The organism is Anaerobiospirillum sp. NML120449 (assembly GCF_023051105.1).
Classification (GTDB): Bacteria; Pseudomonadota; Gammaproteobacteria; order Enterobacterales; family Succinivibrionaceae; genus Anaerobiospirillum.
In genome coordinates this window covers 1-57,671 of the sequence record NZ_JALKIL010000025.1, presented here as the reverse complement: position 1 = coordinate 57,671, position 57,671 = coordinate 1, and the positions used below count along the sequence as shown (strand labels likewise).

25 protein-coding genes, 3 tRNA genes and 1 pseudogene are annotated in these 57,671 nt (G+C 53.8%); 11 read left to right on the top strand and 18 right to left on the bottom strand.

Features of this window, described 5'->3' with window-relative positions:
- Positions 1 to 141: 141 nt before the first annotated feature.
- A complete protein-coding gene (locus MXE41_RS08265) occupies positions 142 to 1,401 on the top strand; it encodes a glycosyltransferase (RefSeq protein WP_247100156.1) in 1,260 nt (419 codons plus the stop codon).
- Between the two features lie 15 nt (positions 1,402 to 1,416).
- Positions 1,417 to 3,363 carry a hypothetical protein gene (locus tag MXE41_RS08260; protein ID WP_247100155.1) on the top strand — a complete coding sequence of 649 codons (1,947 nt, stop codon included), beginning with the start codon at positions 1,417 to 1,419 and terminating at the stop codon, positions 3,361 to 3,363.
- A 243-nt stretch (positions 3,364 to 3,606) separates the two neighbouring features.
- Here the strand turns inward: MXE41_RS08260 and MXE41_RS08255 are convergent, their stop codons facing one another.
- The 15 genes and pseudogenes from MXE41_RS08255 to coaE all read right to left on the bottom strand — a co-directional run bounded on the left by MXE41_RS08255 (position 3,607) and on the right by coaE (position 37,113).
- On the bottom strand, positions 3,607 to 10,902 hold the full coding sequence (locus MXE41_RS08255; RefSeq protein ID WP_247100154.1) for a hypothetical protein: 7,296 nt from the start codon (positions 10,900 to 10,902) through the stop codon (positions 3,607 to 3,609).
- A 433-nt stretch (positions 10,903 to 11,335) separates the two neighbouring features.
- A complete protein-coding gene (locus MXE41_RS08250) occupies positions 11,336 to 14,581 on the bottom strand; it encodes a hypothetical protein (protein WP_247100153.1) in 3,246 nt (1,081 codons plus the stop codon).
- Between the two features lie 1,905 nt (positions 14,582 to 16,486).
- The gene (locus tag MXE41_RS08245) at positions 16,487 to 17,422 is read right to left on the bottom strand and encodes a flagellin (RefSeq protein WP_247100152.1); all 936 of its coding nucleotides are present in this window, start codon (positions 17,420 to 17,422) and stop codon (positions 16,487 to 16,489) included.
- A 395-nt stretch (positions 17,423 to 17,817) separates the two neighbouring features.
- A complete protein-coding gene (locus tag MXE41_RS08240; RefSeq protein WP_247100151.1) occupies positions 17,818 to 18,753 on the bottom strand; it encodes a flagellin in 936 nt (311 codons plus the stop codon).
- A gap of 611 nt (positions 18,754 to 19,364) precedes the next feature.
- Positions 19,365 to 20,585, bottom strand: coding sequence for a glycosyltransferase (locus MXE41_RS08235; RefSeq protein ID WP_247100150.1), 1,221 nt, complete (start codon positions 20,583 to 20,585; stop codon positions 19,365 to 19,367).
- Positions 20,586 to 20,690: 105 nt separating this feature from the next.
- The gene (locus MXE41_RS08230) at positions 20,691 to 21,896 is read right to left on the bottom strand and encodes a hypothetical protein (protein ID WP_246977575.1); all 1,206 of its coding nucleotides are present in this window, start codon (positions 21,894 to 21,896) and stop codon (positions 20,691 to 20,693) included.
- A gap of 370 nt (positions 21,897 to 22,266) precedes the next feature.
- Positions 22,267 to 23,487: a glycosyltransferase gene (locus MXE41_RS08225; protein ID WP_247100149.1), complete on the bottom strand. Its 1,221-nt coding sequence runs from the start codon at positions 23,485 to 23,487 to the stop codon at positions 22,267 to 22,269.
- 234 nt (positions 23,488 to 23,721) lie between these two features.
- Positions 23,722 to 24,996, bottom strand: coding sequence for a methyltransferase (locus tag MXE41_RS13250; RefSeq protein WP_247100148.1), 1,275 nt, complete (start codon positions 24,994 to 24,996; stop codon positions 23,722 to 23,724).
- Between the two features lie 350 nt (positions 24,997 to 25,346).
- Positions 25,347 to 26,117 (bottom strand): annotated as a pseudogene (gene rsmA / locus MXE41_RS08215) (16S rRNA (adenine(1518)-N(6)/adenine(1519)-N(6))-dimethyltransferase RsmA); the annotation flags it as partial.
- Between the two features lie 242 nt (positions 26,118 to 26,359).
- On the bottom strand, positions 26,360 to 27,544 hold the full coding sequence (gene pdxA / locus MXE41_RS08210) for a 4-hydroxythreonine-4-phosphate dehydrogenase PdxA (protein ID WP_247100147.1): 1,185 nt from the start codon (positions 27,542 to 27,544) through the stop codon (positions 26,360 to 26,362).
- A 703-nt stretch (positions 27,545 to 28,247) separates the two neighbouring features.
- Positions 28,248 to 29,612, bottom strand: coding sequence for a peptidylprolyl isomerase (locus MXE41_RS08205; protein WP_246977571.1), 1,365 nt, complete (start codon positions 29,610 to 29,612; stop codon positions 28,248 to 28,250).
- Positions 29,613 to 30,324: 712 nt separating this feature from the next.
- The gene (gene lptD / locus MXE41_RS08200) at positions 30,325 to 33,012 is read right to left on the bottom strand and encodes an LPS assembly protein LptD (RefSeq protein ID WP_247100146.1); all 2,688 of its coding nucleotides are present in this window, start codon (positions 33,010 to 33,012) and stop codon (positions 30,325 to 30,327) included.
- Between the two features lie 1,664 nt (positions 33,013 to 34,676).
- The gene (gene yacG / locus MXE41_RS13245) at positions 34,677 to 35,039 is read right to left on the bottom strand and encodes a DNA gyrase inhibitor YacG (protein WP_348647425.1); all 363 of its coding nucleotides are present in this window, start codon (positions 35,037 to 35,039) and stop codon (positions 34,677 to 34,679) included.
- On the bottom strand, positions 35,036 to 35,782 hold the full coding sequence (gene zapD, locus MXE41_RS08190) for a cell division protein ZapD (protein WP_246977569.1): 747 nt from the start codon (positions 35,780 to 35,782) through the stop codon (positions 35,036 to 35,038). The genes yacG and zapD overlap by 4 nt, the downstream gene beginning before the upstream one ends.
- 458 nt (positions 35,783 to 36,240) lie before the next feature.
- Positions 36,241 to 37,113: a dephospho-CoA kinase gene (gene coaE, locus MXE41_RS08185; protein ID WP_247100145.1), complete on the bottom strand. Its 873-nt coding sequence runs from the start codon at positions 37,111 to 37,113 to the stop codon at positions 36,241 to 36,243.
- Positions 37,114 to 37,744: 631 nt separating this feature from the next.
- On the opposite strand from coaE, the gene MXE41_RS08180 reads away from it, so the two are divergent.
- The 3 genes from MXE41_RS08180 to MXE41_RS08170 all read left to right on the top strand — a co-directional run bounded on the left by MXE41_RS08180 (position 37,745) and on the right by MXE41_RS08170 (position 41,774).
- A complete protein-coding gene (locus MXE41_RS08180; protein WP_247100144.1) occupies positions 37,745 to 38,305 on the top strand; it encodes a pullulanase in 561 nt (186 codons plus the stop codon).
- Positions 38,306 to 39,293: 988 nt separating this feature from the next.
- Positions 39,294 to 40,208: a site-specific tyrosine recombinase gene (locus tag MXE41_RS08175; RefSeq protein WP_247100143.1), complete on the top strand. Its 915-nt coding sequence runs from the start codon at positions 39,294 to 39,296 to the stop codon at positions 40,206 to 40,208.
- A gap of 651 nt (positions 40,209 to 40,859) precedes the next feature.
- A complete protein-coding gene (locus MXE41_RS08170; protein ID WP_246977565.1) occupies positions 40,860 to 41,774 on the top strand; it encodes a hypothetical protein in 915 nt (304 codons plus the stop codon).
- Between the two features lie 311 nt (positions 41,775 to 42,085).
- On the opposite strand, the gene MXE41_RS08165 is transcribed toward MXE41_RS08170, so the two are convergent.
- The gene (locus MXE41_RS08165) at positions 42,086 to 42,916 is read right to left on the bottom strand and encodes a sulfite exporter TauE/SafE family protein (protein ID WP_247100142.1); all 831 of its coding nucleotides are present in this window, start codon (positions 42,914 to 42,916) and stop codon (positions 42,086 to 42,088) included.
- A 769-nt stretch (positions 42,917 to 43,685) separates the two neighbouring features.
- On the opposite strand from MXE41_RS08165, the gene MXE41_RS08160 reads away from it, so the two are divergent.
- The 6 genes from MXE41_RS08160 to MXE41_RS08135 all read left to right on the top strand — a co-directional run bounded on the left by MXE41_RS08160 (position 43,686) and on the right by MXE41_RS08135 (position 52,185).
- Positions 43,686 to 43,762: transfer RNA gene (locus MXE41_RS08160), tRNA-Arg, on the top strand.
- Positions 43,763 to 43,789: 27 nt separating this feature from the next.
- Positions 43,790 to 43,865, top strand: a tRNA-His gene (locus MXE41_RS08155).
- 22 nt (positions 43,866 to 43,887) lie between these two features.
- Positions 43,888 to 43,971: transfer RNA gene (locus tag MXE41_RS08150), tRNA-Leu, on the top strand.
- Between the two features lie 736 nt (positions 43,972 to 44,707).
- Entirely contained in the window at positions 44,708 to 45,700 is a 993-nt protein-coding gene (locus tag MXE41_RS08145; protein WP_247100141.1) for a flagellin, read from the top strand.
- 183 nt (positions 45,701 to 45,883) lie between these two features.
- Positions 45,884 to 46,810 carry a flagellin gene (locus MXE41_RS08140; RefSeq protein ID WP_247100140.1) on the top strand — a complete coding sequence of 309 codons (927 nt, stop codon included), beginning with the start codon at positions 45,884 to 45,886 and terminating at the stop codon, positions 46,808 to 46,810.
- A 581-nt stretch (positions 46,811 to 47,391) separates the two neighbouring features.
- Positions 47,392 to 52,185: a DEAD/DEAH box helicase gene (locus MXE41_RS08135; protein WP_247100139.1), complete on the top strand. Its 4,794-nt coding sequence runs from the start codon at positions 47,392 to 47,394 to the stop codon at positions 52,183 to 52,185.
- A 187-nt stretch (positions 52,186 to 52,372) separates the two neighbouring features.
- Here the strand turns inward: MXE41_RS08135 and MXE41_RS08130 are convergent, their stop codons facing one another.
- Positions 52,373 to 56,560: a S6 family peptidase gene (locus MXE41_RS08130; protein ID WP_247100138.1), complete on the bottom strand. Its 4,188-nt coding sequence runs from the start codon at positions 56,558 to 56,560 to the stop codon at positions 52,373 to 52,375.
- 559 nt (positions 56,561 to 57,119) lie between these two features.
- Complete coding sequence (locus tag MXE41_RS08125) at positions 57,120 to 57,398, bottom strand: hypothetical protein (RefSeq protein WP_247100137.1); 279 nt, start codon at positions 57,396 to 57,398, stop codon at positions 57,120 to 57,122.
- Between the last annotated feature and the right edge of the window lie 273 nt (positions 57,399 to 57,671).

The window sequence follows — 57,671 nt, the reverse complement described above, 5'->3', positions numbered from 1 at the left end:
CGGCGCAGCTGCGCCATGGCTGCGGGGCAGCCGGGGTGAGTTTGCCGGGGCTGGTGCCTGGTCTGTTGTGGAGCAGGGGCTTAGTGGGGAAAATTCGGGTAAAATGGGCATATTCTTAATCACTAACCGTAAGGACTGAACATGCCGCGTATACTCTGGATGTCTCCTTTCAGCCTGCATGACACTTCATCAGGTGCTGCAGTTAACTGCCGTCATATGCTCAAAAGTCTGTATGACAGGGGCTTTGAGGTATGGGCATGCTCTTCATTTATTTTTGATGCCAAAAATGGCGCTCAGGCCTTTGGCGATCTCAAAAAGCTCCTTGATGAGGATGACCATGACGTCTTTGCCTTTGACGAAGACGGCATTCACTATGTCTATACCCGTACCGAGGGTACAGATGAAGCCGACATGACCTTAATGGAATGTCAGCTCTTTTACCGTACCTTCTGCAGCTGTCTGTCTTCATTCAAGCCTGATGTGGTCATTGGTTTTGGTAACAGCCCTCTGGCCATGAACTGCTTTGCCGAAGCCCGTTCACGCTCCATCAGCACAGCTTACATGCTCTCCAACGGTACCTGGTCTACCTATCTCTTCCCTAATATCGATCTTATCCTCACTGATTCCTATGCCAATGCAAGGCTCTATGCTGAGCGCGATGAGATCAATACCGTGCCTGTAGGTGCTTTCTTTGATCTTGAGAGTATTGTCGCTGCCGAGCATCAGAGACGCTTTGTCACCATGGTCAATCCATCTGACTACAAGGGTGTTTCCATCTTTGCCCGTCTTGCCGAGATCTGCCACAAGCGCATGCCTGAGGTCCAGTTCCTTACCGTAAATACCCATGAGCGTTTTACTGAGGTGGTAACCCGCCTGCACACCAAGGGCAATCCTGCCGAGCATCCCTACCATCAGGATGACTTCCCTAATGTCTTCATGGTCGAGCAGCAGGTAGACATGCGCTCTATCTACGCCATCAGCTCAGTAATGCTGGTACCGTCACTGTGGTTTGAGGCCTGGGGACGTACTGCCAGTGAGGCCGTGTTCAACAATATCCCTGTGATTGCAGCCAATACCGGAGGCCTTGCTGAGGCCATTGCCGGAGGCGGTGTATTGCTTGAAACCCCTGAACACTGCCGTGAGGACTACATGAGCCTGCCTGATGATGAGGAAATGGAGCCATGGCTCAATGCCCTTGAGGTACTGCTCAGAGAAAACTTTGATGCCGAACTTGAGGCTGCTCGTGCCCGCCTGTCTCAGGAAAGTGCCGTCAACCGTCTGATTGAGGCTCTGCGGCCTCTGATTGAGCGCACCACCGCTGCCCGCAATCCTGGTAATTCCATGGTCAGCTCGCTCAATGCTCTGTCCAATGACGAGCTTACTGATATCAGCTTTGAGTGATTGCCGGGGGATTAAATGAACAAAATTCTGTGGATAAGCAGCTGCTGCGTACACGACCTTGCCAGTGAGTCCGCCCTGCAGGTGCGCAATATGATAAGTGAGCTTGCCGAGCGCAATGCCTCAGTAGTGTGCCTGAGCACTGATGTCAGAACCTCAGCTGACCTGCAGACAGTCCATCCGGCTGCCCGCAAGGAGCTGCAGTTTGCCCGCAACAAGGTCATGTTTGAAGAGGGCAAGGTCCAGTATGTCTATACCATGACAGCCCAGCACCGCCTTGCGCAGATGACCACCTATGAGCAAAGTCTTTTCTACAATGAAATGACTCCTGTTATCTGCGGCCTCAAGCCTGACGTAGTGGTAGTGTCCACCAGTGACATTCTCTCCATGGCCTGCCTCAACCTGGCCCGCAACAGCGGCATACCATGCGTCTTTGCTCTGCTTGAGCCTCCAGCTGAAGACTTTTCTTTACGCGATGTGGACCTTATTGTCTCCACCTCACGCAGCCTGATTGACGATTTTGTTACCCCGGCAGGCCGCGAGGCTGTCTATCTTGGTCCTTTTGTCAGCTCCAATGGTCCTTTAATGGACTCCTACTTAAAGGCCCGCATTGAGCATGACAAAACAGTAATGGAAGCCCGCGAGCGTGCCGCCGCCTCCATTGAGTCCGTATTCCTGACTCAGGATGCCGCCAGCCGTGTCCACGAGGCTGCCCGTCAGACCTCCTCATACTACAGCTCCATTCTCTCCTCCATACCGGAGCTCAAGGAGCTTAATGATTCCCTTGATAATCTGAGTGCCACAGTAAGCGCATCCCGCACCGCCTCAGCTGCAGGCGCAGCTGTGGCCGGTGCCGCCGGAGCCGCAGGCACGGCTGGCACCCAAGGTGCTGCCGCAGCAGGCATCCCTGAGGGCATGCCGGTGCGTGACCGCGATGCCATCTTACGAGAGCGTGCAGCTGCCATTGAGGCAGCTGCCGCTCAGGCTCAGAGCGAGGTGCCGCCAATTGACTGGAGCCGTGTGCCTTTCCCTGATGTCTCAGAACGCCGCTACATTGTCATGGTGTCTCCTAACCATGAGCATGGTCTGGGTATTTTCCTGGGCCTTGCCCGTGAGTGTCTTAAAGACAGCCGCTTTGAGGGTTACAAATTTGCTGTCTACGAGACTGAGGACAATCAGTTTGAGCTCTGTGCCCTTGATTACTACTTCAGGAACTCCTCAGGTCAGGCTTATGACAGAGAGCTAATTAACTCCATTGAAGTCATCACTGACAAAGACTTTAACGATCTCATGTCCATGACCCGTGTGCTGGTCATGCCTACCCTTTCCTATGTCTCTAACAGCTCAGTAGGCCTGCAGGCTCTGAGTCATGGTACAGCTGTGATTACCACAGGTCAGAATGTATTAAGAGAGCAGCTGCTGCAGGCAGGCCGCTATGTTGAAGTCGACCAGGAGCTTATCGACAATCTCAATCAGGCTCCTGATGAGTGTCAGATAAAGCCATGGGTAGAGGCCCTGTATGCCGAGCTTACCAGCCCGGTAGAGCCATGCCGCTACTGGGATGTCTTCAGCCAGACTGATTATTACTGCTGCGCCATGCGCCTTGCTCATGCCATGGCTCCGCTGCTGCGCCGCAGGGCCGGTAACAGCCCTCAGCTGATGCGCCGTGGCACCTTCTCCCTGCGTGCCATTATCCAGTCAGAAAACGAGGCCAAGAAGCGTGCCGCCCGTCTGGCAGCCCGCGTCTCTGCCAGCCTCTTAAGCCCTGCAGATGACGCCCCGGCCAACGACAGTGAAGACGCCATCATCCTGTCTCGTGAGCTCGATGCTGCCAGTGCTGCATCCTCCTACAGCTCACTGACTACCAGCCGCAGCATCAGCAGGTCCACGGCCGCCCAGCGCTCCATGACAGCCAGCGCCGCCGCCGTCGACGAGGACGATATCGTCCTCAGCGCTGACGACTGACCCCGGCACACGGCGCATAAGCGCCCTGTGCCGGCCCTCAGCCATGCGACGGCCCAGCCGTCGCAGGGCTGAGGCCACTGTCCATGCCTGGACAAACTAAAAAAGCCACTGGCTCACGCCCGTGGCTTTTTGACTTTTGGGGACCGACAAAAGCAGCCCCCGGTTTGACCGTACCACGGCCTGCCAGACCGCCCGGCTGGCCGCATAAGGCCAGTCATCCGGGCAGGGCCTTGCGGCGGGGCATCAGCTGGTGAAGCTGATGGCGCTGCCGCAGAAAGGGCAGACCTGCTCTGTGCCGGACAGACGGTTATAGGCGCCGTCACAGATAAAGGTCTCATGGCCGCAGCTGCAGCGGAACATGAAGGCATGTCCGTGGCGCAGCTGGTCAAGGCAGCGCAGCAGGACAGCTATCTGAGGCAGACGATAGCGTCTGAATATGCCCATTTTTTCGTTGTCATCAGCTCCCGGGATGAGGCTGCCCTTTGGGGCATTGCGCTCATCGCTGGCATCCCTGTCAGCAAGATGGCAGTACATGTCATGGACAGCAAGAGCCCATGGGATATTAATGGCTCCGCAGTGGCCGCGCTCTCTGTCCCTGGTCTGCTGGCTGCGCAGAGCATTTAGTCGTGACTGGGCACTGACTGCTGATCTTTTGAGCTTTTTGTGGCTCACCAGAGCATGGACACAAAGCGGCAGCCACTTAACAGCAGGAGTACGTCCTTTCGGGGCTATACCTGCAGCCAGGGCAGCAAGGCCACCGGCCGGGCCGCCTGAGCTGCCCTGACCGCCATCGCGGCTCAGTGCAGACTTTGCGCTGAGCATACTGAGCAGGTCCAGTCTGTTGAGGTCACGGTAGCGGTCGCAGCCGCCATAAGACTGCCTTCCACCATTCCAGTCCCAGCTGCCCATATTGCTGGCAGCATGCTCATCATATTCACAGCTGCACAGATAATCATAAAGGGCCCTCATGGCAGGACGTCGTCTGTAGTCAGCAAGGGAATAAAGCCCCATACGATGACCATCGACAGTGGCCACATTGAGCACCTCAATAAGCTCCTCGAGCCCCTCAGAAAAACGCCCACCCTGATGCTGACCATCATCACTGCCCAGGCCTGCAGAGCCATGGCCATTGCCATGGCCATTGCTCTGGCCATGGCTCTGGCCACGGCCTGATTTGGCATCCTTGCCAGCACTGGAGGTCTTTATCGAAGGCTCACAGCAGGACTCTGAGCCTGCCCCTGAACCGCATTCTGCATCAGAGCTCTGGCACTGGTCACTGCGGCTGTCAGCATGGCCAGCAGCCATGGCATCTTCGGCAGTGCTGTCTGCAGGACCTTGGTTCTTACTGGAGGCAGAGGATTGAGCTTTTGCTTTTCGGCCGCGCTTGCCAGTGCTCTTGCTGACTGTAGAGCTCGCAGCTGCAGCAGCTGCATCAGTGTCAACAGCTGCGGTCAGAGCATCATCACCAGACTCAGCCGCAGTCTCTGTCTCATTAGCATCATGGCATGTCTTTACCTGGTCAGCATAGCCCTCGGCTGTAGTGCAGGCACAGGTGCTTACTGCATCATGAGTGGCTTTTGCATCATCCCCGGCATAAGCAACTGAATTGTCATCAGAACAGGCTTCAGTGGCTGCTACTTCGTTCGCATCATTAGCTGGTTGCGCAACGGCAGAGGAGCCTTTGGCAGCAGCTGCATCAGCAACAGCATCAGGACCATTGTCAGCACCAGTACCAGCATCAGCAGCTACGTGAGCACCATCATTGGAGCCTGTTCCTGCAACAGGGGCAGCCGCGTCATTGATTGAGGCTGCATCAGCACCAGTATCAATCCCTGTTGTATCACCTGAATCAGGGCCAGTACTGTCAGAGCTTTCTTGAGTATTGCCCTTAGGGCCTGATGCAGATCCTGCATCATGGACGGCATTCTCAGGGCCCGAGGCGGCATCACTGCCAGCATCAGCACTTGCATCAACCCCAGTTTCAGCATGTGAATCAGAGCCAGCACCGTCAGAACCATAATGAGTGCAGCCCTCTGAGCAGGAGTCAGCTACTGCATACTGGCCAGTAGTGTCAGTGCTTTGCTCGCAAGAAACACCGCCATGCTCATCAGTAGCTGGGGAGCTTGCAGAGGCTATGGAAGGAGCATTTGCACTTGCTTTGGCAGATGCTGCTTTAGTGTCTGAGGCAGTTGCATAGTCAGTTGCTGAAACAGCATCGGAACCGGTGCCAGTGCTATTACCGGTGTCGGTGTCCTTTACCTCATGGTCCTGACCGCCGTTTATGTTGCAGTTGCTGTTGCTTGTGCTGCTGGTGGCGCTTGTGCCCATGGTCCGGCCATGGCTATGGCTTTGGCGGTCAGTGTCATGCTCAGTGGTGCAGGCAGTGCTTGAGTGCTGCGGGGCCTGCACTTGCAGGTCAGGCAGGTCGTCAGTGGCGCTTACTGTGTTTAGGGTTACGGTTATGTGGCCGTCCTCATGACTGATCGACGCCATGGCAAGACCGCCGGCCCGTATGAAGCTGTCAGCAAAGATCAGGCTCTGCATGCGCTCTGATTCTCCGCCCTCGCAGGACAGTACATAACGCTCACTGTAGAGCAGGCCCTGATCACGGTGAAAGGCAAAGTACAGTCTGATCATGTTATCAAGGGCCATTTTGCTTACCGGATGAGTAAGCTCAGCACTCATACTGCGTCTCTGACCGCTGATGGTGTTATCAGCCAGAAGCTCCCTGAGCATGGAGCTGTCCATGCTCATGCCCATGTTGCTGCCACCGGTCCATGCAGCGGCATCAGCGCCGCCGCCTGTGCCAGTGCCGGAGCCGTAACCGGCCGTTTCATGGCTCCATGCCTTATTGTGCTCATCGGCACTGTGAATAACCTGGCCTGACCAGCTGTGCTGCACCTGGCCGCAAGGCAGCTCACAGGCCAGCCGGGGCAGAAAGTAACTTACCTCCTCACTGGTCATGCCTTTCATGCTCAGGGCCAGAGCCAGCATCTGCAGCTCACGGGCATCAGACCTGCCATGACTGCTGGTACGGCCTGCCTTGCGGCTGTCAGCAGCAACGCTGCTGCAGCTGCATGCATCTGCAGGCTGAGTTGAGGCATGCTGACTCTTAAGCCTGTGCACGCCTGTGGCCTGAGGGTCAGCATAGTCGGTCCCAGCTTTTTTCCATGTACCTGTGCTGTCATCTGTAGCTGTACCCAAACCGGCATCAGAGCCTGCAATTGTTCCAGCCTCATTGCCATCAAATCCATGGCCTGCTGCGCAGCCTGAAGCTGCAGGAGCAGCTGAGCCAGCACAATCATACGGCGCTGCTGCAACGTGGGACGAACCATTGGCAGCCTCAGTCATGGAACTTGTAAGCTGGGCATGGCTGTAAGCTCCTGTACGGAATTGGGAGCGGCTCTTTCGGCTCTTTATGGTTTGCCAGAATGTCCTGGAGGTCAGACATTTGCCCTCAGCAAGATGATTGAGTCCTGCTGAGCTGGAGGTGTCCAGGGCCTGACTCGGTTGCCGGCTCTCGTCACTGTCAGCCGCAGCTGCAACACCATCATTGTGGCCATGGCCATAGCCCCAGCTTCCATGGGAGTTGCTGAGCTCAGAGTCATTTGCGCAGGTCAGGCCAGCATGCGCAAGCATGCTCTCAGAATGGGCCGCTTGAGCAGTTATGCCAGAGGCAGGCCCTGCAGCTGTTGAGGCTGATGATGAGGCTGAAACGGATAACGAAACTTGAGCGTCTGATGAAGCTGATGTCGCACCAGATGTCCCTGTGATTTCAATCTCACCTGTGGCGAAGCTGCGAGCCTGAGCATGAGCTTTAGCCAAAGCCTTTGCTTCGGCTGGGACAGTCGTGGTGGCCAGAGCATCAGCCGGGACGGCACCTGGGCGGCGTACGCCCTTGCAGGCAGCGCCGCCAGAACCGGGATTGCTGGTTATGACTGCGGCTGCACGGCGGGATGACAGGGAGGCTGTGCAGGCGCGCAGCATGCACTCAAGGGCATTATCAGGCTGGCTGAAGACACCATTGAGGTGTACCACATCACAGGTGGCCAGTGTGGCCTCTTCAAGGGCACTTTTGTAAACCTTACGGGCTCTTTTATCATGCGGACCACCCTCAGTGCCCAGAGAGCTGTTAAATGCCCTTATCAGGGAGCTGATGATGAGCTGCTCATCATTGGCATCATCAATAAGCCCGGCTGCCCTGGCCGAGCAGCGCTCACCCTTACCAGCTGCACCAGCACCGTTATCAACAGAGCTTTCAGCCGAATGACGGGTTCTGTGTCTGTCCGAACGGCCGCCAATTATCTCATCCCACCAGAAGGTGCCTTTGCTGCTGGCTATAGCAGAGTCACAGTCAGAGTCTGAGCCCTCATTACAGCCATAGCCAGAGTCAGCTCCGGCAGCACAGTCAGTGTCTGTGCAAGCCGTACTGGATGAGCCTGACACATGCGCAGAGTCATTACCTTGTGAGCAGCAAGATTTCCTCTCGATCTCAACCTCACCTTCCACTTCAATTTCACTGACGGAGTTGCCTCCCAAAGTGCGCTCAGTTTCACTGTCTGCATGGTCATTATTTGCTGCAAGGAGAGCAGGGCTCTGGCTATGGTCATGATCCTGTCCCTTGCCATGCTTATGGCCTTTTCCTTTGCTATTTGGCTTGCTGGTGTTACTGCTGATGGAGCTGCAGTCACTGCATTCATGGTCGTCATTGCCAGTACGTCCAGTATTGCTGTCAGTGCTGTAACTGTAGGCCGTTTGCGTGGTCTTATCAGTCTCATTGCAGGTACCAGCCTGCTTGACGGGCTCCATGGCAATAGCCCACGCATCCTGGCTGTCAGTACAGGAGCTGCTGCCAGTATCAGTGCTGAGCTCGTCCTGCTGGGCACACAGTTCCTCTCCCAGACTGGCTATGTTGCCCTCATTACACAGCAGGGACTTGTACAGGGCTCCGGCAGGAGCATTGCTCTGAGAGTACTGTGAGCTGTGCTGACCACTGCCGCTGCCTGCAAGGGCTGCATCAGCAGTGCAGGCAGTGGCACAGGCTGCATCTGCATCAGGCTTTGAGTATGCGTCAGCGTCGTTGCTGCTGCCATCATCACTGGCATTGTCTGCAAGGCCCACCGCATCATCAGCAGTGCTCTGTGCATTGTCATAGTTAATCAGGTCATAATCGCAGCTGCCAGGCAGTCTGGCTGGGCTCTTGGGACGGGCAGGGGCAGCTTGTTCTGGCGCAGCATTGCTGGCAATGCCTGACTGGTCAGCAAGGGCACTGTCGGTATCGACTCCAGCCTCAACAATCCCGCCACAATCATCAGCATCAGTGCCATTACGCAGCTTACTGCTGCTGCCGCTGCGGCCCGCAGTGCCGCAGCTGGAGCCGCCAGTGGCCTTTGCTGAGGGCTGGCCTGACTCAGGGTGGTAGTTATCTGTTTTGAGCTCATGGCGGCTCTGACGGGTATTAATCTCATGGAGCAGGGACTCAAAAAGAGCTCTACGTTCAGGCAGGTGTCGGGCTGTGAGTATTCTGGTAAGCATGGTCTCCAGATATTCACTGGTATCGACACCGAGGTCTGCCATGCTGTGCAAATTGCTCAGAGCGTATTGCGCAGCTGTGCTGTAGCTGTCGCTGTCGCCGCTGGCATCAGCTACGCTATGGCGCGGCCATTCAGGGCCTGGAGCAAGCTCACATAGCCTGGCCAGATCCCCTGAGCTTTCAAAGCTGGCTGCGTTGAGTACTGAGCGGTCAGAGAGCAGCTGATAGAGGGCTTCGCTCAGCTCTGGCCATGAGGCAAGATGATCACAGTGCTCCATAAGCACACGGGCAAGAGTGCCACAGCGTCCTGCCATCTTGAGCTCACTTTCACTGGCTGTACCATCTTCAAGGGCATCAACAGCCAGCTCCAGATGCTGCAGTGATCGGTGAATCATCAGAGAGTCGATATCGAGACTGTAAAGACTGTCAGCTACGGCTCGCTCATAGCCCTTAAAGATCTTACGGGTAGAATTTGGTCTTTCCGGGTCTGATGCCAGATGCTGCTCATAAGTAAGATACTTGCCACGGGCACCGCCCTGAGCTTCACCTGGTGCATCGCTGCAGGCAGCGCCATCCACCAGGCTGCTCTTATCTCCAGACTTATCAGCATCAGCAGCTGGCTGTGCAACCTCCTCAGGGCTGCTCTCATCCATGCGGCTCTCATGCTCAGCACAGTCTGCACTTTCTTCACTGCTGTCGTGGCCAACATCGTCGCTGATATTGTTGCTGCCGTCATCGACACTGATACTGTCGCTGCTGCTATTTACCTGAGCGGCAGAGCAGCTCTGCTTCTCTTCCTGTTTCAGTGCAGTGGCTTCAGCATTGTCATGCACCAGTGCCTGCTTATGCTCAGGTTCATGTTCATGTTCATGTCCATGTGCATGGCTGTCTGCGTCATGGGCATCCTGCTGCATGCTGGCAGATGGATGGTGGCCCTCATCTTCATTGAGATGGTCATGCTCAGCACGAGCAACGCCATCGCAGCTGTCGTCGAGGCCGTCGTTATTGCTGCTTTCATGAGCAGTACCGACCCCACAATCGATGCAGGCACCGACACTGCTGTCGCTGCTGTTGCGACTGGCTGTGACACTGTCGTCGTGTCTGTCACTGCAGGCTAAGAGGCAGTCTTCGTCGCTTACCGTCTGAGCTGAGATGCAGGACTGTGCAGGGGCTGGTTCTTTTGCCAGTGCCAGTAACATCGCAATTGCCTTCTCCTGGACATCTGAAGGTATGGCAGTGGCCTTTGGGCCTTTTGGCTTGCTGCTGGAGTGAAGGCTGGTTTTGGCCTTTGAGCCAGACCTGGTTTTTGAGGTATTGGAGCCAGAGGTGGCGTCCGGGGCATTGGAGCAAGAGTGAGGCTTTCTGACTTTGCGGCCTGACAGGGAGTTTGGTGCCTTGCTGCTCGCATGATCAGCACTACCAGAGTGGTCTTTGTGGCCGCCGGACTCGCAGCAGGATGCGCAGCCGGATGGTATGCCGCTGCTGATGACTTCACTGGCAACGTAGTCTTGTGCCTCAGCATGGGCATTGGCATGGCAATAGACCATTGCTTGGGCCATAGGATGATTCCTGGATGGAGATTTTGCCTTTGCTTTTGTCGTGGCCTTCTGCTTTGGCTGAGTCATGGTCTTGCTCTGTGAGCCCTTTAAGTTCTTTGAGGTCTTTGATGATGTGGCGGTCCTGGCATTAGCCTTTGGCTGGCTGCAGCGGGGACGCAGGTCATTGGAGGCGGCTAATGCAGATGCATGTGCTGGCTCTGCTGTCAGCTGCTGTTCGGCGTCATGGGTATGGTCTGCAGGGTTACGCTTTTCACAGAGTTCAAGGTAGCAGGCAAGAGACATTGGGATATCACTGTCAGCATCCGGGCGGACGGGTAAACGACCTTTGAGCCTGTTGGCATTACGGTTCTTTTGATGACAAGTGATTTGTCCATCAGGCAGGAATGTGGTCTGTGCAGATGAGTTGTGACCCTCTCCTGGTATGAAATGGTCCTCAATGAAATGCATGATGAATGTCTCCTGGGAGAGTGGTCAAAGGGAATCAAAAAGGTACAGGTACAGTTAAAAAAGGCACAGCTCGGCCCGGCTATCCATAAAAGGACAGGCCTGGTCTGGCTGTGCTCGACAAAGTACCAAGGATAAAAACTTAAGACAGGAGCAAGGGCCATTGCTGCTCTTTGCTCCCTTACTGGTGCTGTCAGGGAGACAGCGCTTATGTGTTTGTTTGACTGGGCAGTCATGCCGTCATGTGACTTGCATGACTGCCATACTTTTCAAAGCTCTGAGCTCAAGAACTTAACTGCCCTGGCAGTATCGGACCGCATTGGCTTACAGGGATGCAGAGAAGTCGGCATGGCCGCCTGCTGTTCATCTGTGATGTCTGAGCCCTGAGGGGATCATGACAGCAGCCTGGTTGCAGAGCCACGGCCGGCTTGCTGCGTCATGGCTTCAGGCTCTGACGCTTGCAGCAGGCAAGGTGCATTAAGGCTGCATAGTCGCTTACTGCACGGGCAGCCTCATCACGGCGCAGCTGTGATGGCAGGTCAAAGACCAGAGCACTGTGAGCAAGTCCTGTCAGCTCCTGATTGCTGACGGAGCTGAAGCTTGCAGACTCTCTGAGCTTTGCCATACGGGCATAGACCTGACCCTGAATGTTTGAGTAAACATTGCAGCAGCGCAGGGCACCTTCGTTCTGGAAGATTTCTGAGCTTTCAATAAATTTATGAGCTGACGGCCTTGCATGAGCACAGCCTGGCTTACGGCCATGGTGTTCACAGGCGGCAGCTACAGTTCCGTAGTGATTGCGTTTTTGCAGTACATCCAGCAGAGCCAGAGGTACTTTAGGGGCACGACAGGCAGTGCTGACCGACAGGTCAGCCAGTTCAGACATCTTATTACCTCGGGTAAGGTTAAGGCTGCCGGACTGACGGAGCTCAGACTGGCTGCTCACAATGCCCAGAGCTGAGTTCAAAGTCATACCGGAGTGAGCAAGGTAATTATTCTGCAAGCCGCTGTTGCCACAGTCAGCTGGGGCTTCATGGCCGACAGACTTTCCGGCAAGACCTGCAGTGTTCTTCTTGCGGCCACACCTTGCCTTGTCTTTGATTACAGGCATGCTCAGCACTGTGCTCAGTGAGCGGGTCAGTGGCGCAATACTGGTGGCACAGTCTGTGGTGTTCAGTCTTTCCAGAGCTGTTCTTAACTTTCCGGCATTGCGGCTGTGCAGAGTGGTTTTAATCAGGACGTCATGCAGTCTGGCTGCAGGCCTGAAAAACATGCCGGTAAACTCCCTGCGCTGCTCATTGGAGAATCTGAGCTTATGGCAGCTTGCTTGGGAAATCAGGGCAATACGCTTTCCACCCCCGGCAAAAGCAAAGCTGTCAAAGTCACTGTCATTTGCACTGTCACTTTCACTGTCAAATTCACTTCCCAGATAAGCGTCTGAGCCATAATCACGTCCTGCATCTTTATAGTCGACACAGGCACTGTCGGCTGTAGAGCCTTTCTTACTACCGGGGCGCTTCTTACTGAATGCAGCCGACTCACTGCCTGCAGCGCCACAATCGGTCATCTCAACGGAGGCAGACTTACGGCCATTTTCCGAGCCACCAGCTGCACAGACAGCTCGGCTCTTAGCCTGAGACTGACAGTAGGCCAGAGCTTTCTGGCTCTTCTTTTGGCTTTTCTGAGCTGAGCTGTCAGTATCCTGCAGCTCATGAGAATGAGCAGGTTCTACAGACTCATCTGACTCAACAGACTCAACTGAATCAAAAGACTGAACAGACTGATCAGCGGTGAGCTCCTGGATGTGGGCCTCGCTGTGAGACAAGTCCGAAGTGCCTGCATTCTCACGGGTACTCTCGGTCTGCTGGCTCAGGCCAGCTTGGCTGTCCATGTCCTTTACTATGCTGTTGCTGACGCTGCTGACGCTGCTGACGCTGGTGGTGTTGCGGGCAACACCTGTAGCACCTGAGGTGAAAGCTGCAGGGGCCAGAGATACTAAGTTAGAGCTGTGCTTTGCCTGGCCGGCGCAGGCCCCTGGCTCGGTGTCCATAGCGGCAGTGGCTTCACTGCTGGTGCCGCTGGTACAGTCGGTGTTTTCAGTACAGTCAGTACTGCAGGTCTTACCGTTAGTTCGTGAGGTGATGAAGAGACTCAGGCCATTATCTTTACTGAGGTGCTCCTCTTTGCTGTCGCTGCTGCATTCATCTGCAGACCTGGTGCTGTCCTTTGCCGTGGCATTTTTCTTTTTGAACATAGTGCTGCGGGTACGTCCTGAACCCTTACTTCCATACAGAGAGCCAAAGCCATTGGAAAGGGCTGTCAGGTCAAAGGTGCGGCTGACATGCTGGCTGTCCTCGAGGTCTGCTGTTCTTGCGTTGCTGTTATGGGCACTGAGGAGGACAGAGCTCTGGTTATGGGCTGTGCTCAGCTCTGTACTGTTCTCAGTTTCAAAATTCTTACTGTTATCTGCAGTTTTTGCTGGTGCAGCAGCCTGACAGGATTTTCCATCGTTGGCCTGCAGTGCAGCTCTGTCAGCTGAGCTCTCTGTTGAGGCTCGGTATTTCATGACCTGGGCAGAGCTTCCTGACTTTACTTTGCGACCCTGTGAGAGCTGCTCAAGCATCATGGCTGAGGTTTTAAGCTTCTCATTACCGCCATTGCGATCCAGTCCTGATAAGCGGTTGCTGGATATGAAGTCACGGGCAAAGCTGGCACTGAAATCAGTGCGGGCACGGGCTGCTGCTGCACCTCCACATCCTCTGCCACCCATGGCATCAGATCGGGTAGATGAGCTCTCTGAGCTAAGAGAGTAAGGGTCAAATCTGAAGCTGTATGCGTCAGTGTCAGAAGATCTGGTATTGATGTCAGTACCAAGTGAAGCAACAGCACGGCTGAGCTCATCACTGTACTCTTCGGTAACTGCCTGCTCATCAGTCATGGTATCGGTGCTGCGCAGGGCAAGGTCAGTACCGGTGACAAAGAGTGAAGCCATTACATGGCGCAGGACCTGAGATTCAGGACAGGTACTTCCTGACCAGCGTCTGCCCAGTTCATGAAAGTACAGGGCTGAGTGCAGGGCTGCACTTAAGGGCTTATGGTCAGCGTAATTTTCCGGGGAGCTGTCAGCATCGACAGCAGGGGAGGCATCTTCAGCAGCATGGTCAGTTTCAACTGCTGCAGCACTGGCATGAGAAAGTCCACAGGCTTCAGGCAAATTGCAGCTCTTTGATGGAGTGGCGTCATGTTCTGCTCGGAACTGGCTGCTCTTTGACTTTGAGGTGGCAGCCTTGCGGATATTGCCCCTGGCTGCAGCTGAGGCTGCAACAGAGCGCTTGCCTTTGCCTGATGACTTGCCTGTCACGCGACACTGAGCACCGCCAGTTCCCGGGCCATCAGAGGCATCAGTGGCATCCGATGCATCCGGGGCAACCTCTGTTTCATCACAGTTACAGGAGCTTTTGCAGCATGCTGAGCCTGCGTAACTGTCAGCATTGTCCTTATCACTGTCAGATGCACTGTCGCTCATAAGGCTAATTGCAACGCTCTTGTCACTGCCTATGTCCTGGGTGACGCTATGCAGATCAGCCGGGCTCACTGTAAGGTCGGGTGCACTGCATGAGCACGGCACAGGGTGGGCAGCAATGCTGCGGGGATCAGGTACATCCTCTATGGGCTGAAACATGGCTTTTTCCTTGAAATCTGTTTGACTGGTATTGGGAGCGGAACCTTTGGTCCTGACTGGTTAATGTTGACGGTTTGAGCTGCATCGTAGCTGTATGAGACAAGGCAGAAATTGTTCATCAGTTATGAGCGGCTCATTTGTATGTGACGCAATGCTTAGTACCCAGACAGAACTGCATACTGTTATCTCAGTAAAACTGGGAGCCTGTTAGCGCTGTTCGCCATAGCAACGGCTGTACAAGGAGCGTGCTATTAGTTGCTGCGGATAGTGGTGCAGAAATGCCAGGTTGTTACCGGGCTCGCTGCATACTGTCATCTCAGTAAATCTTATGGCGTTTACAGTCCAGCCTGTACAGTCCGGCTGTGCTGATGTCTTGCTGTTGACTGCAAACGTATGCTTTTGAGGGCGAGTATATGCCTCCTGATATTGCTGGCTGACTGGCGCAGCATATGTGAGTAATTAGGAGGACGCAGTGGCTTGCTTGTTGTGGCGAATGCGTCCTGTATGTCTTTTCTGTTGTGATGGCAGTGCGTTTGATATTTGTCTAATCACAGGCAGCTGCAAAGGTTACTGTTATTGTCAGGGCTGCAGGCAGTGCCATGCAGCCGTGATCTTTCACTATTGTCTGCTTCATCAGGAGGCGGGCTCTTACGCCTTGTGCGGGCCCGTTATCTCCTGTGAAACAGGAAAACTGGTTGTTACGTGGTTAAGGGATTCCCCGCCCCTCATACATCCTCGGAGGTCAGCTGTCTGAGCAGCATGCCGAAAGTTGGTTTCAAGTGATGGCATGCCCAGGCGGAGGTTAACTGCAATGGAGGTGAATTCTACTGTTATCTTGCACTTTAACTGTAGGAACTACTGTTATCTTCGATTCACCAGGCAGCTGTACTGCTCTGAACGGATACCTGCATAGAGGTCCGTCAGGGCTGTATGGGTAGCTGAGCAACATGCTAAGGGAGAAAGCGTGCTCCTCTCAGCAGGAAAGCGCTTACATTTGCGGTAAGCAACCGTACCCACATGTCGTCTGCTGTCAGACTTAGCTGCCGTGGAGTGCATTCTAATGTCTCAGATCGGGCAAAAACGTGATCTGTCTCACTTTTCTGTCCACGGGTGCGACAAGCCATTTTGGCCGAAGATGCCAAAAAATCCTCTGAATCGTCCTGGTTTTTAGATTGATGAATTTGCTGCAGGTGGCATAGGTACGTCATATCTAGTGCTTTTACGCAAGAACAAAATCAGGCCGTTTTTTCCCTTAAAAAATACTTTTGGCATATACATCTTTTGTTCGGATTTGTGGGTCCAGTCACATTTTTTGCGACGCACACTTTGAGGGCACCCCTGTTAAATTCATGTAAAGCAGGAAGTGCTTTTAGACAAAGTACATGTTTAAGCGATCTGAGTTTAAACGAACCAGATTACGGTTTTATTCATATGTCAAGGACATCCGGTGCGACAAAAAAATGGTTGCCCGTGGCTAACATATGCTGTTTCCTGGGGTAATGGCACCAGCACGGCAAGGGGTGAGGCCAACAAAGCTGGATCAGGATGAGTGACTTTTGGAGATGAACAGGGAGTCGATGGGGCTGAGCAGGATTTGATGGGGGATTTTGCCATGTTCATACCGGTGGCCTAAGCGCAGGTACAGGCTAAGGCCGCTGTCAGGCTGTTGAGATGGCAGGGATGGAGTTCAGATGAGAGGAGAACAGAGGAGTGCTATATCCTGTGTCTTGAGGTGTATCGGCGCAAAGCAGTATGCAAGTAATACAGGTGAACAGGCGGACTGTTGTGGGCAGGTATGAAGTAAGGGCAAGCGCTTCTGCAGGTACGCAAAAGCCCTCAAATCCTTGCGGAAATGAGGGCTTTTAAGCATGTGAGAGCTACGCTCTCTACGCTGTCATGCAGCTGTTAGCCAAGCAGGGAGAGACCCAGCTGTGGACGGGTATTGGCCTGCATGAGCATGGATGTAGCAGCCTGCTGAATGATGGACTGCTGGGACAGATTTGCGGACTCTTCGGCGAAGTCTGCATCACGAATTCTGCTACGGGCATCAGCCTGGTTGGCAGAAACGTTAGCCTGGTTACGAATGGAGCTCTCCAAACGGTTTTGGATTGCGCCCAGGCCTGCACGCTGGGAATCAATCTGACCGATTAAGTAGTCCATAGCCTTGATGGCGTTTGCTGCAGCACTGTTATTAGTTGCAGAGAAGATAATCTTGCCGCCATTAAAAAAGTTGCCAATCTTTATTTTGTTGCCCTGATTTGCACCATTACCAGTTTCAAAGAGCTTGGTAGCATCAGCAATTTTGGTAAATTTGGCGTTAGCAACTTCAAAGTCAATGGTATCGCCTTTATTTGCGCCAACCTGTAAGGTTAACTTACCTACTGAGCCTTCTGCATTTGCATAAATACCAGAATCCTTACCACCATCAAGAATTTTGGCGCCACCGAAAGTGGTCTTTGCAGCAATGCGGTTGATTTCATCAACTAAAGCAGTAGCTTCTTTAGAGAGGGCTGCTTTGTCTTCACCAGTGGTAGTGCCGTTATTGGCCTGAACTGCAAGAGTACGGATCTTCTGCAGCATGTTGGTGATTTCGTCCATAGCGCCTTCGGCGGTCTGAGCGAAAGCAATACCATCAGAAGCGTTGCGGTTGCCCTGGTTGAGGCCGTTGACTTGGGTGGTGAGGCGGGAGCTGATCTGCAGGCCAGCTGCATCGTCCTTTGCAGAGTTAATTCTCAGACCTGAACTGAGTCTCTGGTATGTGGTAGTCAGCTGATTCTGTACATTGTTGAGATAACGGCGGCCGTTAAGGCTGGAAACGTTTGTATTTACATAAACTGCCATGGTTAGTTCCTGTGACGTTAGTGTTAGTGCATAGCCATTGCGTCATGGTCAAATCCACGGCTCAACCGGCTCTATGACTTGGTTAACGGCCGTACTTGTATGTAAGTGCCTGGACAAATTTAATGCTTTACATATGCATTTTATTAAGCAAACTAGATACTGCGTAAACATTGACAAAGTGGCTTATTTAAGCCGTATTGTCTATCCTTAGACCATGCGGTAATGGCTGTGTAATAGTTTATAATAACCAAATCATTTTAGTTAGTGTGTGCATAATATGCTTGGGTTACCCCAAAACAGGTCAACTGGATAAAATGCAAAAGCCCTCAAATCCTTGCGGAAATGAGGGCTTTTAAGCATGTGAGAGCTAAGCTCTCTAAGCTGTCATGCGGCTGTTAGCCAAGCAGGGAGAGACCCAGCTGTGGACGGGTATTGGCCTGCATGAGCATGGATGTAGCAGCCTGCTGAATGATGGACTGCTGGGACAGATTGGCGGACTCTTCGGCGAAGTCTGCATCACGAATTCTGCTACGGGCATCAGCCTGGTTGGCAGAAACGTTAGCCTGGTTACGGATGGAGCTCTCCAAGCGGTTTTGGATTGCGCCCAGGCCTGCACGCTGGGAGTCAATCTGACCGATTAAGTAGTCCATTGCTTGTATTGCACTTGCAGCTGCGCTGTTTGCAGTTGCAGAGAAAGTGATTTTGCCACCTGCATAGAAGTTGCCGATCTTTATCTTGCCATTGGCATTTGCACCATTACCAGCCTCAATAAGCTTGGTTGCATCTGCAATCTTGGTAAATTTGGCGTTAGCAACTTCAAAGTCAATGGTATCGCCTTTATTGGCGCCAACCTGTAAGGTTAACTTACCTACTGAGCCTTCTGCATTTGCATAAATACCAGAATCCTTACCACCATCAAGAATTTTGGCGCCACCGAAAGTGGTCTTTGCAGCAATGCGGTTGATTTCATCAACTAAAGCAGTAGCTTCTTTAGAGAGGGCTGCTTTGTCTTCACCAGTGGTAGTGCCGTTATTGGCCTGAACTGCAAGAGTACGGATCTTCTGCAGCATGTTGGTGATTTCGTCCATAGCGCCTTCGGCGGTCTGAGCGAAAGCAATACCATCAGAAGCGTTGCGGTTGCCCTGGTTGAGGCCGTTGACTTGGGTGGTGAGGCGGGAGCTGATCTGCAGGCCAGCTGCATCGTCCTTTGCAGAGTTAATTCTCAGACCTGAACTGAGTCTCTGGTATGTGGTAGTCAGCTGATTCTGTACATTGTTGAGATAACGGCGGCCGTTAAGGCTGGAAACGTTTGTATTGACGTAAACTGCCATAGAAAACACCTTTTGTTGAAATCATTGCATAGGATTGGCCGCTTTGTTGTGGAGCGTTCTGGTCCAAGTCGGCTATGTTTGTATTAACGTCCGCGTATGCATGTAATCCACGGGGCAGGTTAACTGCCCTGTATATGCAGTTAAAGTTTGCAAATAGATGTCGCAAAAAGCGCCTTCCTCAGGTGCTGATGCACGTGCGCATGCGGACTGGAGCGTAATATGTATTCAAGACACTATCCATCAATCCACGTTTTTGTACACGGTGGTAACAGCATAAACTTTCACAAACATAAAATAATTTAGAGAGTGACTAGCTCTGGCAGATTTGGGTACTAATGTCTACTGCACAGGTACAAAATGCTATCTACAATTTGTTTTAGAAAGTAATATTTTAAGGGGTGTCAAGATTTGAATATGGTTGATACATTGAAATGTGTGTGCGGGGTATATTCAGATCTGGTGGGGGAGGGTGGTCAGGTTGACCTGGAGGGAAATAGCCGGGGTAAAAAGGCCCCGCGCCGCGTGCAGCGGCGGCGGGGCTGGGCAGCGTAAGCTGCCGGCCGGCTGGCCGGGACTCAGCTTTGCTGAGGGCCGGTCCGGGCGGGCTGTGGTTAGATGAGGCTGCCGTTGCGCAGCAGCTGTGGGTTGTAGCCGGCGCGCAGGTCGAACAGTGGCTTTAAGGTGGCGGCAAGACGGTTGGCAGCGTAGTTGATGTCGTAACGGGCAGCAACGTTGGCGCAGCGCTCGGCTATCTTGTCGTTGAGGATCATGTCAAAGCCCTTGATGAAGAAGGCCATTTCCTCATCGCTAAGGATGTGGGAATGGTTGTCCATAATGGTCTTTGGAGCCTCTACCAGAACACCGGCATCGCCAATGGACTCGCCAAAGCCGGTCTGGTTGGTGGCCAGCACTGGTACGCCGCGTACTACGGCTTCGCGGGCTACAGGCACAATGCCCTCAAAGGACAGGGATGGGGCTACCAGCATCTTTGACTGGTTGAGTACCTCATCAAGGGTGGTTGATGGAGGCAGTACCTCGATAATGGACAGATCCTTTTCGGTAAAGGCAGGCTTGGAGCTGTTGCCCTTCTTTAACAGAGCGACCTGCTCCTTGAACTGGCCCTCAGTGGTCTCCAGAACAGTAAATGTGGTGCCCTTGAGCTCCTTGTTCTTGAGCTGAGCAAGACGGATAAAGACGCCAAGACCCTTCTCAAGACATGGATTGACCATAGTAATGCGCTTGCGATCCTTGTCCTCGGCAAGCTTCTCAGGAATGTTGACCGGAGTGAATGAGCCGGTAACTACTGAGTTGATCTTGTGGCTGTTGGCGTACAGGTTGGATACGGCTGAGCTGTCAGTAACCACAATATCGATGTTAGGGAAGTTAAAGCGGGCCGGTACTGAATCAAGCAGGGTGTAGACAGTAGGCAGACCACGGCGGTGAGCCTCATCAAAGCACACCATAGAGAGCATGTCGCTGCCGCTGCCCATGACTACATCAGGACGGAAAGCGGAGATAATGGCGCAGAACTTGGCGTAGAAGTTACGCTGCTCCTGAGATGGCATCTCACCAAGGCGGCGGGATTTGGTTCTGATGTAGATGAAGTTGATGTCGTTATCGTTGAGGTTAAAGGAAGTGTCCTCACCCTTGAGCTTTTCTTCGAGATCGGTAAACAGAGAAGTACCGCTGTCCTGAAGGAAGTTCAGGGCGCTTAAGGCTACGATTTCAACGCCACGGGCCTTAAGAGATAACAGCATGTTGCGCATCTGGGTAGCAGATGGGTTAGACGTATCATGAACGCTTAATGGGCTGAGCCAGAGAAGTTTAGGCATTGTTCTTGTTCCTGCAAACTTTTGGTGAGCATGGTGCAGCCCGGGCTCAGGTGCGCTGCTGCGTGGCAGCTGCGTGCCTGAGTGGGCTGGATGCGTGCTGTTATGCTATTTGAGGTAGAAAAGTGGATGATCGCTGCCACGGCTGTTGTACAGCGGAGCCAGGGCATCAAGGGCACGCTGGGTGGCGCGCTCCAGGGAAAGCTGCTCGCGGGCCTTGTCAAACTGCTCGGAGTAGTCGCTCTTGAGGATTTCCTTCAGGGCGTCCATCCATGGTCTGATTTCTTCGTCAGTAGGGATGCTCCAGTGATCCTGACGGCAGTGCTCAGGAGCCTCAAGGCTGATGCCGCAGCCGGCCATGGCCTCGGCAAGACCACCTGAGGTTGAGCACAGTACAGGAATGCGGTTAAGAGCAGCCTCTGAGGTTACACGACCCCAGGACTCAAACCACAGGGATGGAGCAATCAGAGCTTTTGTTACCTTGAAGACAGGGCGCATGTCCTTCTGGGAACCGGCCATGTCCACATTAGGGAAATCAGCTGCAGTGTATGGATGCACATCAGGCTTGTCCTTTTCGTGCAGCAGGGTAACAGTCTGGGAGAAATTGCCACGGCTGTTGATAACCAGGAAGCGCAGATCAGGCATTTCGGTCTGACAGAGCTTGGCCATCTTGGCGAAAATTGGCAGGCCCTTGGCACCTACAGGATTGATGAAAGTGACATATTTAGGGTCACGTTCCGGGCTGATGAGATTCTCGTGGTTGAGGAAAGCACCGGTAGGGGTAACGTTGATATGGTCACGGCGGGCATAGAGGTCAGCTGTGGCCTGGGAGTCGGTTACCACCAGATCATAGTAGGAGAAGGAGAAATTGCTGTGATTGCCATTGAGCAGCAGGTACACAGTCTTGATGCCACGGCGGCGGGCCTCGATATTACAGGCCAGCGGAGCCATGCCCGGGCAGTAGCCGAAAATGATGTCCGGCTTGAACTCGTCAAGCACCTCAAGGAAGGTCTCGTAAAAGAGCTGACCCTCATCAAGGGTAAACTGCATTTCTGAGCGGTTGGCACAGCGGGTATAGACGTAGTGGATGCCGTTATCATCGAGGATAAAGGTCTTGTGATCATCCTCGGCAAGGCGCTTTTCCAGATCGCCAAACACCAGGGTACCTGACTTGTTGTCAAAGACAAAGGAAGCGCAGGACCATACTTCAAAGCCGATCTTTGCCAGTGCTTCGAGCATTACCTTGGCGTGAACAGAAGCTCCTGATGAAGTGTCGTGCAGGCTGTAGGGAGACAGCCAGAGAATTTTAGGCATAAAAAAATCCCTTTAAGACCTCAACTGCCTCACTTGTATGCGCCGTATTGTTAGGCGAGGGCCGTGGTGGCTGTCCTCGCGGGCGTCAAATGTGAGTGCAGTATTGCCTGTGTTGCAGCTGCTGTAGCGGCTGCTGCTGATTAAATAGTCAGCCTGTCAGGCAGGGACAGGCTCAGATAAAGCCCCCATGTGCGTTGCAGGGGCTGGCTGTAAACTGTTGGGCGCAGGCAGGGCGCGGCACAGCAGGGCGCGCCAAGCGCGCTGGCGCTGCCTGGCATGGCTGGCGCGGCAAAGCCTGGCTGCGCTTTGCGCAGTCGCTGGCGCGGCGGGAGCTCGCGCAGCTGCAGTTCTGTCTGTAAGCGCTTTGAGCTTATGAGGAGAACTGGATGCTGTTGTTGAAGTGGATGCGGTCGCACATACGGCGTTCGTAGTATGGACGCAAAATCTCAATCAGGCGGTCCAGAGAGCGGTCAACTGCCAGCTCTTCCTGGGCCTTTTTGAGCTGCTCACTCCAGTCTTCCTTGAGCAGACGGTCCAGAGCCTCACACCATGGCCTGATTTCCTCATCATCAGGGATGGAGAAATTGTCGTTGACGCAGTGGTCAGGAGGGGCGATGTGAATGCCGGCACCGGCTGTGGCCTCAGGCAGGCCGCCTGAGGTGGAGCTGAGCACAGGAATATTGTTGATAACAGCCTCAGTGGCCACGCGGCCCCAGGATTCCCACCACAGTGACGGTGCTATCAGTACGCGGGTTACGGCGTAGATAGGCTTCATGTTGTTGGTGGCCGGGGTCATGTCGACATTGTCAAAGTCGCGTGGCTTGAAAGGATGCTCGTCCTTATTGTCCTTGGTATGCAGGTACTGTATGTTCTCTGCAAAGTTGCCACGGCTGTTGACCACCAGAAAGCGCAGATCAGGGTGAGCCTTCTGGGCCCACAGAGCGATACGGGCAAAGATGCCCAGACCCTTTTCAAAGCTCGGGTTGATAAAGGTTACATAGCTTGGATTTTCTCTTTTGGCTATGAAACGCTCAGGCTCAAAGATCTCGCAGGCCGGAATCATGCGGATACGGTCACGGTTGCGGTAGAGCCTTTCTGATGCTTTGGAGTCAGTAAGGATAATGTCGGTATCAGGGAAGGCATAGTTGCCGTGATTGCCATTGAGCACAGGGTAGACAGTGTAAATACCACGACGCTTTGCTTCGGCAAAACAGGTCATGGAAATCATGCCGGTACCAAAGGCCATGACAAAGTCAGGGCGGAAGCGGTCGAGTACCTCACAGTACACCTTGAAGAACAGCTCCATGTCATCAAGAGTCTGCTCATGCTCAAAGGTGGAGCGGCAGCGGGTATAGACGTAATGAATGCCATTGTCGTCCATTTCAAAAACAGACTTGCTGGAGTTCTTGAGTGTCTCCTGCAGATTGTTGAACAGACGGGCACCATCAGGTACGTCAAAGATAAAGGATGAGCACGACCATACCTCAAAACCACGTCTGACCAGACCCTCAAGAGTGGTCTTGCAGTGAATGGAAGCACCTGAGGAAATATCATGCAGACTGTATGGAGACATCCACAGAATTTTAGGCATAGCGAAGTCGTCCTTGCAAAAAGAAAAACAAGCGCAACAGTGCCGCGCTAAAGCACATCATACCAGAGCCTGAACACTCAGGCACGGCCATCAGGCCACCAGGCCCGTAAACATCACAGTGCCGCACTGTCCCGGTGGCGCCAGCGGACAGCTGATGCCGTGGGCAGCTGGCGCTGGCCTGCGGCTCGTGCCGCAGGCCGCAGGGCGGCCAGGGACGTCAGGTCACTGGCCGGTTCAGTCTTTGCTGGCGCTGGCCTTAAAGACAGTGAATTTGGTGGAGCTGGCCAGGATCTCAACCTTGTCAAAGGCCTCGTTGAGAGGCTCTTCGTAGTGCAGACAATTGTTGCCTACCAGATAGAGCACGCCATCAGCAGTCAGATGCTCACGGGCATGGGCAATCATGTTGAGAGTCTGGGCTGTAGTACGGCTGGCACCCTGGTGGAAAGGGGGATTGGTGGCAATGATCTTGAACTTGCCGCCTGGAATACTGATGCCTGCAGCCTCAAAGTCACCTGCATCAGGGAGCATGTTGGCAGCCATGACCTTAATGTCCTGGCCGTTGCTGGCAGCATTGCGCTGGGCCGCGCGCAGGGCAGTGGCACTGATATCAGAGCACACAACTGAGGTCAGGCCTCTGGCAGCCAGTGACAGGCCGATAATGCCGCTGCCGCAGCCCAGATCCAGTACCGGGTCAGTTGGGGCAATGGCGCACTGAGGCAGTGACTGCAGCTTTGTGGTGCTCAGGTCAGGAGCCAGACCGGCAGGGCCGGCATCCTTGCCGCAGGCATTGAATGCCGCGCCGCTGGCGGAGCCGGCCTGGCCGGCTGCCTCAGCAGCGGCTGGCTCTGGCGGGGTAATGCTCAGGTCGCGGTGCATGGCGTTAAGCAGCATCAGGGTGCCGCCATCGAGTTCGCCCTGGCTGAACAGGCCGTGGCTCTGCTCAAGTTCCAGGCCGCCATAGCTGACAGTTCGCAGGTTACCCGGAGAGGCAAAGCGCGCGCCCTCGTGCGGTACGGCTGAAAATACGGTGCATTTGCGGGCAGTATCGAGCTTGTAGCAGTCAGCCTTGCCCTTGACGAGGCTGTCGGCGCTCTTGCCACCCATGGAATTGGCGCCAATGAGCAGTATGGCGCCGCCCGGAGTAAGGTGATCCTGCAGGGAGAAGAGCAGATTCTGGGACAGGCTCTTGGTCTTGTTTAAGAACAGTACCAGTACCTCAACAGGCTCAATGTGCTCCTTAAGGCGCTCATCGGCGCAGTCAGCAAAGATAAGATGCACATGCTTGCGGGTAATGCTCTCAAAGTCAGAGCGGCCCAGCTTTGCGCCCATCATGGCGCTCAGGCCCTGAGCTGTTTCAAAATTGTCAGTGACTACCCAGGCCTGCTCAGTGCCAATTAACTGAGGCAGTATCTGCATGGAGGTGATCTGTCCGGCAATGAGTACCTTCTTGTGCTCCCAGACAGCGCGGTTGCGCTCAAAAACCTCTACTAAAGGATCATCAGCTTTCACGTGCGGCCTCCACTTTATAAATCGGCGTTAATGTCATTGAAGTCAAAGTCTTCAAACTTCTTTGAGCGACGCTTGTCGCCCTTTTTGCGGCGGGCCGCAGCGGCTTTGGCAGCCTTGATGGAGCCCTGGCCCTCGCCGGCAGTGGCGCCCTGTCCGTCGGTGTCAACGGCGCTGTTGGAGCCGGCTGCGCCTGCGGCATCGGCCGCTGCAGCAGCCGCTGCGGCTGCCTGGGCGTAGCTTTCAGGGCTGGTCTGGGCCAGCTTTTCAAGGCGGCGGCTGTGACGCTCGCTCTGGCTGCTCTCCAGCTCGCTTTCGAGCTCCTCAAGGGAGCGCTTGCTCTGCAGTGCCTTAGCCAGGCTGACAAAGACCTCAAGGGATAGGTCCTCGGCACGGTCATCAAGATTGATGCCCATGGAGCAGAGCTCTTCAGCGCTGAACAGATTGCTCAGGGAATTACGTATGGTCTTTCGGCGGGCAGCAAAGGCTGTAGTGGTAATGCGGTTGAGGAAAGGTGACAGAGCACGCTCCTCAGGGCTTAAATCTTTTGGCAGCAGACGTACTACTGCTGACATGACCTTTGGCGGTGGCACAAAGGATGATGGCGGTACGGTCAGTACCGGGACCACACGGGCATGGAACTGGGCCATTACAGTAAGACGGCCATAGTCCTTGGAGCCTGGTCCTGCGGCAAGACGCTCAACCACTTCCTTTTGCAGCATGAAGTGCATGTCGGAAATGTTGGCAAAGCTCAGCAGATGGAAAATCAGCGGGGAGGTGATGTTATAAGGCAGATTGCCAAAGACACGAATCTTCTGACCGCCATTGAGCTCACCGAAGTTTACGCGCAGGGCATCAGCCTCAATGAGGTTTAGTCCCTGTAAAAACGGATGATGACGCAGTCTTTCGGCCAGATCACGGTCCAGTTCCACAGCAGTCAGGGCATGGGTACGCTCAAAGACCGGTCTGGTCAGCGCCGCATGGCCCGGGCCGATTTCAACTAAAAACTCACCTTCCTTAGGGTTGATGGCATCAACAATGGAATTGATGATGTGATCATTTACCAGGAAGTTCTGACCAAAGCGCTTGCGCGCTTTCATATTTGGTGGAGGAGGCAGGGCCATAAAAACTCGTCCGTCGCTGAAGGATAAACCACTGTGCTGCCTACGGCCCAAAGGCTGACACCTTAAGGGCCATAAAAAGGCGCTGAGATCTTATCACAAAGTATTGCTCTGTCCGCCTGATATCTAAGCCATACACTAATGAGGACTGCATAAACAGGCGCTTCCCCGCCTCCCATCACCGCCGTCTGACGGCAGCGGCGTAGCGGCGGCAGCGCGCACTACGCCACTGCGCCGCAGCTGCGTCAGCGGCCGCTGCGGCGGGCATTGGCAGCCATGTAAATGGCCAGGCTTACGGCGCTGAACAGGGAACCGGTGTCGGCCTTGCCTGTGCCGGCAAGGTCCATGGCTGTGCCATGGTCCACTGAGGTACGGATAAAGGGCAGGCCCAGAGTGGTGTTGTAGCCTGAATCAAAGCCTACGTATTTGAGCACCGGCAGGCCCTGGTCGTGGTACATGGTCAGGATAGCGGCCGCATAATCAAGGTAGCGGGGCTGGAAAATGGTGTCTGCCGGCAGCGGGCCAATGAGTTTCATGCCCTGCTCGCGGCGCAGTGTTTCGAGTACAGGAATAACAGTATCGAGTTCCTCACGTCCAAGGGTGCCGTCCTCTCCTGCGTGCGGGTTGATGCCGCAGACATAAATGGCAGGATCTTCAAAGCCCATGCGCTCCTTAAGGTCGTGGTGCAGGATAGTGATAATGCCGCTGAGCTTTTCTCTGGTGATGGCGGCGCTGACCTCGGATAAAGGCAGATGGGTAGTGGCAAGAGCCACATTCATCTTTGAGCAGCCCAGCATCATAACCACTTCCTCACAGCCGCACTTTTCCTGCAGATATTCAGTGTGGCCGGTAAACTCACGTCCGGTATGAGCAATAACGCTCTTGGAGATGGGGGCTGTTACCATGGCATCAAAAAGGCCGCTCTGACAGCCCTCAATGGCTCTGTCCAGGGTGGCAAGCACATAGTCAGCATTGGCAGGATCAAGCCTGCCAGCCACAGCAGGGGCACCCAGAGGCACATGCATACAGCTGATATGGCCCACACCCTTTGCGTCAGGACCGCTGACGCGGCTGCAGCCCGGGTCAAAATCATGGAGTTCAAAATTGCTGCCCAGCAGCGCCATACGCTGCGCCAGCAGCTGCCTGTCACCAATAAGCACCAGCTCAACCCCGCAAGGCGCGTCCGCACCTGCGGCGCCACTGGCGCCAGCATAGCCAGACGCGCCGCCAGCGGAGCCACTGGCGCCAGCAGCGCCGACGGCGCCCGGGGCGCAGCGTGCCTGCAGGGCGATGCTGGCCGGGTTCTGACAGGTAAGGGCATACATGAGCTCAGGGCCGACACCGGCCGGCTCGCCCGTGGTCACGGCTATACGCAGTACAGATGAAGGTGAGGACGGGACATCAGCACTGTCCCTGAGAGCATGAGCCATAAGGGCCTCCTGAAATTAAACCAGAACACCGCTGCCACATAAGCCGGCGCCAGCACGGCATCGCCGTGCCGCCGCCTCTGCAGGCAGGGCATGCCCTGCGCAGCCTGTGGGGCTGCGCGGGCCAATCCTGTCTATTATTAATATGCTCAGGGCAAAGGCAAGCACAGTCTTGCTCATGCCCATTTGCAGACAGTGCGTACCATTGCAGGGCAGCCCTGAGCCGGGTTTGCAGGCTGCTCAGGCAAGTGGCAGGCACTGATTTAAGGCATCCATAAGTGATGGGCCTTAACCACTGCCGCTCTCCGTATAGCAGCAGCGCCTGCCAAGAACCAGTAGCAGAGGCATTCCTTGCGCACGAGTCCATTCAGCAGCTGACACTGACACAGATGCTGGTGTACAGCCCGACTGCCCAAGTTCAGCCCTGCATGGCTGCTGCATGGAGTGACCTGACCAGCATGGTCTGGCCATGCCAGCATGGCCAGCCGGTCGAAAAGTATGGTGCCCTGGGCATGGTCCAAGAGCAGCGCTGTGGGCGGAGCAAAGTCTGGTGAAGTGGCAGCGGCGGAGCGGAATAGTGGTAGCGGCGGAGCGAGGGCGGCGGCGGAGCGGGATGATGGTTGTGCGCGGGCACGGTGGGGGAACGGGGATAAAAAAGCCCGGGCGGATGCCCGGGCTTTGGTCTAAACTCATAATTAAAAATCGGTTACTTTGCAGCGCTGTTGTCAGCGTTTTCGCTGTTGAAGCTCTGGTCGAGACCGGCTGCAATCAGCTCAGGATCGGTGACACGCACAAAGGCGGCGCTGCGGATTTCGCGCTCCCATGCCTGAGCCTCTTCGGCAAAGAGACGGCGGTAGATGAGCTCACGGGCGCGCTGGCTGTAGGCCTCATCACTGTCCTTGTCTATCTTCTTGTTCTCAAGGTAGATAAGGTGCCAGCCAAAGGAAGACTTTACCGGCTGGGAAATCTGACCCTTGTTCAGGGCAACCAGGCCCTGGGCAAAGCCAGGATCATAGCGGCTTGCCGGGGCATAGCCGAGGTCACCGCCAAGGGAGGCAGAGCCGGAATCCTCAGAATACTTGCGGGCTGCAGCGGCAAAGGAAATGGAGCCGTTGAGAATATTGCGGCGCAGGGCCTGCAGCTCTTTTACCGCAGCTTCGTCAGAGAAGATAACTGAGGTGGTTAACAGAATGTGACGGGCCTTGTAGGTGGTAATTGGCTCAACGGCCTGGTTGCTCACATCAAAAAGCTTGAGCAGGTGCAGACCAAATGGTGAGCGGAAAGGACCGAGCACATCACCCTCACGGGCCTTTAACAGGGCAGGGAGGAATGGAACCGGAACCTGGCTTTCAGGTACATAGCCAAGGTCACCGCCCTGAGAGGCAGCTGAACCCTGAGCATACTGGGCAGCCAGAGAGTTGAAGTCAGCACCGCTGCGGGCCTTGGCCTTGATGGAGTTGGCAAGGGCAGTAGCACGGTTGACCTGACTGAAATCGGCACGGGCATCCAGAGGAACTACGATCTGAGCCAGATGGTAGCTTGGTTCAATGGAGCCAATCTCACGCAGGGTCTTGGCCAGCAGGTTAACTTCGGCATCGGAAATACGGACGCGGCGTCTTACCTGGTTGTTGCGTACTTCACTGATGATGAGCTCATCGGCATACATCTGACGGGCAGTGGCCTCATCTACATTGCCAAAGCTCTTGAGAATACCGGCAACTGTGGTATTGGCACGCAGAGCAGCCTGCTCAAGGGCAGTGTTGATCTGGGTGTCAGTAAGGTTAAGACCAAACTGCTTGCCCTGCTGCAGGATGATGGAGCGGGTAATAAGCTGCTCCAGAGCGGCACGGCGGGCATTGATCTTGTCTACCTTGGCGCCTCTCTGCCTGAAGCCCTGCTCAACTTCGGCCTGAGCGGCGTTGAGCTCACTTTCGAGCACGATATCAGAGTTTACCACTGCGGCTGTGTTGTCCAGAGCCTTGACGTTTGCCGAGGCAGTGGAGAACCATACGCCCACAGAAAGGGCTGCCATGGTGGCCAGGATTGCTTTGTTAATCTTGCTTAATACCATCTTGGAAAGTCTCTAAACCTGCACTGGGTATGAGTATTGTGGCCCCTGATAATAGCATAAAGCGTCTTTGTGACAAATTGTCACTGACCACCATCAGCTGCCGCGCGCACCTGGCAGGCCAGCGCCCCAGGCCACAGGCCTGCAGCACAGCGCCTCGGGCGCATGCTCTGTGCAGCACAGCTGCGCGGCATTTTTGTTGTCATCAGGGAAGAGCACAGGGGCAAAGGTGGTGAGAGGCAGCGGGCTGACAGTGGCCTTGCTGCCATGCAAAAAAGTACAGGATACAGTGTTCAGGTCAGGCAGCGTAACCATGACCTGCAGCTGGATAAATCTTTATGTCAGCATTACAGCGACAATGGACACAGCCCGTGGGCTGTGGCTTTTCCGACAGCAAATTTGACAGCACAAAATGAAAATAGTTCAAAAAACACTGAGTTTTTGAGCATTGCCATCTGTTCGGGCCGTAAGCCAGGCGCTGCCGGGCTGCCGGGCTGCCGGGCTGCCGACTGCCGGGCGGCGCGCCACCTTGCCAGGCAAAGGCTGAGGGGGCGCTAAGCCTGCCATGATAATAGGGGACAATACACAGCCTTTACTTAGGCTGTGTCCGAGAATGGCAGACAACTGGCCGGGACGCAAGGCAGGCAGCATACCCAGGCACCGCAAAGCGGGGCCTGGGCATGGGGATGCCTCGGAGCTTCGGCTCTGAGGGCGGCTACTGGTTGAGATTGGTCGGATCGAAGCTGTTGAGCAGGCGGGTATTGGTGAAGTCATCTGAGCTGTCGCCGGTGACGCTTATGGCACCTACACCCTTGAACTCAAACTGCACGCCCACGCGGTGGTCACGCTGCTCTTCAAGTGAGTCCCAGTCACAGGAATTGTAGTTTTCGTAAATAAAGGCCATGGACCAGCAACAGTCTTCGTATTTGAGAGCCACCTTGGTGTCGATGCTGGTGTCCTGGGCGAGATCATGGTAGGTGGCAAAGGTCATGCTGAAGCGGTCGCTCAGTGGCAGACCGGTAACTATACCCAGCTGGCCAAGGTCAATGGTCTCATTGGCAAAAGAGCGGTTGGCATCGCGGGCAAAGCGGTAGCTTACCTGCATGAGCAAACCGTTTTCATCCTTGTAGCGCATCATGCCTGTCCATGCGGCCAGCTCATTGGTCTCATTGGTATAGGTAGCTGAGGCATGAGTGGTCATACCCGGTACAGGATTGGCGTCAAAGAAGAATGACAGAGGACTGCGCGGGTAGAGGTTGGCCGGGTCATTAGGGTTTAAGGTGACACGGGTAGGCACAAAGGAATAGGTCTGTGAGACACCAAAGCGCATCATTTCGCGGTCATGGGCATCAAGAAGACGTGAGCTCAGACCAAAGGTAATGCTGTTGATATCGGCAATACGATCCTTACCTGTGTAGTGAGAACTGGAGAAGTTGGAGTAGTAATCACTCATGCGGTTGGTAGTATCGTACAGGGCGATATTGTTCTGATCCGTGTAAGGGATGAACTGGTACTGAATCTCAGGCTCAAGAGTCTGGGTATGGCGCAGGTCGATGACCTTACGCTCCAGAGTGGTCTTTGCGCGCAGCTGTACCATGTACAGGGCACGGGTTACCTCTTTGTCCAGGGTATTAAAGCCCAGTTCGTGCCTGTAGTAATCAGGCATGTTATCAAGGCTGTCCTGAGAGTAATGGGTAAAGAAGCCCTTGGCACGGGCTGTAAGTGAGGTACCGCGCTGGTTGAAGAACTGATAGTTGAAATCAGGCTCAAAGTGGTAACGGTAGGCCTCAAAGCGTCCTGAGTTCTCCACATCTGAGGTGGAGGCAAATTTGGTAAGCGAGCCGCTCAGATCATAGGTCAGGGCACCGACTGTGTCGGTGTACTCGGCCTGAAGATCAGGGAGCATGGCAAAAGGCCGGTAGTGAATCAGGCTCTCTGGCAGCAGGCGCTGGTAGTTGCGCACTTCGGTATTGATGACAAATTCAGGTCTGTTATAGCTCAGTTTGAGCGACTGCTTGAGATGGTCATCAGTGACGGTGGTGCCTGACGGTCCAATGTCATTGATATAGTCGTAGTCCTGGTTACGTACCTTCTGGTAGTCAATGCTCAGCTGCAGGTCGCGGTCCATGAACCATGAGGTGTGGTCCCAGCGCAGGAAGTAGCGATAGTCGTTATCAAAATTGTCAGACAGTTCCCAGCTGTTGTCCTGAGGCAGATAATCAAGAGTAAAGGAGCCCCATGAGTCCTCAACCGGCATGTAGCGGAACTCTGAGGACAGCAGGACACCACGCTTGGTCATCAGACGTGGAGTGAGGGTAAAGTCGTAGTTGGGCGCGATATTGAGATAAATCGGCTGCTGGTAATCAAAGCCGTTGTCCGAGCTGATGGAAAAGCTCGGGTATAACAGACCGCTCTTGCGTTTGCTGGTTATAGGGAAGTTCAGATATGGCAGATACATGACAGGCACGTCCTTAATATAAAGGACATTGCCCCAGGCGCTGCCAAAGGACTCATCCTGAGCAAGTTTGACCTTGTCAGACTGGAAGTACCATGAGGTATTGTCTACAGGACAGGTGCTGAACTGCAGACTGGTAATTTCCGAAGTGCGGCTGGAATTGTCTACGGTAATAGACTCAGCTCTGCCACGGGCCACTGACCCGTTGAACTGGAAACTGGCATCTGTAAAGGTGGAAACGCTGGTGGTCAGATCACTTTGCAGTGAGCCAGTGCTGTTAATGGTCAGCTCCGGGCCCTGAATAATGAGATTGCCACTGGTGCTTACCCTGGCGTTGGCGCGGTCATAGACAGCCTCATCGGCTCTTACTGTCTTGTCGCCCTGGGTAATGATGACATCGCCTGAGTAGGAGACCAGATTGCCAATGCTTCCGGTTACCTCATTGGCAGTGATTTCCACTGGGGTGGTGCGCACATCAAAATTAAGAGGCTCACGATAAGGGGGAATGCCGTAATAGCAGGAAAGATCACGGTCCTGTACCGGCATGAAAGGAGCGGCGCGCCATGGATTCTTCTTGAGACTGGTCAGAAGACGCAGCGGGAAGGTGGAGGAAGAAGCCAGATGACGGTTGGCCAGGTACTGCTCGGTGGTGACATTATTGACCATGGTGGTATAGGCCACACCGGCAAAGAGACTGACATTGTTCAGACGACGCTGCTTTTCAACAGGAATGACATTCCTGTTACGTGAGGTACCGGACACAGCTACAGTACGGGCAGGCTGTGCTGCACTGACTGTTTCGCCGCTGGCGCCAGTGCCGGCTGCAGCGGCCCTGCCGGTAAGTACTGAATTATCCTGGGCAAGGGAGTAGCCTGGTGCATATAGCAGACAGGTAACCGCTGCTGTAAGAGCGCTTAATCTGATCTTTGAAGATGTCTGGTGCTTCACAAAAGTGGTCCTTGCTGTAGATTTCTTTCTTTCTCATTATCGGCCCGCACACCGCCACCAGGTATGAGCCGCGCTCACGCCTGCAGGACGACTGCGCCATGCGGGCAGGAAGGCCTGCATGCATGCCCGTGCAGGCAAAAATGGCTGTCAGTATGCAATTTGCAGATAAAGACGGCTATATCCAGTCCGCCCAGGATCCTGAATTTTATCACAATGCCCTGTTATGGCTACCTGCATTCGTATCCTTGCTGCCAGTAAAACGCATCAGGCCACCACCGCAGCCCTGCGTACAGCCCCAGCACGCCTGCCGTACACAGGCCCTGCGCGCTCTGCGCAGCCGCCATCGGCCCGGGCACGCCGCCACAGCAGCCGTGCCCGGGCTGCTGGCGCAGTCAGGTCAGCACCGAAATTCCCGGCATCCTGGCCCTGGGAATAGCCAGGTATGTCCGGGCGCGCATCCGGACCCGCCTGGCCTGCCAGGCCTGCCAGTAGCATCACGGTCCTGGCAGCCAGCAGGACTGACCTGGCGGCTTGCTTATGGATGCATGCAGTACAAGGATTCCAGATTCATAGCCCTGAGGCATGACCTTACAGACATGGATCAGAGCCTGACCCTGGCAGCAGAGCAAGGCCGGCAGCCATAGTCCCATGGCTGCCCTCTGTCTGTAGCTGTCAGGAGCAGGCTCAGGGCATAAATACCTTTTCCAGACTCAAGTAGTCCTGATGGCCCAGGTCTGTGATGTTCAGGCTGAGTCATATTGAAAGCCGTTTTTCTGAGTTTATGAGCATAAGGGCCAAAACTTATGACTTACACAGCGCACCATCAGGCAGCATTGAGGAGTCCTGCATGGCTGGTAAAAGGAGTACCTTAATGCCTGTGTGCCACAGGCATGGCATTACCCACGAAGCTCATGGATATCAATAAGGTGAGATTCGGTCAGGGCCGATCTAGGGCGCTATACCTCAACAACACCCAGGCAGATCCATGCATGCAAAACCATGCTCAATCCTCCACTTCCATGGCAAGAGCCCTTGTGCTCATGCTTCAGTTATGGCCAATGGCGCTCATTGCCGGCCGTGCAGCACGGTGCCGCTGTTACCCTTGCCTGGGCTTTGGCTGTGCATGTAACTGTTGCCGGAGGTGCCATGTAGCCGCAGCTGTAGCTGCGTCTGGTGCTGAGGATATCAAAGGGGGCAGACACATACAGGGACTGTAGCTGACTTGCCTGTGCTGACCAGCATCGAGGGCTGAGTAACTGTTCTTGCTTTTGGAAAGCGTGCCTTGGGATTGCCTGTCTTTTAAAGTTTGTCTGCTGACTGCGGCGGGCCAGTGGGCGGCTGGGCTTAAGCACAGTAATGTCCCCGCATTGCTCAGTACCTGGATTGCACAGCGGCGTTGAGTCCCAGACTGTGGTGAGCAAGTCATGGGCTTGCCTTTCATGTCCGCATGGCGTTATGTCGAGGGGCAGGGCCACCTGTATCACTGACTGTGAGCGTATGGCAGCCAGCTTAATGGGGTTCATGGGCCTGGGCTCAGGATTTTTGCCGGGCTGAGCTGCCTGCAGCTGTCCTGGTCCATGGCTGGGACTGGGGCCATCGCCTGGCGCATGGAGCATTTTGTGGGGAGCAGAAATGCAAAAGGGCGCGGCGCGCCCTTTGATGTGTCAGTTCTGCTCAGGTATGTTTCTGAGCGGCAGGTTGGGATCGCTTAGCAGATCCGCATCCTCGTCAATGTTGATGTCGTTGCCGGCTACTGTTCTTTCCTCGTTGGCCCAGGCTCCCAGATCGAGCATCTTGCAGCGCTCGGAGCAAAATGGGCGGAAAGGATTGGCTGTTGAGTAGACTACTGGCTTTTTGCAGTATGGGCAGGCCACGGTAAGTGGCTTGTCGCTGCTCTGGCCTTCGGCAGACTGGCTGCTGCCCTGGCCGCAGGCCTGGGCATCAGGCTGTGGTCGGGACTGGCCGGAGCGTGCTTCTTTTTCTATTTCGTCGTAGGTGCCTGGTGGCAGCAGGTCTTTGAGGCTCAAATTATCCCACCTCTTACATAGGCAAGTTCAAAGGTAATGTCGCCTACCTGTGCCCCTTTGGTGTATGGCAGGAAGCGTACGTTTATATTGGACTGAAAGCCGCTTACCACAGGGTAGCCGCGTACATGGCGCGGATACTTGATTTCGATGAGCTCACATGGCTCTGAGGTTTCCTGCATAAAACCGTTGACGGCTACGCGGGACTGATAGTCCGAGCACAGACGCCACTGATTTAAGATGCAGGTGATAGGAATACGGATGCAGTCAAGCTCCTTGAGCCACTTGGTGGCTGTTTCCATCTTCTCTTCACGGTCAAGATTGGCCCAGAAAGTAAAGAGCGGAGTATCAAAGCAGTTGATACCTGAAGGGGTCAGAAAACGTGGCTTGATGCTTTCGATAATAGGGTCGTTCTGCAATACGGTGCGCTGACGGGTAAAGGTATTAAGCGCACGGTGAGACTGGTTGATCTGCTCGAGCAGCTCATCTACCAGCTTTTCATCAGCGTCAGGATAACTGTGCCAGATACGCAGTTTCTGGGTGATACGGTCAAGATCCTTGCCAATATCAATCTTCAGGGCACCGGAACCGTCAACCAGGTCGATAAAGTCGATAAGTCCACGCAGCAGACTGAAAGTATCAGAATTGCTGTTTAAGTTCGCACTTTCCTGCACGCGGTTAAATATGGCCTCGAACTTGAGATAAGTTCGGGCTTTAGAACTTAAGGGAAAATCGTAAACAAACATGGTTGATCTATCGTTAATCCTGGGCTGAATGAAGCCAGTTGTACATATCAGACAGCTACTTCAGACAGTTTGCGGGCAGGCGAATGGTCAGGTTATATGTAAACCGCTGCAGAAAGTGCGGTGCCGGCCAGTAATCACAAAACAGCTATGAGCAGGTTATCAGCGCCACATGCAGCGCAACAGTGTGGCTCCATGGCTGGTGTCAGCCTGAACTTTCAATGTCAGACCGGAACTGCCGGAGCACGGGGCAGCTTTGCTGACAATGCAAACCGTTTATTTGCAGACATCGTGCCGCAATGCATTGGAGCCGGCGTCAACCATAGAGCAGGCCATATCAGGGAGGCAAAGGCTCAGGATTGAAAAGTGGGCAAAACAGGTGATTATCTGTCATCTGCCGGGGCTGCAAACGGTTTTAAGCAGGGGTGTATTTTTCTTGATACAGCCTGTGGAAAGATTTTTCAGGACATACTCTGAGACAATTTCAGATACCTGATATGTAAGTTTAACACGTGATGACGCTTTTCAGCTATGCTTAAAACGTCAGTCTCAATGATATCGTCAGCATGTTCGCGCTTATAAGTGCGGCTGAGCTGCCTGTCAATGATATTGCGTGCTGTCTGCTCAGAGCAGCCGTCGCGGCTGATGATACGTGCAATCTGGGTGCTCACGGCCGAGTCCACAACCAGAATCCTGTCCACCATATCCTCAAGGTGGTTTTCAAAAAGCAGCGGTATATCGAGGATGATATATGGGGGTACTTCCCTGTTATCAAGCACCAGGGAAGCATCAAGAGGCTCACTTAGTGCCACCTTGCCCTCATCACAGTGGCTGTCACTGATAAGCAGGCCATCACTGTCTCTTATTTCCCCATTTTCATCCGCGCCAGCACCGACTGGTGTCGCAGCAGCGTCGGCGGCCTCCCTGGCTGCACGCGCAGCCTGGGCAGCCTGAGCGGCGGCCTGACGGCGCTGCTCTTCCTGAGCCACAAAGGCCAGATAGTCCTCAGGCAGGCCCTCACCACGGGCACAGCGATCGCACAGCTCAAGGGTACGGTCATGAATCGCCGGATGGGTGATGGAACACAGTATGGCCAGTTTTTCCTTGTCAGCAAAAACCAGCTCACGCATGGCAGCGCGGTTGAGATTCCCATCGTCCATTATCAGATGAGAGCCCATGCGCTGAGCTATCTGCTCCAGTGCCGGGGATCCTGGCTTGACCACCTCACGGGCAATCATGTCGCTGTCGATGATTATGACACCGTAAACGCCAAACAGGCGGCTGATAAAGCTCTTGCCGCAGGCAATATTGCCTGTAAGTCCAATCTTCAACATAAGTAAACTCCTGAGAACCTCTGCACGAGGTCCGGCACAGCGTATTTTCACCTGTCCGGCATTGCGGTCAACCAGGTCCCCCGACAGCATCACAGCCACCCAGCAAGCTCAGGCAGGCCCGTCTCAGTCGTGCCAGGCTTTGCCAGCCAGCCAGCCAGCCAGCCAGCCAGCCAGGCAGCCGGCCAGCCTGCCAGCCTGCCGCTGGCCCTGTCACTTTCAGTATTAAGGCCGGACCGGTTGCGGTGCTGCAGACTTGCGCAGCACGGCCGGTCAGGACAGTAATGGCTTTGCACGGGCAGCTGCAGGTGTGGCGGCAGCTGCCGGGCAGCAGGTATCTGCATCCTTAAGTATGATTGATTTATCAGGGGCTGAGGGCTGCCCGTGAGGGCCAGTGGGCGGTCCTTTTGGGCCGGTGCTCTGTCGGTTAATGGCTGACAATCTTATCAGTACTGAGCTTTAGTGTATATGTGCTTGTGATGCCTGCACATTTTGATTACCGGATATTTTGAGTTCCCAAAGATATCGGAAAAAGAGGGGCCTGGTGTTAAAATGTGTGCAAACGGAAACAACGTTAATTAAGCAGCATGTCAGCGACCCTGCATGGAGCTGCATAGTGGATAGTTATTTGGGTGTGAAATTGAACAGATTCAAGAAGATGCTTTTACTGCTGTCAACTCCGCTGGCCGCACTGGCTATGAGTGCCTGCCAGAGTAATGGAGAATCAGCATCAGCCGATGTCACAACCGGCACCGGGCATCCGGAAGTTTTTCAGGGACGTGATATCTACCTGCGTGGTGAGATGAATGACTACGGCGTCCAGAGGTCCTACCGCCTGAGAAAGTTCGATGAGAACAGGTATTGCACAGTAGCTCCGCTGCGCTCAGACTGGAGTCCATACCGATTTAAGTTTGCCGATGAGGACTGGAGCAAGGGGACCAACTTTGGCTATAACAGCCCACCAGGTGTACTGCGTGAAGGTTCAGGCCCGGCCCGCCTCAATGGCAAGTCACGCTTTGAGGAGCTGCGCTACGAGCCGTCAGCAGACGGTATTTACCGTTTCTGCATTGTTATTGAAAACAAGGTTCCTTACGCCACCGTAACTCGTCTTGAAAATGGCAAACTCACCACCATGGATGAGGTCATCAGAAGGGAAGTAGCTGCCCAGTTCAGCATCCCTGAAAACGACGAATAGGCCCCGGCCTCGGCCTCGGCCCTGGCCCAGGCACAGGCCGCAGCACCAGGCCCACGGCCTGCCAGACAGGCCACCGCCCAGCCATGTGGCCAAGGCCCACAATCATGTAATCAGGAACCACAAAAGCAGCTCCCTCGGGAGCTGTTATTTTATGGGCACCCCATGCCGTCCAATCAGACATGACTATCCAGACCTGATAACCTGTGCCAGCCATGCTGCAGCCTGCCCGTTAATGCAGCGCCCTGTCCGTCTGGACAGTCCTGCAATGAGCTCAGCCGAACCGGCTGTGCAGTAATGCGACAGGATGACAGTCCAGTGGTCACCTGTACTGTCTGCTGCATGTCAATGACCTTCCAGTCAGCGCAGATTATTCAATGTGTAAGCGGCTGGTTGCCCTGGTAATGACGGCTATTGCCATTGATGCTCCTGATGGCAGCAGACAGTCGCGAGCATGACAACTGGACAACATGACACATGAACAGCAGAACAAAAGGCCAGCAGTGCTGCAGTACGGCAGGACAGGATCAGTGGTCTCTGACAGGTGTGCATGCACGCATGCATAAATGCATGCGTCTTTAAGCAGGCGACTCCCTGTGCTCGGATGCAGGGGATGCTGGGGATGCTGGCAAGCAGCAGGCTAAAGTCACACGGGAAAATATGCCCGGCTCAGCTGTCAGAAAAGGCAGGGAAAATGTGCAGCAACCCTGAGCATCAGCTCTGCTGCACAGGGGCGCAAAATACAGGAAGCTGGTGGTTGCGTGCTTGTGCTCAATTACACGAAAGGCCTGGACAGACTGACAGCCTGCACGCCAGAGGGCAGCTATGCAGGTATGCATGCAGCATAGTCAGCCTGGCAGCACCTTATATGGCCAGGTCGACGGGCTTGCAAATATGTACTGTGTGGACTTTGCTGATGGCGCAGCATGCCGTCTTGGACGGTTGCCATGTGTTTACCCAATATGATGGAATCGGATGATAAAGATGAGGGATGAAAATGAGTAATGAGCGCAATATGCTGCTGGCTTCCTTTGCTGATTACCTGATTCTGGAAAAGGGTGTTTCAGAGAACTCACGCCTTGCCTACTGCAGCGACATTAACCGGTTTACTGAGTATCTGTGTGTCAACAGGATTTCCCTGACCGGTTTTACCAGTGATGATTTGCGCGCCTATTTTGAAAGCCGCTCCAGTGAGGGTGTAACCGGCCAGTCCATATTGCGTTTTTACTCATCCATTAACTGCTTTGTCCGCTTTGAGCGTCTTGAGGGCCTGCGTGAAGATGACCCCATGATTGAGCTTGAAAGACCCAAGAGCCGCCGTGACCTGCCTAAGGTAATGTCTGAGGAGACTGTGGTTGCCTTTCTGGAGGCGCCTGACCTTGGCTGCCATACCGGTCTGCGCGATCGGGCCATGTTTGAGCTGCTCTATGCCACCGGCATGCGTGTCAGTGAGCTGTGCAATCTCAAGTTTGAGGACATGCATCTCAGCGAACGCTATATGCTCATCAAGGGTAAGGGTGACCGCCAGCGCGTCATTCCCATCACTGATGCCGCCTGCTACTGGGTGGAGAAGTATCTGCGTCTGCGCCGTCCGGAAAAGGATCCTGACTCGCTCTCACCTTACGTCTTTTTGTCCAACAAAAGCCCTGATGGCGCCAAGCCCATGACCCGCATTGCCTTCTGGTACCGCGTTAAGTCCTACGCCAGCCAGATAGGCATAAGCTCATCACCATCGCCGCACACTTTCCGTCATGCATTTGCTACTCACATGCTCAATCATGACGCCGACCTGCGCTCACTGCAGATGATGCTGGGCCACTCATCGCTGACCACTACCCAGATCTACACCCACGTGGCTCTGGCCCGCATGCACGAGGTCTACGACAAGACCCATCCAAAGGCCTGATGCCCGCTACAGCCGTGACTGTGCAGCCCCGGCTGCGCAACCCAGCCAGCGCAACTCCGGCTGCGCAGCAGTGGCTGCGCTGTTCCAGCAGCCCCAACGACACGTCAGTCACCACGAAACGTCAGTCAGGGCGGCCTCGCATGGATAGCTGCAGGCCGTCGCTCAGGCTGCACGGACCAGTTCATCCAGCAGTCGGCCTCCGTCCTGACAAAAGCAAGAGGGTCTGGCATTTATCATGTCATGGCAGAGGCGGCTGTCAGTAACTGTACATCCTGCGAAAAGCAGGATTCTCAGGGGCCAGTCTGGCTCAGGTTGAGGCAGGTTATATCAGGTCAGATAGCAGGAAAAATCCCGGGAGTGTGTTCCCGGACTTATGGCCCGCTTTGAGGATGTGTGATGAGTTGGTGCAGGCAGTGTAAAGGACGGATGTAACTGGCTTTAAGAGTATGTATGGAACTTTGACAGTGATACCTGGCCCGTTGTGTGCTTGCCAGTACCTCAGGGCATGTTCTGCCCGAACAGACAGTCTGATTTCTATCTGATAAAATGGCCAGATAAGGCTGGCCTCAGTCACAAGATCTGTCTGAGCCTGTAAAGGGTATAAATTCTGCCACAGGGCAGGGGTTCGCTTTTGGAAGTGGAGAAAGCAGGGTGCAGTTAGGTTACCGTTCTGTTTCATTCGATTTGCACGGCAATGAATATGTTGCGCTGCAGGGAGCCAATGACAAGTTTCTGGCTTTGCAGGGTCCGGTCAAGACCAACAAGTCCCGCATTACCCGTCAGTTTAAGAGCACCCAGATCTTTCACGACCTGGCTCCTAACAACATTCTTGAGGGCATCTCTCTCAAGTCCAACAATGAGTACACCTCAGCTGTTTTTGGCTATGAGAATGTAGGCGAGTTCAAGAACTTCCTTTCTGTAATCGATCCCCACCTGCAGTACGCCAATGGCAAGAAGCTTGGTCGTGCCATTGCCCTTCTGCACCAGGACACCCTGACCGGTCCGGAAAAGGACAAGGCCGAGCAGCGTCGTGACGTTATTCATGACAAGCTCACTGCCTACCTGACCAAGGGCCCACGTTTCAATCACGAAACTCCAATTCTTTCTGCCATTATTGACCGTATTGACGGCCTTGCTGACTACAAGCTCACCCGCCGTTACGGTGGTCTGCGCCTTGATAATGTCTTCCTGACCAGCTCAGGCAATGTCATCTTAAAGCCAAGTGCTTCCTGGGGCTTTGGTGACGCCATTGAGGACCTGGTACTCTTTGAGTGTGAAGACGCCGGCCAGATGCCTTGCGTTGTAGCTGGTGTAATCGACGGCTACTTTGGCGGTGTCAATGTTCCGGCCAATTTCTGGGTAGGCTTTGCTGTCTACAGCGCCATTTATGCCCTGACCCGCTGCTCAGAGCATGCCCGTCGCTCACGCGCCGAGCAGGAGCGCATGGTGGCCCAGTCCCGTCGTATTCTCAACGACTTTGAAAACTTCAGCCGCCCAATCCCACGCTGGTACCGCTCCAACATCGTAAAGAAGGCCCGCGCCGAAGTCCGCCGCCTCGGCATGTAGGCCAGACGACGAAGCCGTCCCGCCTCCAGCCAGCCGACCGCCCCGAGCCTGAAGGCTCAGGCCGGTCCCATAAGCAAAACGCCCTGATGAGTGATCATCAGGGCGTTTTGCGTAATTGGGCCGCTCACTGAACCCCATGTCCGGCTGACCCGGTCACAAGGTCAGGAACCGGGCTGTGCTGCAGGACCACCATGAGGGGCCGCAGCCTCAGGGCATTTCGCGCTCTTGCCTGCAGTGCTCCACCTGCTGCAGTAGCTGCAGCAGGGACAGGGGCAGGCACGCAAGGCACGCCAAGGCAGCCTGCCCGTCTGTTATGACAGGCCAGAGATGAGCATGCGTACGGATACAAGGAACATGGCCACAGCGAAGATACGCTTTAAAGTGGCAGGAGATACGCCTTTACCGATCTTAACTCCCAGTGGGGCAGTGAGAATGGACATTGGGATAACGCAGGCTACGGCCAGCAGGCTGACATAGCCTATGGTGAATACTGGGGCATTATCAGGGGTAACACCGGTAAAGAAGAGCACCAGAGCTCCCGGGATACCTACAAAGAGAGATACGGCAGAGGAAGTGCCTACTGATCGGTGAGGCTTTTCGGAGCAGGCATTGAGCACAGGAACGGTAAGGGTACCGCCACCTACACCAAGCATTACTGACAGAAAGGAAATACAGAAGGCGATGATGCGCTGACCGAGCTTGCCTGGCAGGGAGTCAAACATAGGCTTGGCCTTGGCACGGAAGAAGGTGTTGAGGCTGTTGAGCAGCATCATGGAGCCAAAGAGGATTACCAGCCACTTGCCGCCATAGAAAGATGAAATCAGGGAACCGGTGAGCACACCAATAATCAGGCCTGGAGCCCAGGTTTTGATGGTCTCCATATTGGTGTTGCCATTGCGGTACTGGGCAAGGGCTGCAGTAATGGAGGTAGGGATCATACAGGTAAGGGAAGTACCTGTAGCCAGCATCATGGCCACTGAAGGATCGACGTGAAAGGCCGAAGTAAAGATGTAGTAAAAGACAGGTACGAAGATAATGCCGCCGCCAATGCCCAGCAATCCGGCAAGAAAGCCACCAGCCAGGCCGCAGGCCGCCAGTATTGCCACGGTAGAGATAAGCTCACTCCATTCAAGTCCAAACATGATTAACCTCGATAAAAGCTGGCAGCCCCATCATCCACTCCCAGTAAATCTCAATCCCACAAAACAAAGACCAAAGCCCCATAGCCCGGTCCGTAAGTTGAGCAGCCCGGCAGTGTCAGTATGCTGCAGAGAAAACAACAGGCGCATTATGCGCCACTGCACTTATTAGTCAAATGATCTTGTCGGTCATGCTCCGTGCCGGAGCTGATTGCAGCCTCCATGTGCGGGCCGAGACCAGAAAGACTCTCTGCTCCACCAGTGGCTGAGCCCCATAGATAAGGGGAACAGGCAGCCCCCACATTCAGACAGTACCCGGTTTTGAGTAATGCGCATGAGCTGGACAGCGGTCATCAGGTTAACTCAAAGGGGACAGGGAGCCAGGCTTTGATCTCAAGGGCGGCTGTTTGATTGTGCAGTGGGCAATTGCCTTGCAGTGCCAATATACTGGAAATGCAGAAAGTATCACGCGTGCCCGGTCGAGCATGCCGCCAGCTGCTGTATCGGCAGACGGCCGGGGCATGATCTTCATGGCATCGCCTCTAACGAAAAAAGTATGGGGCCGGGAGTACAGCCCGAAAATCAGGACAGGGGCAATGTGGGGGCAATGTGTCTGCAGGCCCGATAGAAGCGGCTTTTGGGGCTGTTCAGGGGCCTGATTGTAAAATCTGGAAAAACTTTGAATTAAAGTGTTGACAAGGAATTTTGAAGTCTATATTATATGCACCCGTTGAGACATCACAGCAAGCAATTGCAGTGATAAACCTGCAGGGCGTCCTTAGCTCAGTTGGATAGAGCAACAGCCTTCTAAGCTGTGGGGCGAAGGTTCGACTCCTTCAGGACGCGCCAAGCGTCAACAGATTGATTTAATCTCTGGTGGCTGTAGCTCAGTTGGTAGAGTCCCGGATTGTGATTCCGGTTGTCGTGGGTTCGAGCCCCATCAGCCACCCCAGTGATTAAATTAGTCCCACTCTGCGGGAGTGGTGAAATTGGTAGACACACAAGATTTAGGTTCTTGCGCCTTAGGTGTAAGGGTTCGAGTCCCTTCTCCCGCACCATCCTAAAGCAAGAAATTCGGCAACCTTATGGTTGCTTTTTTTTCGTCTGAAGAAAATACATACATCGTGTATGTAAATAAAATCCCCATCCATAACGCCTTATTCAGGCCATTTCACAACCACCTCCCTCCAGGGAAGCAAGTCCGTTAACTCATCTCCATCATGAGCCAGGTGCTTATCTGTCCAGTACCAGCACCATAACTTATACCTCCCAATCCTGATACCTGGGCCATCACCACATCACTACCCCCCAATCCTAATGCCTGGGCCATCATCCCATCGCTACCTCCTGGTGCCTGCCTCCACATCATCCAGATCTGTAAACCCGCTGATACAGGATATGAGGTCATAATCGTGCACATGCACGGCCTATGCTGTAGCGTTCACGTAGTGTTTGAAAGATAACGATTCACTTACGACCGATTCGCGTCAGGAAAGCACCTGAACTCGTTTTGCCAGTCTTTTAGCTCCGGCCAGCTCCACGGTCACAATAATGACAGGTGGTTGGGATTAGAGGCCTGACTCTGTGACAGTGTGTAGGGGCACGGTGAGCATACGTCGATATGAAGCTCATATAGATGAGATTTTAAAAGAAGTTTAGTAACGCATGTGTTAATTAATGTGCTTGTGGCACGTACATTGCTGATGGTGAATATATACATGATCATGTCCCAACGTGACTATGCAATAAAACACCAGGTTAGCGGCCGTCAAAGGCCATAAAGGGAGATCGGATATGGCTCTTTACGTCAACACGAACGTCAGTTCCATCAATGCCCAGCGCAAGCTGAGCAATGCCACTCTGAGCTTAAATACCTCATACCAGAGACTGTCCTCAGGCCTGAGAATCAACTCAGCCAAGGACGATGCTGCCGGTCTGCAGATCTCCGACCGCCTGACCTCCCAGATCAACGGCCTCAACCAGGGCAACCGCAACACCAACGACGGCATCGCCCTTGCCCAGACCATCGAAGGCGCCCTGGACGAAACCACCAACATGCTCCAGCGCATCCGCGTGCTGGCAGTCCAGTCCGCCAACGGCACCAATTCTGCTTCTGACCGTAAGGCCCTCCAAGAGGAAGTCACCCAGCTCTCCCAGGAAATCAACCGTATCGCCCGCCAGACCACCTTTGCAGGTGCTACCGTAATTAATGGTGGTCGAGTTTCTGATAAGAATGGTGCTGATGCTTATCTCAATAATAAGACAAGTCTTATTCCTAGTGCTGGTAGCGCAAATGCTGGAAAGATCATTTTCCAGGTAGGCGCAAACGCTAACGATACACTTACTCTTGATTGGTCAGACCCATTTACTATGTCTGGACTTGCAAAAATGGCGAAACTGGACGCTGCAGTAGATGCAACCGGTCAAAATGCAGCAAAGAATGGTATTGTTTACGATGGCGCAAATGGAAAGGCAGAGGTTCGCTGGACTATCTCCTCTGCATCAAACGCTCAGTACACACTTGCCCATATTGATGCAGTAATCCAGGCTGTTGATTCCAAGCGTGCAGGCCTTGGTGCTCTCCAAAATCGTATGGAAAGTACCATTCGTAACCAGGCTTCCATTTCTGAAAATGAGGCTGATGCCCGCAGCAGAATTCGTGACACAGACTTCGCCTCTGAGACCGCTGCTCTGACTCAGAACAACATCATTCAGCAGGCTTCTCAGACTGTTTTAGCCCAGGCTAACCAGCGTCCTACCATCGCACTTAGCCTGTTAGGTCAGTAATACAGATTTCTTCTCCCTTTATCATCAAGGCGGGTTTATCCCGCCTTTTTGCATTTATGCATATTTAAATTCGTGGCACAGGCATTGCAGCCTGACAGGTAGAATTATGCTCATGTCATGGACATGATTGATGATAAGAGAAGATTAGCAGTGGCCGAACAGGGCCATACAGGGAGATAGAATATGGCTCTTTACGTCAACACGAACGTCAGCTCCATCAACGCCCAGCGCAAGCTGAGCAATGCCACTCTGAGCTTAAATACCTCATACCAGAGACTGTCCTCAGGCCTGAGAATCAACTCTGCCAAGGACGACGCTGCCGGTCTGCAGATCTCCGACCGCCTGACCTCCCAGATTAACGGCCTCAACCAGGGCAACCGCAACACCAATGACGGTATTGCCCTTGCACAGACCATCGAAGGCGCCCTTGACGAAACTACCAACATGCTCCAGCGCATCCGTGTGCTGGCAGTCCAGTCCGCTAACGGCACCAACTCCGCTGCTGACCGCAAGGCGCTTCAGGAGGAAGTCACCCAGCTCTCCCAGGAAATTACACGTATTGCTAACCAGACTACTTTTGCTGGACAAACTATATTACAGGGCAAGGGTAAAGGTCTGATTCCGGCCGACGGTAAGCTAACTTTCCAGGTAGGTGCTAATGCAGGTAATACTTTAGATCTGCTTTGGGCTTCAGCTTTTACTTTAAGTGGAATTGGTTCCCAGGCAGGTATTACAAATGCAGCAGCACAGCAAGACGGATCCAAAGGTCTAGTTAAATCAACAGCTAACAACGTTGATTACATTCGTTTTGGCGTATGTACAGCTGAAATAGCCACTAAAACTCTGGAGAATATCGATTCCCTGATTCAGGCTGTTGATTCCAAGCGTGCAGGATTAGGTGCTCTCCAAAATCGAATGGAAAGCACTATTCGCAATCAGGCTAACATCTCTGAAAACCAGTCTGATGCCCGCAGCAGAATTCGTGACACAGACTTCGCCTCTGAGACCGCTGCTCTTACTCAGAACAACATTATTCAGCAGGCCTCACAGACTGTTCTTGCACAGGCTAACCAGCGTCCTACCATCGCACTTAGCCTGTTAGGCGGTTAACAGATTTCATTGTCTTTTATCATCAAGGCGGGTTTATCCCGCCTTTTTTGTTTGTCGATTGTGCCTGCTTGCTTGCCTGGCTGGCTGCCTGATTGACTGCCTGCCTTGCTGGCTGATTGGCTGCTTGCCTGTTTGCAAGCTGTGCTGTTGTTTGACTGAGTGTGGCCTTGTTTTGTTGAGATTTGTCGGGGCTGGTCTGTCAGGAGATGATGGTTGGGCGGGGGTGGCTGGGCTTTGGTGTTTTGCAGCTGAATTTTTGGACTATACAGGGTAAAATGACGGATTGTCTGTCGTTTGGGGCGGGGTTTTTCTTCTGGTGAGGCTGTGTTTTTTTGTGGCCGGACTGGATGACTGTCACTTTGCTGCTGGCGATGGACGTGGAGAGGGCTTGTGGTTTCTGGATGCGCTCCGGGAACTGTCGGTGGTTTCTTTCCTTATTCTTTCTTTTCTTTCTTTGCTTTGTTTGGGTTTTGGGGCTGTTTTGTGTCCGGGGAGTGATTTGTCTCTGGTGAGGCATGGGGCCCGGGGCCCGGTCCTGGATGAAACGCTCGGTCAGAGCTTGACAGCTGTTGCAGGTGATTATGGCTAAAAACAAGTACGGAACTACATGGTGGGGTCAGAAGTGGCTGGATTCCCTTACCGGTATTGATAATGCCAACCGTATTCCGCGCGGTCTTACCTATGCCCGCAATGACTCGGTTTTCAATCTCAAGGTCGATCCTGACAAGGCTATGATTTCTGCCTTTGTGGTGGGCAAGTACTGCCCTTACTACAAGGTCGAACTCAAGTTTGAGCGCGTCAAGGCCGAAAAGACCCGTCAGTTCATGGATGCCGCCGCCCGCGACCTCTCCGTGGTCTCGGGCCTTGCCAACCGCAAGCTGGCTCCGCGTCTTTTTGACATTGCCACCGAACTTGGTATTAAGCTCTTCCCTACCTCATGGCATGACGTGTCCATGACCTGTACCTGCCCGGATTTTGCCGTACCGTGCAAGCACATTGCCGCCGTAATTTACGTGGTCAGTGAGTTTATCGATACCAATCCTGTCATGTACTTCAACCTGCTGGGTATCGACATTATCGAGGAGCTTGAGAGCCGCGACATTTTCGCCGCGAATGAAGAGGCCCTTGAGACTCCGGCTCAGGTACTGTGCTTCCGTGATGCCCTGCTGCTGCCAAAGGACATTGTCAGCCGCGCCCGTGAAAACGACTATGAGCTTATTCTCACCCCGGTAAGCCCTAATGATGCCGAGGTGCTTTATCTTGACGACAATCTGCTGTCCTATGAGGATCGTGACACCGTTTTTGATGTTTCTCTGCGCAACAGAATCAATGACATCCGTCGTCGTGAAAATGCCCGTGCTGCTCTGCTGGCCACCCGTGATGAAAGCCGTGAGGTGCTAGATCACTGTGTAGCTATTGCCCAGGAAAAGCGCGAGGAGTATGAGGAGCTCGAAAAGAACTGTGGCGCCCTGCCTAAGACCCGAGGCCGTCAGTCAGCCCGCAACAAGGCAATACTGTCCTTGCTTGAGGATACCCGCAACGAACTTGAGGCTCTGACCGACAAGGAAAAGCAGGCCCGTGCCCGCTTTATCAAGGCCGATGCTGACCTGAAGATCAACGAAAAGGAAATTGAAGAGCTCCAGGAGCAGACTGAAGTTGAGATGAAAGACTATCAGTCGCGCATCAACCGCCTGCTGCGCTATGGCTATGATCCTGATGAGGCAGAGACCAGCTTTTCTGACATCAAAGTGCTCAATGCCGATGGCAGCGACGGCAAGCTTAACTTCAGCATTATCGACAGTGCCGATGCTGACGAAGCAGCCATTGACGATGAAGATGCGGTCGATGCTGTTATTGCCCAGGACGAGACCGGCATTGACGTGCGCCGTTATCAGGGCAGTCTGCATGATCTCGAGCGCATGACCTACGAGGCCATACCTGACATGGGCGATTCCATTCTGTCCCTGTATGGCCAGTCTCCAGCCGGCTTTACCCACGGCAACCTGCGTGAACTCATCAACCGCACCCTGGAGCGTGCCCAGAAGATGGCTGAGGGCCAGCTGCGCGATGTCAGCGAACGCACCATGTTCAGCATCAATCACGACCACCATCCTTTCATCAAGGACAAGCTCTTTGATGGCTGGTGCGCAGCTACCAGCCAGCCTGCAGACAATTTCTCCCGTGACCCGATCAGCTCCCACGGCTATTTCTCGCGCTCACCTTTCTTCTTTATGAGCCGTCGTGGTCTGCTCGAGCTCAATGATGTCACCTGTGTGGTGATCAAGGGCCGCAAGGGCAATACCCTGTCCACCATGCATGTGCTGCCGCCTGATAACAGCATGGTTGCATCTGCAGGCGAGCTGACTGCGGCCGTGCTCAAGCATGCCTCAGGTAAGGAGCTGGCTATCGAGGACAGTGAGAACAGCGGTCTTTTCAATATCTTCTCAGGCTATGTCAAAAACACCGAGATGCTGCGCAGCCTGACTGCTGACGTAAACATACTCTATTCTCTGTGGTTTATTGCCACCAGTCTGGTTAAAAACAGGGCCATTGCGCCTCGTCTTATTGTCAATTACGACAATGATCTGCAGGCTCTGTGGTATCCGGCTACCTGCTCTGAGGTAATCAGGTCTCTGGTGACCCAGGTAGGTCTTGCTCTGCAGGGCTTTGAGCAGTTTATCTACAACCGTCTTGACCGTCAGTACTATATGGATCCGCTCTTCCTTGGTGAAATGGTACTGGTGCCTTTTATTCAGTCCTACATCAGCTGGGCTTTTACCCAGGAGACCAGAACCAATCTCAGTCTGCCTGAGCTCAGGGTTATCCTGGGAGCCGAGTCTGTAGACAGCGACAGCAATGACCTTGAGACCCGCAGCCTGCGTCTGCGTCTTGAGAGCTATCTGTCCACACCAAATCACTCTCAGAACCGCTTTACTCCTGTGCTGCGTTTTGTTGATATTTCTGATCTTTCTCCTTTCAGCGACAGCGTCTTTACTCACCTTATTGAGGAAGTACGCATGCAGTCCATGAAAGAAAGGGAGATTCAGGAAGATCTGCTGCTTGAGTATGCCCGCAAACATCTCGACAGGTCCATGGTGCGTCCTGGTATGACAGATGAGGAGATAATGCATCTGTTCTACGGCGATGATGACAGTGACCAGGAATACTACGAGGACGATGATCTGGGCTCTGATTCGCTCTTTGGCAACTGCGATGGCATTGGTATGGAGTTTGGCTTCATGAATCTGCCTGATGAGGTGGTAAACGCCCTGCATCAGTCAGGCTGCAGCCATGTATTAGACGACACTGGCTTTGTCTCCCTGCACAATGTAGTTGAGATAGAGGCTTTTAAGTCCATACGTCAGGAATGTCTGCGTACCTTAAGCCGTCTGAGCGTTCAGGCCCCTGAGCTTGAGGGGCTTTACACTAACAAGTTCAATGTCGAGATTCTGCCTCTGACCCGTGTCTATCAGACTGTCTGCTCAGCCCGCAATGTGCTGGCTCTGATGGGCGTCAGACTGGTCATGCCAAAGCATCTTATGAACATGCTCATGCCTAAAAAGGCCCTGCACATGTCTCTGCCTGATGGCAAGATCAATGAGTCTCAGGGCTTTATGAGCATGTGCGAGCTCATTAACTTTGACTGGTCCATTGCTGTAGGCGATCACTCTCTTAGTGACAAAGAGTTCAGGATTCTCATGGCCAATGCCGGCAAGGTAGTGCGCTTCAAGAACTCCTTTATCTACGCTGATCCTGAGATGTTGCGCAAGCTTGATGAAAGCTATCGCCAAAAGGCGCGTGAGCTGCAGCGTCAGGAGCTGCTCAGCGCTCTGCTGACCGGAACCATTGATGACACTGAAGTCATGTATTCAGCTCAGCTGCGTGAGGCTCTTGATCATATGCTCAGGGATCAGGAGGTGGCTCTGCCTGAGGGCATTAAGGCTACCCTGCGTCCATATCAGTTACGCGGCTATGAGTGGCTGTTGCGCAACGCCCGTATTGGTCTTGGTTCTATCCTTGCCGATGACATGGGTCTTGGTAAGACTCTGCAGGTCATCTCTGCCTTGTTCAAGCTCAAGGAAGAGGGCAAGATCACTGCTGAGCGTCCGGCTCTGGTTATTGTTCCTACTTCGCTTATTACCAACTGGGTACGTGAAGTGGCCCACTTTGCCCCTGAGATGACAGTGCATGTCTTCTATGGCCAGACTGATCTTGTAGTGGGTGATACTGACATCATTCTGACCTCCTACGGTACTGCCCGTTCCCGTATCAGCAAGCTCAAGAAGCATGAATACAGCATGGTGGTCATTGACGAGGCTCAGGCCATTAAGAGCATGACCACAGCACTGAGAAAGGCGCTTCGTGATCTGGTGGCAGACAATTTCATTGCCATGTCCGGTACTCCTGTTGAGAACAGACTGCTTGAGTACTACTCCATTCTTGACTTCGTCAACCGTGGTGCTTTTGGCTCGGTATCGTACTTCAACAACCGTTTTGCCGCTCCAATTGAGCGCAACCATGACCATGAGGCCATTAACGACTTTAAGAAGCTCACCGCTCCTTTTATCATGCGCCGCCTCAAGTCTGACAAGAACATTATTTCTGATCTGCCGGAAAAGATTACCTCTGATCAGTACTGTGCTCTGACTCCATTCCAGGCAAGTCTGTACCAGGTATGTCTTAACGATGCCATGGACAAGCTAAGACGTCTTGAGGATGACCATATCACTGAGCAGGTTGAGAAGGACAGAATGCGCAGTGCTATCATCCTGGGCATGATTCAGGGACTCAAGGCTATCTGTAACTCACCTGCTCAGTATCAGCCAAAGGGCAATCACGACCCGGCAGATTCAGGCAAGGTTCAGCGTCTTATTGAGCTGCTCGATGAGATTATGGATGCCCGTGGCAAAGTGCTTATCTTTACCCAGTCAGTAATCATGGGCAATATGCTGCGGACCATTATTTCCGAGCACTTCGGGCGTGAGGTCAACTTCTTCCATGGTGGCCTGAGCCGCACTGCCCGTAATGAAATTGTCGATAAGTTCCAGAACGATCCGTCCGACCGTATCCTGCTGCTCTCGCTGCGTGCTGCCGGTACCGGCCTTAACCTTACCGAGGCCAATTACGTCATTCACTTTGACCTCTGGTGGAACCCGGCCGTGGAAAATCAGGCTACTGACCGTGCCTACCGTATTGGCCAGAAGAAGAATGTTCAGGTCTACAGATTTATCTGTGCCAACACCTTCGAGGAGCGTATCAACGACATGATCAGCTCCAAGCGTGATCTGGCTGATCTGTCCGTGGTTACAGGCGAGACCTGGATTGGCAATATGTCCAACGCTGAGATCTCCAGTCTCTTCAGGCTCTCGGAATAATACATTCAGCCCATGGCCGTGCCGTTCGGCCCGGCCAGGTCCTGGCACGGGCCAATGTCCGGGCATAAAAAAGCCTGCAGGTGCAAGCCTGCAGGCTTTTTTTATCGGGCCAGGACCGGGGCGCCAGCGGCGGCACGGTCAGGGACCTGGGCGGCCACGGCCATGGCTGGGGCCATGGGCAGGGCGGTTAGAAGTGCCAGCGGACACGGGCGTTGGCGTTGAGGCCGTGAGCGCCGTCGGTGGTGGCAGAGGCACCCAGTCCCAGATCGACTGTAATGTCGGCTGCAAGGCGCTTGCTTACCGAGCCGTTGAGGCTGAAGCTGGTCTCGTGCTCGCCTGGAATCTCATAGGAGATATAGCCCTCAGCGCTGGTCAGGTTTACGCCGACCTTGTCATTGGAGTTCCAGACATTGTTGCGGGCCGTGGCCTGCAGCATATAGCCCCAGGACTCATGGGCGCCCTCAAGCTCTACGCCAACACCAAGGTCCAGGGTTACCTGGTTCATGGAGTCACGCTTGATAAAGTCGGACTCGCTCTTGTTGACACGGTTAAAGCCCAAGTCAGCCAGGATCATTGGCTTGATGCTGTACTCACCCTTCTTGAAGTGATACTTGAAGTAGTTGCTGCTCATGAGCATGAAGCTGCGCTCATCAAAGGTCTGTTCGCCCAGTGAAACCTCAGGAGTCATGCTGCGGTCATTCACGAGATAACCGCCGGTGAGATAGCTCTGCAGCTCAAAGCCGTTTTTCTGCTCGAGTGACATATAGCCGGTGAGGCTGTACATCATACCCTCATCGCTGGCTCCCTCATCGGTATTGTCCACACTGGTGACGCTGAAGGCACCGCCCAGCACCATGCGGCCTCTCTCAACCTCCAGCACGCGGTCAAAACCAAGATTGGAACTGACTACGCGCTCCTTGCGGGTGCCGTCCTTTTGCAGTCCGGTGCTGATATCAACGAACATGCTGTCGTTGAGGATCTGCTCGTCTGTCTTTCTGGACATGGCCATGGCGCTGGCAGCATCACCTGCGGCGGCCACAGGAGTGTAGGTGGCAGTAGCAGAGCGTACCGGGCGGCGTAAGGAAGCCAGACGTGAGTCAATGGCTCCGCGTACTGGAGCAATTACAGTGCTCTTTTTGAGAGTACTGGCTGCAGCCTGCTTCATGTTGTCGGTGCGCTCAACAATGGCGGCCAGAGCCTGGGCACCTGCCTGAGGATCCTTGTTGCTCAGGGCATCCTTAAGTGCTACTTCCTGATACTTGTCAGGACTTTTCTCATTGTGAGTAATGATGGCACTGATGATTTGCTCAGCACGTGGATTGGTGCTGGTCTGCAGGAATTGGTGCAGAGCAGGTGGCATGTCTACAGGGCCATTGCCATTGCCGTCCTCTCCGTCTTCTCCGCCCTCAGGACCGGCATCTGGATCGGTATCCGGCCTGTTGTCAGGGTTGAGATCCTTGAAGGTGAAGAAAATCTGATTACCCTCGCTGCGGGTATCAACGTCAATATCTTCACCGCCGCTGGTAAAGGAAATGTCCTTGTTAAGACGCTCGTCCTTGAGTTCACCTGCGCGCAGCAGCACCTGCTCCTCATTAAAGGAGACATTGGTCAGGGACAGATAGTCATTGGAGAAATCTGCCTTGATATGGGCTGTAGGCTCCAGGGTAAGTGAGGTGACATCAAGGCCTACCCACTCACTGGCACGTGAGTTTACATGGCCCGGATTCAGGTCACCCATGAACAGTTCATTGTTCACAGTGATATTGGCATCAGCTCTCTGAGTGCCGGCCGTGGTCAGATTGTCGATATAGATCTTGCCGGTGGCATCAGAGCGCAGATTGCTGTCCAGAGTCCAGTGATGGACGTAGATAGAGCCATTGTTAAAGGCGTTCAGGGCACCCTGAGCAATGTAATCAGGTACGTAGAGCATGCCCTCTGACACATGGACATTCTGCACAGACATTTTGGAGTCAGTGCTTACGCTGATGAGATTCTTATTGGTATTGCCGGTGACAAAGATATCACCCAGTACCAGCTCGGACTTGCCTGAAACCTTGATACCCTCATCCATGATGCGGGTAACCGAGCTACTGTTCAGGCTTTTGAAGGTAGAGCCGTCCTTGAGGTCAAAGCTTGCTGAGAAGCTTTGCATGGTGCTGGTGAAGTGGCTGTTGGAAGCCTTAATGCGGCCTTCATAGTAGATAGTGTCATCAGCCTGGGATTTGCCCTGGTGGAGCTGCTGACGGAAATCAAAGCCATTACCGGCAGCAGTAACATTGTCACCCTGGAAGTAGTCACGGAATACAGCAGTATCGCCACCAAACTGAATATTGGAGTTTACGGCATCGATATTACCCAGGATACGGCTGTTACGGCCCACACCAATCTCGGCATTTTCAAGCCTGAGGGTACCGAACTGATAGGTACGGGTCTCCCAGTCAGGCTGCTGCAGGGAGTTAGGCTGATTGTCATTCTTATAGTGACTGTTGAAGCGGTCATTGGCCTCTTTGTCAAAACTGGTGACATGGTTCATCCAGTAAGGATCGCACTTTACACCCGGGAAGGGGCAGTTCTGCTTGCCCTGAATGGCATGACGTGTTGGCAGGCCCTGCATGGTGACACGGGCATTCTTGACTGTCATGTCACCATGAATGCTCATGCCGCCATCAAGAATGAGATGGCGCTTTTCAAATTTGTCTGCTGAGCTGGCTTCGCTGTCAAATTTGACATTGACATTAAGCCCCTCGGTAAAGCGGCCGTGGTAGGCATACTTCCAGGTTGGCAGAGTCAGGTCCAGATCAGCTCTGGTATTGGCCGTATTGGTAACTACAGTACCGGCGTCGGATGCGGCAATACGCTGGAACTTCTGGGGGTGACCATTGAGATCAAGAGTACCGCCTCTGGTAGTAAAATAGATATTGTTAAATTTATTGTCTTTCTTCAGGGCGTCCTGATGTCTGAGCTTGATGGTGGCAAGGCCGCTGGCCATGTAGATCTGGTTGAATGACTGCTGAGCTACCAGCTCCACAGTGCCATTGCCCACCTTGAGATTATTGCCCTGGCTCTCATTGACAATAAGGGTGCCCTCGCCCACCTTGTGCAGGTTGTCGTTTGGATCGCCCTTAATGCTCCAGTTAACTTTAGTGCCCTTGCCAATGTCGATGCCGGCACCACGGTAGGTGAAGTTGGAGCCCTCAACTGTGTAGTTCTTGTTCTCATCAAAGACGAGACCGCCCACACCCAGATCAAGATTTTTCTGGAGGGTGATAAGACCGCCGCCGGTAAAGGTCATGTCCCTGTGGCGGTCAATGGTCTTTTGAGCTCCCGCAAGAGTGTACTCTCTGTCGGTAGTTGCCGAGAACAGCAGATTGCCCTGATTTAACAGCACCTTGTGGGTGTAGCGATCTTTGAACTTCTGTACAGAAGCCGGATGCCACTTGCTGTAAATCATGTAGTTGACGCCGCTGCTGCCGCCGCCAATACCGAGGAGCACACCTGCAATAACCCACTTTTGCAGCTTGTTATCCCACAGCAGTACAGACGATCCGCTGTCACCGCCGGTGGTTTCGTTATAGAAATCAAAAAGCTTTACAAAATATGCACGATCGCCGCCCGGGTTCCATGAATTTAACCTGTATATGGAACCGCTTAGCAGCTCAGAGCGATAGTCTGCTGATTTAAATTCAGTCTTTTTGCCCTTATAGGTAGTGTGCAGAACACCGGCACCGGCTCGATAGGCCAGCACCATCTTCTTACCGTTGTAGACGACACCGTATCTGTCCAGGAACTCCTGATTGTTCAGGGTTACATCTACTGCATCGGTATATCCGGGAGTTTCAACTACATATTTGTTAAGTCTGACAATGGCAAAGTCATCATGAATGGCGGCCTCATCAGGCTTGGTATTGTAATTTGGCTCATAGAGTGGGCGCTCGTGCATGCCATAGCTGCTGATACCCCAGAAAGGCTCACCAACGTCTTTTTTCCAGGCACCATGCTTTTTGTTGTGGGCAGCAGTAACGGCAAAGCCGCCACCTACATAGGTGGTAGGGCCGGTATTGGAAACAGGACTGAAATCAGGGAATGGTACATTAGGCAGTTCGAGCATGTTGCCATTCTTGTCCATGATGGACAGACCGGTAGCACCGGGTACGAACATGCCCTTGTTCTGGCCAAAATCAAGGTAGTCACGGAACCAGAATTTGTCCAGATGCAGGTTATTGGCAGATACCTCAACGCTCACGCCCAGTACGACAGGAGGTATGACTGCAGGAAGGATGGCAGGAACAATAGCAGGCAGAATAGATTTGCGGGCCTTTAAGCTGCGCTCGTATTCAGGAGCGACAAAAGGCCTGGTGCTGGTGCTCTTTAGCATGGTACTGACTCAATAACCGTAGTGATATGGTCTGCCTGCATACGCGGCTACTCCTTACCGCATAAGCCCGAATGTGCACGCCCACGCCGCAGCGCCCGGCAGGCGCCGCCCCACAGCCGCGCCACGACATGGCGCCGCCCCACAGCCGCGCCACGACATGGCGCCGCCATGGCCGCAGCGCCAGATTATGGCGCAGCCAGGCTGTCACATTCAGTCTGGCAGACCAGACTTTCATAAGTGATATGGTCCACCTTTACAATGCGGCTACTCCTTACCGCATCAGTCCGAACGACCCAGGCAGCAGCTGCAGAACAACAGGCTGAAAAATGGGCGCATTCAGAGAAGTGGACGAAACTGTAATATTTTATCTGAATCTATGGCACGTCGTAAAATCGACAGTATTTATTTAAATCCTGTTTTCTCAATGTTGCCAGATATGACTAATATATGTTTACTAATGTGTGACAGGCCCTTTGAACAGGCATATATATCTAGTTTGACACTCTGATCTGACCGAAAATGCACTGAAGCAGTCAGGCGCAGATCTGGCTTTTTACAGTCACAGCGGAAGAAAAAGAATGTTTAAAAAATGACGAATTTTTTCTTTCCCAGTCATTTTTTTGGCCGCTTCAGCCCCTGGTAATGCCAGGAACTGCCAGGAAAACCGGCTCAACAGCGCATGAGCCGGCAACAAACCTGGCGCCGTCTGCCATGACGCTGGTGGCAAGGAGCCAGGTGCAATGATGCTGGCTGTCTGGCTGCCTGGAGGCAGGATGCATTGAAGCTGGACCAGGTGCGTTAGCTGAAGCAGGGTGCCTGGTGAGCCATGATCACTCACCGCTGCAGGCAGCTTCTGGGCTTATCAGGTCATGCCCCAGGCATATTTTGAAGCCATGTAAGACCTGTCTGGTATGCCCTGTCCAAAGGTTTGAGCATGGTATGCCTGCACCAGGCAAGGATCTCTGGAAGGGACTGCAAAATGACGGGCGTGTTCATGTACGTCGTGGGAGAGCTGCCTTGCAGGCTTAGCCTCGCTGGCAGAGCATCTGTCCAGTGCTACGTTCATGAAGAAGCTGGTCACCAGCCCATGCTATGTACCTCTCTCTCCCAC

Bases quoted from the DNA above. Each gene is read 5' to 3' on its own strand.
- MXE41_RS08265 (WP_247100156.1), top strand. From the start codon at position 142: ATGCCGCGTATACTCTGGATGTCTCCTTTCAGCCTGCATGACACTTCA.
- MXE41_RS08260 (WP_247100155.1), top strand. From the start codon at position 1,417: ATGAACAAAATTCTGTGGATAAGCAGCTGCTGCGTACACGACCTTGCC.
- MXE41_RS08255 (WP_247100154.1), bottom strand. From the start codon at position 10,902: ATGCATTTCATTGAGGACCATTTCATACCAGGAGAGGGTCACAACTCA.
- MXE41_RS08250 (WP_247100153.1), bottom strand. From the start codon at position 14,581: ATGTTTCAGCCCATAGAGGATGTACCTGATCCCCGCAGCATTGCTGCC.
- MXE41_RS08245 (WP_247100152.1), bottom strand. From the start codon at position 17,422: ATGGCAGTTTATGTAAATACAAACGTTTCCAGCCTTAACGGCCGCCGT.
- MXE41_RS08240 (WP_247100151.1), bottom strand. From the start codon at position 18,753: ATGGCAGTTTACGTCAATACAAACGTTTCCAGCCTTAACGGCCGCCGT.
- MXE41_RS08235 (WP_247100150.1), bottom strand. From the start codon at position 20,585: ATGCCTAAACTTCTCTGGCTCAGCCCATTAAGCGTTCATGATACGTCT.
- MXE41_RS08230 (WP_246977575.1), bottom strand. From the start codon at position 21,896: ATGCCTAAAATTCTCTGGCTGTCTCCCTACAGCCTGCACGACACTTCA.
- MXE41_RS08225 (WP_247100149.1), bottom strand. From the start codon at position 23,487: ATGCCTAAAATTCTGTGGATGTCTCCATACAGTCTGCATGATATTTCC.
- pdxA (WP_247100147.1), bottom strand. From the start codon at position 27,544: ATGGCTCATGCTCTCAGGGACAGTGCTGATGTCCCGTCCTCACCTTCA.
- MXE41_RS08205 (WP_246977571.1), bottom strand. From the start codon at position 29,612: ATGGTATTAAGCAAGATTAACAAAGCAATCCTGGCCACCATGGCAGCC.
- zapD (WP_246977569.1), bottom strand. From the start codon at position 35,782: ATGTTTGTTTACGATTTTCCCTTAAGTTCTAAAGCCCGAACTTATCTC.
- coaE (WP_247100145.1), bottom strand. From the start codon at position 37,113: ATGTTGAAGATTGGACTTACAGGCAATATTGCCTGCGGCAAGAGCTTT.
- MXE41_RS08175 (WP_247100143.1), top strand. From the start codon at position 39,294: ATGAAAATGAGTAATGAGCGCAATATGCTGCTGGCTTCCTTTGCTGAT.
- MXE41_RS08165 (WP_247100142.1), bottom strand. From the start codon at position 42,916: ATGTTTGGACTTGAATGGAGTGAGCTTATCTCTACCGTGGCAATACTG.
- MXE41_RS08145 (WP_247100141.1), top strand. From the start codon at position 44,708: ATGGCTCTTTACGTCAACACGAACGTCAGTTCCATCAATGCCCAGCGC.
- MXE41_RS08140 (WP_247100140.1), top strand. From the start codon at position 45,884: ATGGCTCTTTACGTCAACACGAACGTCAGCTCCATCAACGCCCAGCGC.
- MXE41_RS08135 (WP_247100139.1), top strand. From the start codon at position 47,392: ATGGCTAAAAACAAGTACGGAACTACATGGTGGGGTCAGAAGTGGCTG.
- MXE41_RS08130 (WP_247100138.1), bottom strand. From the start codon at position 56,560: ATGCTAAAGAGCACCAGCACCAGGCCTTTTGTCGCTCCTGAATACGAG.